This is a genomic window from Aetokthonos hydrillicola CCALA 1050, assembly GCF_017591665.1.
Classification (GTDB): domain Bacteria; phylum Cyanobacteriota; class Cyanobacteriia; order Cyanobacteriales; family Nostocaceae; genus Aetokthonos; species Aetokthonos hydrillicola.
Genome location: NZ_JAAKGC010000003.1, coordinates 66515 through 124185, shown reverse-complemented (window position 1 = coordinate 124185; position 57671 = coordinate 66515). Strand labels below are relative to the sequence as shown.

Below are 57671 nucleotides of genomic sequence, written 5' to 3'. Positions count from 1 at the left end.
GCGCGTCTGCCAATTCCGCCAGTTCCGCTTGTACTATGGGTTAGCAGGCATTTACTATTATTACTGAATGGTTGACCTTTGTCAAGGAATTAAATAAGGGGCATGGGGCATGCCCATTGCCCATTGCCCATTGCCCCTAAAACTTCCTCGACCAAATGAAATTTTTCCGGTAGAATCGAAACCAACTTTAATTTTTAAATTAGTTTTTTGTTTTGGAGGTAGGCTTATTAAACCTTCTTGCAGCTTACCAGATGCGAAATCTTCACCTGCTGTAGACTCCTCAGTCCTGCAAATTCAGGGTGGGCATCCTTTGCAAGGTCATGTAAAAATTAGTGGGGCCAAAAACTCAGCACTAGTCATTATGGCTGGAGCCTTACTATGTTCAGGCGATTGTCGCATTCGTAACGTACCGTCATTGGCGGATGTGAAGCGAATGGGTCAAGTTTTATCGGCTTTGGGTGTACAGTTGCAGCAGCATGGTGACATCTTAGACATCAACGCTAGCGAAATTAGAACATCTAAAGCTCCGTATGAACTAGTAACCCAGTTAAGGGCAAGTTTTTTTGCGATCGGCGCAATTCTTGCAAGGCTAGGAGTAGCACACATGCCTTTACCAGGCGGTTGTGCTATTGGAGCAAGACCAGTTGACTTGCATGTTAGAGGATTGCAAGCAATGGGAGCTGAGGTACAAATTGAACATGGCATTTGTCATGCATATGTTCCTGGCAAAAGCGGTAGGTTAAAAGGCGCGAAGATTTACCTAGATATAGCAAGCGTGGGAGCTACAGAAAACTTAATGATGGCTGCAACCCTAGCTGAGGGTGAAACTATCATTGAAAATGCTGCACGCGAGCCGGAAGTTGTAGACCTCGCTAACTTCTGTATTGCTATGGGAGCGAAGATTAAGGGTGCTGGAACCAGTACCTTGATAATTGATGGGGTTCCTAAGTTGCATTCTACCGACTATACAATTATTCCAGATCGTATTGAAGCTGGAACATTTTTGGTTGCCGGAGCAATTACGCGCTCAGAATTTTCCCTCTCACCAGTTGTCCCAGACCATCTAGTACCTATAATTGCTAAACTACGGGATATTGGAGTTTCTATTATTGAAGATTCTCCTAACTGCTTACGTATTCAAAGAGCGGAAATTTTAAAGGCAGCTGATATAGAAACTTTGCCCTATCCCGGCTTTCCTACAGATATGCAAGCACCATTTATGTCTTTGCTGAGTATAGCAGAAGGCGACAGCTTGATTAACGAATCTGTATTTGAGAATCGCTTGCGTCATGCATCGGAGCTAAATCGCTTAGGAGCCGATATTCGAGTAAAAGGCAACACTGCCTTTGTTAAAGGTGTTCCTCTGTTATCTGGCGCACCCGTACTAGCTACAGACTTAAGAGCAGCCGCAGCATTAGTTTTAGCAGGACTAGCAGCACAAGGAAAAACTACAATCCAGGGATTGCGTCACCTTGATCGCGGTTACGATCAACTAGATAAGAAGTTGCAACAGTTGGGAGCTAAAATTCTCCGTGTAGAACCCCAAACTCCTGTAGATAAGGACTTTGTTCCAAATTCTACCGATGCTGAACAATCAATTTCCACATAGTTCTGGTTGATTGTCGTTATACTAAGGTTGTGAGGCTGGGGATAGTTCAATCACCAGCCCACACAATAAACTTTTTCCAGTTTGCTTCGCCATGTCCTACATCAAAACTCCGCTCATCGGTCTTAAAGCAGACTATTTCCGCCATCCTCTAGACCTAGAGGCTACCAAGGCTCTTAAACAAATACCTGGTATAGACATGATTGTGCGGAATGTGTTAGGACCAGTGGCAGAGCAGGTTTTCTATGTGGAAAATATCGCATCTAGCGTTCTGGTAGGTGAAACACAATTGCCGCACCTGCATAAGTTGCTCTTAGAAGCTTCTCAAGTCTTAGATTTAGAAACACCACAGCTTTATGTAAGACAGCATCCGGCTCCTAACGCCTACACATTTGCTATGCGAGGTAAGCAGCCTTTTATTGTGTTGCATACTTCTTTGATTGATATGCTCACACTAGAGGAAATTCAGGCCGTGATTGCTCATGAATTAGGACACCTCAAGTGTGACCATAGTGTTTATCTGACTCCAGTTAATTTATTGATCTTGGCGGCGGCTAATGTTCCTTCGGTTGGAGCGGTTCTTGCCCAAGCAATACAGACACAGCTTTTAGAATGGGTTCGCTGTGCTGAGTTTACGTGCGATCGCGCAGCGTTATTGGCAACCCAAAACCCTAAAGTTGTTATGTCAGTTTTGATGAAGCTCGCTGGTGGCTCACCCACTTTAGCAGGTCAACTTAACTTAGATGCATTTATTGCTCAAGCTCGCGCTTACGATGATATTAGTAAGACAGAACTTGGTGAAATGGTTAAGGTTGCTAGAACAGCCCAACTGTCGCACCCAGTGCCAGTTTTACGCGCCAGAGAAATTGATCGCTGGGCAAGCAGTAAAGAATATCAAAAGTTGTTGCAAAATTCAGGAATTGAGTATAATATTAAAACTGCACCCAAGGGCGGGTGGCGAAACTGGTAGACGCACCACACTCAAAATGTGGCGACCTTGCGGTCATAGGAGTTCGATTCTCCTCCTGCCCATAACTCATAGAAATACTAAAGCACTCCTGAAAAAACTTATTGTAAGAGCGCTTTCCTTCGCGGCTCAAATAGGATTTCTATAGACATCAAGACTATTTGATTAGATAAACTTATAAAGTATTTATTTAGATTCATCGTAATAATTCCGGAAAACTGTAAGGACATCATGAAGATCTAATAAGATACGTAAATTTATTATTGACCTGTCGTACGTATCCTGTTCATTTTATGACGTGTTTAGGTCATGCTGTCTATTTACTAAGGAGTTCACTCGTTGGCTTAACCTAACTTTTCTCATAAACCGGAAAATACATATAGCAGCCTTAAATCATTCATCAAAACATCTATGATGATTTGTCTAGAGAAGATTTATGAGTTAAAATGTACTTAACAAGTGGTTCAGCCGAAGGAAATAATTAGTAACCCAAAAATCTATTTATATTTTGCTTTTACGGTAGTGTTTGAAAAATTAAGGAATATTGGTTGCTATGCGATTGAAAAGATGGGAGTCTCCGCGCCGAGAAGGCAGGAATGACAAAGGCAAAGGCGGATCTGCAAGAAAGCGCCAGCTAAAAAAACAACAGCAAATGCTGCGAAAAAAACTTAAGGAAGAGAATAAAGCAGATAACAACAAAAATCAAAAACAGGGGGAAAACAGAGTAAATCTTCCCCCTGTTTTTTTATTCAGATATCTGATAAATAATCCAGACAAAAACTCTGCCCAGAGCTAAGTCTGAAGAAATTAAAAGATAGTATGAATTAAGTATTAAGTTTATTAAATACGCTATGAGAAAAGAGCAATTTGGTGTAAATTACTATACAGAATAGCGATTATCTAATTATCAGGAAAACTGAACAATTCCCAAAAAGCAAGTGCATCTCCATGTGTTAAATCCCGATAACTCTGTGAGTATGTCAGTCAGGAATAATCTAAAAACCTGACGGTTTTAGTATTAAGCAGGGTGAGTCGGTATTTTGATGTTCACTAGAACACAAGGAGTTACTGTATGGTAGGAAGGATTTTTCTACCTAATAAAAGAGTGATTGATTTTCCTATTACTGCCTTACGCTTTGATGACCAAATACAAACAATTCTTAGATGGGCGAGCGCTCGCGAAAGCAAGTCTGTATGTGTAGCAAACGTACACATGCTTATGGAAGCTTATTGGAGCCCTGATTTCGCCATGGTATTACAAAACGCAGACCTTGTAACACCTGATGGAATGCCTTTAGTCTGGATGATGAGACTTTTAGGGGCGCGTCACCAAGACCGTGTAGCAGGTATGGATCTGTTACAAGGATTGTGCAAAGTCGCCGAAACACAAGAGATCAGTATCTTTTGTGTGGGTTCTCAAAGTGAGATTCTTTCTCGCATGAAAAAACGGTTAGAGCAAGAATATCCTCGGTTGAAGATTGCAGCGATGGAACCCTTACCGTTTCGTCCTTTAACGCGAGAAGAAGATGATGCTCTAATCCAAAGGATTAACTCAAGTGGTGCTGGTTTAGTACTGGTATCGCTAGGTTGTCCCAAGCAAGAACATTGGATGGCTCAACACCTAGATAGAATTCAGGCAGTTATGATTGGTTTGGGGGGAGTTTTTCCTGTTTACGCAGGACTACATAAAAGAGCACCCCGTATGATACGAGACTTAGGTCTTGAATGGTTTTATCGTTTCATCCAAGAACCGCGCAGGTTGTGGCGTCGCTATGCTCAAACTATTCCACCCTTTGTTTGGCTAGCATTTAAGCAACTAGTCACATCAAGTTCTTTTAGCACACCACTTCATATTCGTGAACGTTACTTAGGGTGGCGAGATTAATGAGTAGATTTAAAAGACCGCTAAACTCACAAGCAACAAGTGAAAAAATACCAAGAGTATTGCTGACACCAGAGAGTAGCATGAGACATCCGGTTCAACTGTTAAAACAGATGATTCGAGATTTATTTGCTAGTCGCGACTTGGCTTGGCGGCTTTTAGTTCGAGATATCAGCGCTAAGTATCGTCAGTCCTTTCTAGGAATTCTCTGGGCTTTTTTACCATCAATAGTCACGGCAGCTGGTTTTACTTTTGCCAAGCAGAGTGGGGTTGTCAATCTGGATGCTAAAGAATTGCCTTACCCCGCTTATGTCATGTTTAGTATGACTCTTTGGCAAACCTTTGTAGAAGCACTTAATGGTCCTATTCAGGCAGTAACGGCTGCTAAGATGATGCTATCTAGAGTGAATTTTCCCCGTGAGGCACTCATTATTGCTAAATTGGGCGAAGTCTTTTTTAACTTTGGAATTAAGCTGATTCTGATTGTCGGTTTGTTTATTTGGTTCAAAGTACCAGTTGGCTTGAGCGTGATTTTAGCTCCAGTGGCTCTTATTCACCTGATATTTCTAGGAACGTTTTTTGGGACGTTGTTAGCTCCTATTGCTGTCCTCTATCAGGACTTTTCAATGGGTTTAACATTAATAACAGGATTTTGGCTGTTTTTAACACCAGTTGTTTATTCAACTCCCACTCAAGGAATATTTGCCAGTATTGTCAAACTTAATCCAGTCACACCTTTGTTAGTTACAACTAGGGAGTTAGCAACAACAGGTGTTGTCTCTGATCCTCAAGGATTTTGGATAGCGAGTTTGATAGCAATTGTCGGCATGATACTTGCTTGGCTAGTTTATCGTTTAGCTCTTCCCTATGTAGTCGAAAGAATGAGTTCTTGATAATATTCTTTGATTAAATTTCACGAAAAACCTTTGCATCAAATAACGGGACGTCCACATGAAAGCGATTTAAATTTCCTCGTTCATATCTATAAACAGAGAAACATTTTATAATCATATATCTATGGACTCGCTCGTTACCCCAATTCCAGTTCATCAAACAGTTGAACTCCTTAAGCTAGAAGCTAATGCCATTCATCAAGCTGCTGAACGGTTAAAAGTTGATCAGATAGAAATGGCTTTAACACTGCTGGCAAGTTGTCGAGGAAAAGTTATCATCACAGGTATTGGTAAATCTGGAATTGTTGCCCAAAAAATTGTTGCGACTCTTAACAGCATTGGAATTGTAGCTGTATATCTACATCCTTGTGATGCTTTGCACGGTGATTTGGGAATTGTTAGTGCTTTTGATGTTGTAATGTTGTTGAGCAATAGCGGTGAGACAGAGGAATTAATTGAGATGATTCCTCACTTAAAGCATCGACAAGTGCCAATGATTGCAATTGTGGGTAATCTCAACTCTACTGTAGCCGCTCAGGCAAATGTCGTCCTCGATGCGACTGTTGTAAAAGAAGCTTGTCCGTTGAATTTAGCCCCGACAACTAGCACTATAGTAGCTCTTGCTATTGGGGATGCACTAGCAATGACATTGATGCAAATGCGAGGGATAACCCCAGAGGACTTTGCGTTTAATCATCCAGCTGGAAGATTGGGTAAACGTCTGACACTGAAGGTTAGCGATCTCATGCACTGTTGTCCAGATAGTCATACCTTACTTCCCCAAGCTTCTTGGCTAGAAGTGGTGAGTGCTATTACCCAAGGTGGTGCGGGAGCAGTCAATATTGTTAATGAACAAGAGCAATTGGTGGGTTTAATAACTGATGGTGATTTGCGCCGGTGTGTACAGAATACTCCATCAGATCAGCTAGAAAATCTCACAGCTGGCAAGATTATGACGAGCCATCCCATAGCAGTGACTCCAGAGATTTTAGCCTATGATGCTCTCAAATTAATGGAAGATCGTCCCTCGCAAATTTCTGTTTTACCAGTGGTGGATAGTGAACAGCGCTGCTTAGGTTTGATCCGGTTGCACGATATTTTGCGTAGTGGTTTATAAAACAGAGGATATGAAAATATGGTTAAGATGTTGGCAGTCATTCCTGCTAGATATAATTCACGGCGCTTTCCTGGTAAGCCTTTAGTTAAGATTGGCGATCGCCCAATGGTGCAAAGAGTTTATGAAGCAGCTAAAAGCTGTACACATTTCGATAAAGTAGTAGTTGCTACAGATAGTGAATTGATTGCTGATTGTGTAAAGCAGTTTGGAGGAGAGGTGGAAATGACTCGCAGTGATCATATGACAGGTACAGATCGGGTAGCGGAAGTTGCTGAACGTTATCCAGAAATGACGGCGGTTGCGAATGTTCAGGGAGATCAGCCTTTTGTGACGGCGAATATGCTCACACAACTGATTAATCCATATCTCAATGGTGAGTCACCAGCAATGACAACTCTCGCTTGTCCATTGGATTTTGACCAAGCTTACCGAGATCCTAATTCGGTGAAAGTGATTTGCGATCGCAATAGCAATGCTATCTACTTTTCTCGTGCGCCGATTCCTTATTTTTTTAATTCTGGAGAGGCTCCTGTATTTCATCATTTAGGACTTTATGCTTTTGATCGCAATTTTTTGAGTAAATACGCCCTTTTGACACCAACTCCCCTCGAACATTGTGAAGGTTTGGAGCAGCTGCGAGTTCTAGAACATGGATTTTCCATCCGCGTATGTCTGACTGAAAAAATTGTTTTGGAGATTAATACTCCAGAAGATTTAGCTAAATCTCAAGTGGTGATGTCTTGTAGTTAACAATACTAAGTGATCGCAACACGATGTATATCGATAATAATGATTATCACTCTAACAAAAACTTCCAGAACAAGAAATGACAGATGACGTTATTCTTTCGGTAAACGGTGTCTCCAAAAAATTTTGCCGAGATTTAAAGCGATCGCTATTCTATGGAATTCAAGATATTACCTCTGAAGTATTGGGATTGCGAGAAAAAAGTGATAAACTAAGGCCCAAAGAATTTTGGGCATTGAAGGATGTTACTTTTCAATTACGACGGAAAGAAGCACTAGGCTTAGTTGGAAAAAACGGTAGTGGAAAATCAACCCTACTACGGATAATCTCTGGGTTAATTAAACCAGATACTGGGTACATAGAAGTTTATGGTCGATTAGCACCGCTGATTGCCCTGGGAGCTGGATTTAACCCGATTTTGACAGGGCGAGAAAATATTTACGCCAATATGTCTATTTTAGGTTTATCCAATAAGCAAATTAAAGAAAGATTTGATGAAGTTGTAGCTTTTGCAGAAATTGAGGAAGCGATCGACGCTCCAGTACAAAGCTATAGTTCAGGTATGGCAGCGCGGTTAGGGTTTGCTTGTGCAATTCACACTGAACCAGATATTTTGCTAATTGATGAAGTATTAGCGGTTGGCGATATCAAATTTAGAGCCAAATGTTACCGCAAACTCGCTGAACTAAGAGAGAAAGGAATAGCTTTCATATTAGTTTCTCACAGTTCCAATTCAATACTTTCTAAATGTGAGTCAGCAGTTTACCTTGCCAAAGGTGAATTAGTTATTGCTGGTGATGCGAATTTAGTGACACGTAAGTATGAAAACGATCTTTTTCTAGAGGGGGTTTCAAAAGCTGTAGGTGAAATTTATCTCCCAGAAAAACCTCAAAACCAAAGTTCTGGCTTAGATATTTCTTCTGTCTTCTTTAAAGATAGCCAGGGGAACAAAGTGAGTTGTCCTACTAGCGGTTTGTTAGTCCAACTCTGTATAAGTTGCAAACTTCACAGAAGCATGGATGATGTTAATATTACATTCAGTATTAAAGAACAGGTTGGAGAAGGCGACAAGATTTTAGTTTTAAGCACTCTCCATGATAAAAAGTCTATTAGCCTCTCAATAGGACAAAATGAGATTCAGGTTGAAATGCCTTACTGTGGCTTAAAACCGGGTTCATATCTAATGGATATCCATATATATGAAGGTAATTATGTAGTGCTTGACTCTGTTATGTCCTTTGAATTCACAGTAGAGGGACTTGGCAGTATGAGTCAGTGTTTGTTCTATCAACCAAGAGTATGGAAAGTTGCTAGCTTGCAGACAAAAACATAAGAAGTAGTAGAATTATGGCAAAATGCGTTTCAGAACTTTATGACTTGTATCCTAACAGTGATATTTATATCATTGGTACAGGAGCTAGTCTTAGAGCATTTCCTATCTCTTTTTTAGAGAATAAGATTACCATTGGCTTAAATATGGCTTGGAAAACTGTGCCCGTACGGTACAGTATAACAATTCATCCCGAATTAAGCATCCCTGAATTTTTGCCAGAAGAAAAGCCAAGACCAGAAATAACCTGGGTTACAAAGTATCATAAAACAAAAGCTTTAGTCTCTCCTGAGCAATTTAAATATGCTGAAGATAATTTCTATTTTTTCGAGACAGAAGGGCGTGTTAATACACAAGCACCGAATCAACCATCTGATGCAGGACGTATACTAGACTGGGTTCGTAAACCAACAGAAAATAAACTATATTTATGGACTTCTATTGCTCAATCAGGAGTCAACTTAGCAGCTAATATGGGAGCTAAAAATATAGTTTTAGTCGGTTGCGATAATTGTGCGCTCTTAAATAATCATCATGCTCATAAACAGCATACAAGATGGAGAGATGCTGCTCCTAATCAGCGTTACAAAGAGTATTATGAAGGCTTAGCAGAAATGCGACCAGTATTAAGAGAACGTGGTGTTAATCTTATGAGCTTAACACCGTTTCTAAGTCTTGAATCTCCTGAATTTGACTTCGAGCGTCTTTGCAAAGAACTTAATCAACCCAAATATCTTGCTAGTGGTGCTGATATATCTCCTAAGTTGAATTATACGCAATATTACATCAAAGAGTTAAAAAAAATTATCAAAAGGATGCTCATTCCTTCCTGAAAACAACACAATTTAACTGAAATTTAAGCGTATTTATTGTGCAAACACAAAGATCATACGATGATTTATCTATGAATATCTTTCATTAAGGACTATTTATGCTCTTTAACTCCTATGCCTTTATTTTTTGTTTTTTGCCGCTCACACTTCTAATATTTTTCAATTTATCTAAATTTCATTTAACAAAACTTTCTATAGTCTGGTTAGTCATTACTTCATTAATTTTTTATTCACAATGGAGTATCTCGTACTTACCTCTGTTACTAATTTCTATTTTATTTAATTATCAAATTAGTCATTTTATTGCATCTGCTCAATCCAAAAGTCAAAGAGCTAAGATTTTACTTACTATCGGTATATTATTTAATCTAGGTTTACTAGGATATTATAAGTACGCTGGTTTCTTAATAGATACTATTCAAAGAATTACACATAATAGCTGGAGCGTCCCTACAATTGTTTTACCTATTGGGATTTCTTTTTACACATTCACACAATCTGCTTATTTAGTAGACACTTATCGTGGTGAAACTAAAGGGTACAACTTTCTAACTTACTGTTTATTTGTAACATTCTTTCCACATTTGATAGCTGGGCCGATATTACATCATAAAGATGTAATTCCACAATTTTATCGATTAAGGAACTTAATTTTCTCCTACAAAAATATGTTTGTAGGCTTATCATTCTTTATTCTGGGATTAGGGAAAAAGCTATTAATAGCAGATCCTTTAAGTCTATGGGTAGATACTCTGTTTAAGAACGCTAATAACCTCGGTTGCCTTGAAGCTTGGGTAGCTGCATTGAGTTACACATTTCAACTATATTTCGACTTTTCTGGATACTCGGATATGGCGGTTGGTTTAGGTTGGATGCTAAACATCGAGTTACCAATAAACTTTGATTCGCCTTATAAATCTATTTCTATCATTGAATTTTGGCGACGTTGGCATATTACACTTTCTAACTTTTTACGTGATTACTTATATATTCCATTAGGAGGAAACCGACGGGGAAAAATTCGACAATATATTAATTTATTCACGACTATGCTCCTAGGTGGTTTGTGGCATGGAGCAGGTTGGACATTTATTGCTTGGGGTGCTTTACACGGAATATATTTAGTGATCAATCACTGGTGGCGTAAACTACAAATTCCATTGCCAAAGTTTCTATCATGGATAATTACTTTTGTTGCAGTGGTCATTGGTTGGGTTATATTTCGATCACCACATATCTCTGATGCCAAGAACATGATCATGTCGATGATTGGAACAAGAGGAATTGTTTTGAACAACAGCTATCAACTTTTTGAAGAGTGGATGAATAAATTTGGTGTGAATCTTAATGGAGAATTACCTCATTTATTAATAAACTCAACATGGATTCTATTCGTTTTAGTTGGGTTGTTACTATGGGTTACTTTGCTACCAAATACGCAACAAATTGTACAAAGAATTAGATTTTCATGGTACTGGGCTACATTTCTTGGTTGTATAGCAGCCTTCTGTTTATTGAGCTTGAATCAGGTGTCGGTATTCCTTTATTTTCAGTTTTAATTACTGAGACAGAATTCATTATACAATCTGTTTCTTTGCTGTTGCCTGTTGCCCTTCTCAGTAGTAAAAACTCGACTCTGGTGATTGCGGCTCTGGGCATGAGTACCGAGCTATACAAAGGTATTACCGCAAGTTACCGCCGACGGTAATGGCTGACTCAAGAGCCATAGTGAGGGAAATTCTCCTCTATAACTTGTTATCTCCGTGCATCAATAAATGTCATTTTGTTCCACTACTGAATATATACCAAAAAATTAATTTATTAACTTAATTGTATTGTATGAAATCTCTAAAATTAGCTAGAAGACAAAAAATAAATTTTCTTTTTATTGTTATTTTATGTTGTTGTTTATCTATCTCTTTACTAAATTTTATGACTGATCCTTATGGAATTATGGGGAATCCAGTCATCCCAGGGTTTAATAAATTCAAACCAGAAAAAGCAGATACTTATAGATTATTTAAAGCTGTAGATATTATCCGTCTCAAACCAAGAACTGTGTTTTTAGGTACTTCAACAATGGATTTTGGCTTAGATCCAAATCATCCGGCTTTAGCTGCTTATGGACCTGTGTATAACTTAGGAATGCCAGGTACAAATATATACGAAATAATGCGTTATTTTGAGCATGCCCTTTATAATCAACCAGATATCAAGCGAGTAATCATTAGTAGTGATACATTCATGTTTGACAAATATAGAAATAACCCCAAAGACTACAGTGATAACCGTTTACAAACCAATACACTTGCTTATAAAGATATTTTCAATGCGACTTTTTCTATAAATGCTTTTGTATCTAGTATCAAGACTATTGTAGTAAATCTTAATAATTTTAAATCTGAGCCTTATAGTACTAATGGTGACCGTAATGAAAACTGGCTGGTGGAAAATAAACCTGTTGTTTATAGATTTATAAGAGCTATTAACAGAGATCTACAAGATATCAATACATTATCACCACAACGATTTGATTACTTTAAACGAATTGTTGAGCTATGCCGAGAGCGAAATATTGATGTCAAAGTATTTATACCACCTATACATGCAACTGTAACCGAGGGTCGGTTCTCCAAAAATAAAAATTTAGTAACGGATGAAGAAAAACGATTACTTGTCTCTATAATCCCTGTGTGGGATTTTTCTGGTTTTAATACGATCACAACTGAAAAAGTTAGTAATGAGATGAAATACTACATTGATGCTTATCATTACCGAAAAAATGTGGGTAACTTAGTGCTTAATCGTATGCTTCATTTTCATGAAGAAACTGTTCCAAGAGATTTTGGTGTCTTGATGACACCAGAAAATATTGAAGCTCATCTTATTCAAATTCAGCATCAAAGAGCAGAATGGCAGAAGAAACATCCCGAATTAGTAAAATTAGTCGAAGACTTAGAGCAAGTAAAAGGTATATAGCCGACAACCAATCTCCACAATTTTAGATAAAAAAACAAATTTATGTAGGATTGATGGATATGGGTCGATAAATGGCCACTTCATCATATATGAATCTCATGGAATTCATTTTTAAGAACTATAGGAAAACTTACATACAATCATGGTTAAGGTTTTTTTACAAAAAACCTTTTATCCCCAAGTTAAAAGAAGAGTATGATTTAGTTTTTGTGATTTACAAAGAAACTCGTGGTTGGATACTTGAAGCTATTTGTAAAGAGATTGCTAATTATTTTCCCGGTAAGTACTGTTACCATGATTCAACTTCTTACTTACCTCCATCAAAAGCTTACTTTTTCTCTCATTATGGATTATTTCCGGTTTGTCTTCAACAAAATCCACATATTTGGGGTGCTAAATCAATTGTTTGGTATACTCACCCAAAAGATATTGGTGTTAGGAACTGTGAACTTATTTATGCCCTGAATAAGGCGGCGACAAAAGTTGTATGTACCTGTTCAGAGTTTACTCGCCTTCTTGACTCTCAAGGATTAAGTAGTAAAAAAACGACCTTTATTCTTGGCGGTGCAGATCCAGAAATGTTTAAACCGCATCAGCGTTTAAGTAGCACAGTTGGGTTCTGTAGTGCTTATTATCCCCGCAAATCTCCAGAAAAAATTTTAAGCATTATTAAAATGATGCCTCATAAAAAATTTATTCTTTTAGGGAGAAACTGGAATCAATATGAAAGATTTGCGGAATTGATTGAACTGCCAAATCTCTCTTATGTTGAAGCTTCTTATGCTGATTACCCAAGTTACTATGCACAAATGGATGTTTTTGTCTCAATGGCAAAGCTAGAAGGGGGACCTATTCCTCTTATTGAAGCGATGATGTGTAACGTTTTTCCTGTTGCTAGTAAAACGGGGTTTGCGCCTGATATCATTACTCATGGTCACAATGGATTTCTTTTTGATATAGATAGCCCTCTTGAAGTCGTGTGTGACTTAATTGAACAAGCCTTTCATCTTCAAACAGATGTTAGAGCAACAGTTGAACACTTAAGCTGGAAAAATTTCTCCTTAGAAATCCAGAATTTACTCACATGAAAGGGAGCAGGGAGTAGGGAACTCTTAGCAGGGAAAACTAGGTCAACCACTAGAGGCGATACTTTAAACATGCAACCTCTTTTTGTAAACAAAATAAATAAAAAAGGATGTGAATTTATGAAACAACAAGAACGTATTAAGGTATTTATTGGTTCGGGAGAAGCAAGCCGTCTTGAAAGGAAAGTTTTAATTCATTCTCTCTATAAGCATACCCGCAGGGACTTGGATATCTATGTGTTTAACGGAACTCATAACTCTATAGAACTTAATGATGAAAAGCCTGTTTTGGCTCCCTTATCTTTAAGAGTTAAGTACCGAAATATTACAGAATTCAGTTTTTATCGGTTTATCATACCCGAAGTTTGTAATTTTCAAGGAAAAGCAATTTATGTAGATTCTGACATGATTTGTCTGTCAGATATTGGTGAACTATTTGATACGCCTGTAGATGATTTTGATTTCCTAGCAAAAGAAGACTCTTACGGAAAGCCTGAAGATAAACTTTGGGGTTTAAGTGTTATGTTAATAAACTGTGAGAGGTGTAGATTTAATGTGGAAAAGATTGTAGATGATATCGAACAAGGATTGTATTCTTATTCAGATTTCTCGTTGATGAACCCTCTTTTTCTCTCCTATCATAACTATAATATCGGAGAGATTGATCCTCAGTGGAACGTTTTTGACTACTGGGACAGCCATACTAAGCTTATTCACTACACCAATCTATACACTCAACCTTGGAAAGCTGCTAATCATCCTTATGGAGATTTATGGTTTGAATACTTCAATGAGACTGTTGCTTCTAAAAGGATTACACAAGAGGATATCGATTTAAGCTTTTTTAGATCCTACGTCAGGCGTGATTTACTGGAAGGCAATTCTCCTAAAAACAAACGAAATAATTTGGTGAAAAAATTAGTTTATTCTCTGAAAGAACCTTTGAAGCAAGCATTTGACCGTAACTAGCAAATTGGGTTGGTAGTCTAAATTAGACCAACAGAGAACATCTTACTCCATTTATAAAGCAGGGTACGTTAAGGACGCACCATTAATAGCCGTACTTCCCCGCCCAAAAACTCGTGAATTCAATGTAGTAAATGGGCATGAGGAGCGCGCACCCTACCTTAATTTATTTGAATGTAATTGTAAAGAACTTATTGGAGAACAAAAATGCAATCTCTACTTGAGAATGTTAATAAAAACCATTTTTTTTCTGAGCCATTTCCCCATATAGTTGTCACTGATGCTCTCGATGATACACTATGCTCAAGATTAATTGATGAATTCCCTCCTATAAATATAGTTACTGAAAGTAACCAATACCCAAGTAACGAACGGTTTAGTTACTCTGCTCACAAAGTTTTAGGAAATCCACAGATTAGTGAATTATGGAGGGAATTTATTAGAGTTCAAACCTCAGATATTTTTCTAAAACAATTTCTTGACTTATTTGAGCAGGATATTCGCCGGATCTATCCTTCTTTCGAGCAGGAAATTGCATCTGTTAAGACTCTCAAATCTGGTGTGAGAAATATTGATGAGTTTCCCAATGTTGATATATTACTAGATGCCCAGATCTGTGTCAATACTCCTGTAGTTGCAACACCATCGGTAGTCAAACAAGCTCATTTAGATCGTCGGCAAGTTTTGTTTGCAGGTCTTTACTATTTACGTCGTCCAGATGATGACTCAACAGGTGGTGATTTAGAGATCTATCGCTTTAAAAATGGAAAGCCCTACGGTTTTAATCAGCAGTTTATTGATGATAAATATGTTGAGTTAGTTAAGACTGTAAAGTATGAGCGCAATGTATTGGTTTTATTCCTCAACTCAATAAACTCTTTGCATGGTGTAACTGTTCGTTCTGTAACTCAATCGCCTAGATGCTTTGTGAATCTTATAGGAGAAGTTAAACAGCATATGTTTGATTGGATGTTATACCAAGAAACAAAAAGCTGGACAGATAAGTTTACTCAAAGGATCGCTAAAGTTTTTTCACACTCTTAAAAAAGGAGTCTTAAAACAGTGAACAGTTAACAGTTATCAGTGACCAAGATGTATGTTGTGGCCTTAACTGATAACTGTTGCTCACTTCCGCAAGTCTTCCTTGGGAAATTTTTTTAAACGAACAAATTGGAGAAAATTTAATGTCCATACCAATTATGATGATTCATCGGGGTTACGCTTCTTATCTGATACAAACGTTAAATCAGGCAAAATATACAAATCAAGAATCTGACATTATCCTACTTGGAGATGCTAGTAACAATTTTTTAAATTTCATCCATCATGAAAAATTTGATAAATATTATGTTGAAGCGAAAAAGTTTGAACAAGTTTATGTAGATAAACATATGAGTCCTAACAGTTACTCTTATGAGCTACTGTGTTTTCAACGATGGTTTATTATTAAGGAGTTCATGCAAAAAAATAAAATTGAACAGGCTGTTCATCTAGACTCAGATATAATGACTTACACTAATTTTTATAATGAATACAAAAAATTTGAAAAATTTGAATATGTCTTTCCAACCTATAGTTGTTTGATTAAATATGATGGAATTGAGCGTATTTGTAATCACCTAATGGATTTCTACACCAAGCCATCACTATTTGAAATTCTCAAATCAATTCAAGAACAAAAATCACTTCAACTTCAACAGAAAAATTCTTGTAAGCAGAAAATTGCTGGAATTTCTGATATGACTTTACTGACATTATTCCGTGAAAGAAATTCTGACAATGTTTGCACATTACCTCTTGATAAAATAGGTTTAACACTTACTAAGTCTAGTTCAGAATTTGATATTCCTGATTCTATTTATGATACTAATATTAATGTTTCTAATGGGTTTGAAATGCATAATGGAATCAAAAAAATTTACTGGCAGGATCAGCAACCATTTTGTAGGCATCTTGAACTTGACAGAAAAATCAAGTTTAATTCTTTACATTTTCAGGGGGTTTCTAAAAAATATATTAATAAATATTCTACTGGTTCTAAATCTCAAGTCTTGTTCTTTAATTTAAAGCGTATGTTTAACCAGGGTAAAAATAAATTAGCTAATTTTTAGCTGTGGGTTGTAAATTAAGCGATAACTGATAAAATTAATTCTACTTGACTTACGTTAGGGTCTTATCAATAAGTTTTGGTTAAGGGTAATTGCGGTGTCCAAAACCTAGAATCTAGGGACTGGTGTTTATCCAAACTGTCTCGAATTCAACATAAATTTTAGTCGCAATTAGAACATTTAAGGTACGAGGATTGGTGAAATATCAAAAAAACATGACATAAATTATTTTGGATATGCAATTGTATAAGTGTATTACCTTTTTTCCTCTAAAAACTAATGTCGCAAGTTTCATTCCTACTGTCTATAGCAAAGTTTGCCAATACTGGCTGGATATCTTGCTTGTAGTAATCTTTGCTTCTTCAGCAGGTTGGGCATCTTTTAAAGGTGGACTTCTGATTAACCCCTACATACTTTCTTACAATTCAGAAGATATATGGTTTGGGGCAGATGTTGCAAGAGTCTTATGGAACATGGCTCTTCGGACGAGCAATCATTTTCGCACAGAAGTACACCCACTATTTTCGCTGATTGCTTATCCACCAGTCCAACTGCTTAACAAGTTAGGAATTGAACAAATTACCGCCGCCAGGATAATTATTGCTTCTGTCGCAAGTCTTTGGTTGAGTTCAGTTTTCGTTCTCTTGAGACTTATGGGTTGTCGGCGATTTGATGCAACCCTATTCAGTGTACTTGCAGCAACCAGTGCAGCAGCAGTATTTTGGTTCGTCATACCAGAAACTTTCTCCTTCGGCTCAGTTTCTCTACTTTTGGCATTATGCTTCACTGTCGTAGCGCAATCTCGAAAATTTTCGTCGCTATGTTACATCGGCGTTAGTGCAATGACATTAAGCGTGACGACGACGAATTGGATGGCTGGACTTGTAATAACAATTGTCAATCATCCCTGGAAACGAGCTTTGCAGATTACAGTCAATGCTCTTTGCCTTGTTATTCTGCTGTGGAGTCTGGAGCATGCTATTTTTCCGACTGCGAAATTTTTTCTTGGTGACACTGAGGAACAAAATTATATATTACAAAATACCTCCGGTGGTCCATTGCATATCATCCAAGCTTTTGTAGCCCACACAATGATTATGCCATCTATCACCGCAGATCATCACACTAATCACTCTTGGCCGGGTATGGTAGTGCAATTGTCTCCCCCAGGCTCAGGAAGTGTGTGGGGTTCTGTTGGAGTTGTTTTATGGACTGCTTTACTAGCTCTGGGGTTATGGAGTTTTTTCTCACTCAAGCAGCATCTCAAATTTCGCATTGTTCTAGGATTAACACTCCTTGGACAACTTGCACTACATTTGGTGTATGGCGAAGAGACTTTTCTTTACGCAATACATCTCATTGTATTTTTTATACCTTTGGTTGCCTTGAGTACTCTGACAAGATGGCGTCCCTTAGCATTAATCTTGGCAGGTATGTTGGCGTTGAGTGCAGGGGTAAATAATGGTTTGCAGTTTGATAAAGCAATAAAGTTCGTTGATAGCATTGCTCCAAACCGTGATAAAGTTCTAGGTCAGATGCAACTGCGACCAAATGACCCTTGGTCACGAGGTACAGGTCACGTTGTTCTTGCTTACCCAGGAAGTCTCGAACCGAACAAAGCTTACCATGAACCAGGTGGCAGCTTCAGTCCATCTGTAGGCAGTTTTGGTGTTTCATTTTGGGTTAATGATGCTCAAGGAAATATCAAAACAACTAGTGATAGTATTCGTGAGAGTGAAATCAATCAACAGTTCCAGTGGAACGATGGACAACAAATACCAGGAATTTTAACTAAAACCCCATACTATCAAACGCTTTGGTCATCAACTAAACCAGGATTTTGGTTACTCAATCTTAAAAGTGAATCGGCAACAAATACCACGCTGAACATGGTCATCCGCAGTGTAGGACCAGCAGGAGGACCAATTCGTTCCCTTGATTGGAATGGTCAACGACTGTTAATTAACAATCGCTGGTCACTTACTCTGAACTCACCACCCACCCACGTATATTTAGGTGAAGAAAGACAAAGTGGCTGGAAGAGCGATCGCCCCACCATCACCAATTGGCAAGATGAAAATGGTTGGGGTTATGCTCGTTTAGAATTAGCTAATGGCAATGATTGGAATTTAGTCATCCAAGATACCTCTTTGCAGCCAACTACAAACGTAAAATTTCCCGTCTCTGCAAAAGCGTCTTTAAAACTAAACCTTCCCGATCAGCAATTTGCAGCTAGCTTGAATGCACAAGTTGCCCATATTATGATGGGACTCGTGGAGCAGCAAACACGTCCAGGCGAACCCACAAACTATCCTTTAACATGGCAACGTCATGCTGCTTACCAAATTGTAGCTCTAGCTCGCGCAGGACAGTTGGATGTTGCAAAACAGTTATCAACCTACTTAGCTGAAAACGATTTCTTCGGTGGTTTTGGTCCTGAAGCTGATGCACCAGGGTTAGGGATCTGGGCGCTTTCAGAAGTGGCTACCCGTCTAAATCAGCCAGACTACGACAAATGGTCGTGGGATCATATTCGCCGCAAAACAGAATTCATCTTAAAGATGATGTCAACAGATACACCTATTCACCAACAGTTAAATGGAAAAGTTTTGGAGGAACAAGAGAAAGATCCTGATATTGCGCTCGTTGCAGAACCACCCCGAAATGGTCTGATAATTGGTCGGGTGGATAACCAACGCCCGCTACTTTATGTTAACGCTATCAGCTATAGAGGTTTACTCGATGCAGCATCACTAGCAGATCGACTGCAACAACCAGCTGATGCAAAACGTTGGCGAGATGCAGCTGCAATTTTGCAGCAGGCGTGGGGAAAGACATTCAAATTCCAAACTAAACCGAGAAAGTGTGGAAAACGTTGTTACTATACACCAGAGTCGGAAAATGACCGGACTTTTATCAATAGCCTTTGGCCTACTCAGATAGCAGCTTCTAATCAGGATATTCTACTTCAACGTATGGAAACACGATGGATGAAGCTACGTGACGCTCAAGGTGGATTCCGTGAAAATCCGACACAGACCTATTTTGACATTGCAGAAGCACACCAATGGCTATTTCTTAACCAAAGCGATAGCGAAGCGCAACGGCGAAACGCCGAACGCCTGTGGAAAACACTGCAATGGTTTTGGAATCATCAAGCATCGACAGGGTTATACACATGGTGGGAGGGTGATGGCGAGGTCAATACTTCTCATCGTTGGGAAGATATACGAGGTTGGGTGAAGCCAATTCATGTCACACCCCACTATTGGTCTGCTGCTGAGATGTTGCTGATGCAGCTAGATATGTTAGCTTATACTGACATTCAGGCAAGTCAACCAACAGTCGTTATTGGAGCAGGAATTCCCACAAAATGGCTACATCAACCCATGAGTGTTGAAGGATTGCCAATACCAAACGGTCAACTAGACTGGATTTGGGATGGGAATCAAATGAATGTGAAGATCACAGGTGGGCAAGTTAATGTCAAACTTGGATCTGTTTTTCCCCCTACTACACCATTGAAAGTGGACTACGTCAAATAAAGAGAAAACTCCACAAGCATCCTCTGCGTATATATGATAATGTGATTTTGTGTTTGCATAATCTATAAAGAGTTTTCTAGGTGTGTTCCCTTAAAAACTCTAATATCTTTACATAACTGGGTTGTCAATCTACCTGTATTAAGTATTACAATAGAACAGTAAGGAAACATGAATTAAGTCTCTTGTTTCAAAAGTCTGGTTTTGAAACTGTGCATTCTACCTAAAATCTAGAAACCAGCATCAATCATTTTCTACTCAGCTACCATTCCAGAGTGCTTGAAATCGCAGGCTTATAGACTGTAAAACTATTAGCCAAAAATTTAATTATCAGGTAAGTGTGCGAGATATCAGAACATTTTTCTTGGTTATCTCGTCAAATCTCGATGCCGAACGACTATTCCCCTTAAGTCTAAACACTATTTATAAAAATTATGACCGCAATTCGCATAGAAGCAGAAAATTATAAGTCAGGACAGGGTAACTATTACGACAAGTCAGCTGGTAACAATGGAGGTAAATACCGAACCGAGGATGTTGATATCTATGCATCAAAAAGTGCGAGTAATGGCTATCTAGTTGGCTACACTGAGGCTGGGGAATGGCTAACTTACGATGTCGATATTACTCAACCTGGAACTTACAAACTCGTTGCCCACGTTGCGTCAGCACAAAATTCTAGCATGAGTTTAAGTGGGTCTATAGGTGGGCAGCAAAAGCAAACTCAGTTTACCGGTACTGGCGGCTGGACAAATTGGACAGATGTCAATATTGGGACTTTCAACCTAAACACTGGAAAACAAACCTTACGTGTAGATGAACTGATAGGTGGCTTCAATATTGATTACTTCGAGTTGGTTCCGGTAAACAGTTCCAATGTTGGAAATCCAGGAAACAGTTACAATCTAGGCAATATTGTAAATAGTCGTATAGGTAGCAATACATACACGGGTGGAGATGGAATTGATACTATTTCTTATGCCCACTCACCAAGTGCTATTGTGGCTAACCTGAGTACAGGAATTGTCACTCACAACCTACCTAACTCTGCTGAACATCCACTCAAAATAATGCCAGTAGGGGATTCTATCACTTATGGTTTAGCTAAAACAGGGGATACAGGATCCTATCGCGATGATTTATGGAAATCATTAACAAATAACGGTTATAGTATAGACTTTGTTGGACCACAATCTAGTGGACCTGATGGTTTTGACAAGGATCATGCTGGGTTTCCTGGGTGGACTATTACTAATGTTTCCGATTCAATCAATGGTTGGATAAGCACCTACAAACCAGATAAAGTGCTGTTGATGATCGGGACAAATGACATTCTTAAAAGTGATAACCCAACTCAAGCACCTAATCGACTGAGCAATCTGATTGACCAAATTCTCAATCAGTCACCGGATACTCAAGTGCTAGTTGCCGCAGTTCCACCAGTTGATAAAAACTATCCTAAGCCGGGAGCAACCTTCTGGCAGCAAATAATGGATTACAATTCCCAAATCCCTGGGATTGTGAACTCTAAAGTGAGTCAAGGCAAAAATGTCACTTATGTAAATATTAACGGTTCATTACAAGAAAGTGATCTAACTGATGGTGTTCACCCTGGCACAAATGGTAACAGCAAAGTTGCCAAGACATGGTATGATTCACTACTGCAAAGTAATACTGGTACAGATAAGATTTCCAACTTTGAAAACATCGTTGGATCGAAATATAATGACGTTATTACAGGCAATAGTGGTAACAACATTATAGATGGAGGCGGTGGTAATGACATACTTACAGGTGGAGGTGGCAACGACACATTTGTTCTCAGACCTGATCAAGGAACAGTAAGAATTACTGACTTTACTATTGGGAAGGATATCTTGGGATTATCTAATGGTATAAAGTTTGACCAATTAGTGTTTGAGCAAGGAACAGGTGGTAATTTAAATGACGGTGTAATTGGATACAACGGGAAAACGATAGCTATGTTAAACGGAGTACAAGCAGGTGCACTCACTCCTAATTCATTTATTACTGTATAAACTCTAGAGAAACTAGCTCATGACTCGCGTTCAAGTAACTGATAGCCATTGGATTGGCGATCGCTGTCCACTCACTCTGATTGCAGGTCCTTGTGTGATTGAATCAGAAGAGTTCACACTTTATATGGCACAAGAAATACGCAAAGTGTGCGATCGCCTAAATATCTCGTTAATATTCAAATCTTCTTTCGACAAAGCCAATCGTACTTCAGTCGACTCATTTCGAGGACACACTTTAGAAAGCGGACTAGCAATCCTGCAAAAAGTCAAACAGGAAGTAGATATCCCAGTGCTGACTGATATTCACGAAAGTTACCAAGCCGCGCCTGTCGCTGAAGTTGTTGATGTCCTCCAAATCCCTGCCTTTCTCTGTCGCCAAACTGATTTACTACTTGCCGCCGCAGCAACAGGTAGAGCAATAAATGTCAAAAAAGGACAATTTCTCGCTCCTTGGGATATGAAAAACGTTGTTCGTAAGCTTGAAGCAGGAGGAGCCAAGAACATTCTACTAACAGAAAGAGGAACCTCGTTTGGTTACAACACCCTTGTTGTAGATTTCCGCTCACTTCCCCAAATGAGGCAACTAGGCTATCCTGTAGTCTTTGACGCTACCCATAGCGTTCAAATGCCAGGAGGACAAGGAAATAAATCTGGTGGACAAAGAGAATTCGTCCCTTACCTAGCCAAAGCAGCAGCAGCGGTTGGTATTGACGCTCTGTTTATGGAAGTTCATGAGAATCCAGATACTGCTCTCAGTGACGGTCCAAATATGGTGAAGTTAGCAAATTTGGAATCAATCCTTAAACAAGTTGTTAGCATTCGTGATGCCCTAGAGGGCTCTTAAACAGTGATCAGTGATCAAGGCGTATGGTGAGGGCTTAAACCCAAAGATAAACACATTATTCTTGACTGATAACTGATAACTGTTCACTGTTCACTGTTCACTGTTTTTATCATGAACCTAAAGCCTGATTTTCAAGCTCGTTTATCGCAGGTGAAACTGCTAGCGTTGGATGTTGATGGTGTACTTACTGATGGAGGACTTTACTATACCGAAAGTGGAGAAGAGTTAAAAAAATTCAACGTTAAGGATGGGCTGGGAATCAAGTTAGTCATGCAAGCTGGAATTGAAGTTGCTGTCATTACCACCAGCACATCTGTCGCAGTAGTGCATCGCGCCAAAAAGCTAGGTATTAAACACACGTTCATTGGGATTGAAGATAAATTAACCGTCCTGAAAAAACTCTGTGAGGATTTGAATTTATCTTTGGCTCAAGTTGCTTATGTGGGAGACGATATTGTTGATTTACCAGTTATGCAGGCTGTCGGTTGTCCTATAACAGTAGGTGATGCCATGCCACAAAATCAAGCCTGTGCTTTATATGTCACCAAATTGACAGGTGGACATGGTTGTGTTAGAGAGATTTGCGATATTTTAGTAGCAGAGATAACATCGCACAGTAAAAATGTTTAGCTCTACCCATTTATTGCCTTTTTTGAGAGGGAGTACAGAAGCAGCGAATGACCAATAGTCAGCGTGTTAGACGAATTGTTACCTGTCAAGGCAGTATTCAATTAGTAACTGCCTTATCTGTACTTCGCTATCGAGAACAACAACACAACCAAAATTGTATCTACGAAAACAATCTCGTTATTTATGATCTTTATGCACCTGAAAGCCAAATTGACGAATTTGCCGCTTTTATCAAAAAAATGGCCCAAAAGCTGACTGACTGGCAGTCAATAACTTATATTAAGTCTGAGCAGATCAATGATATTGTTAACAAACTAAACTCTAGTAGTCCCGCTAATATATTCCAGATGGTACGCTCTCTGGTAGGTATTGAATCAGCTGATGAAATTTACTTATCTAGAAACTGGCAGTTTAGCAATCAACTTTTCATCAATGTTTATCAATCAGCCGAAAAAATTTGCTATGGAGATAGTATTGGTCTGTATTTCTCATCTACCTCAAAAGCTTTTTTTGGAACGGGAAATCAACCTAAAGAAAATTCCTTAACTTTGCCAAAAGTGATTTTTAAAAGGTTATCTTGGTGCAAAGATAAAACTAGCTCAATAAAAGAATTTGTAAGAGAGAAACTAGAACTCAAAACGGTACTGGGGACTATAGACTTTGATGCTGGATACTTTGTCTTACCTGATATTCTAGACGAAGTTCCCCCAATGCCAACTATCAAGCTAGACAAAAGTTTCATACTAGATACATTTGAGAAACTTGGAATTTTAGCAGATTCAAACTATATAACTCACTTTCAAGAAAAAATTACTGGTCTTCCAGTCGTTGTTTTGCTGACTTCTAATTTATCAGAAGCAACTCGAATCTCCTTCAATAATGAGATTTTTGCCTATCGAGAATTCTTACTCTCTCAAAAAATCGAACAAAATACAGTCCTAGTGATCAAGCCTCATCCTAGAGATAACATAAATAAAATTGAAAAATTAAAGCATAATCTATCTGATATTTTTTCTAAAATCGTAGTGCTATCAGAACCGGAAATGTTTTATATACCGTTTGAAATTTTCTTTTTAAAGGCTTTTTTTTCGAGAGATTTAAAACTTAAGGATAATATTAGAATTTTTGCTGTTAGTTCTGCTTGTATCTCCCTCAAGTTACTATTTTCTGTTCCTAGTGTAGTTGGCTTTGGTGACGAAATTACAACTCGATTGTTTAATGAAAATTTCGTAGATGGTAGACTAGCTCACGAACATGCTCTTAGAGCAGCAGTTGAAAATCTTGAAACTAAGAATGGTTCTACTACCACAACAGGACAAAATTAAAAAGGAATCTGATTGGTGTTGTAAAAACTCTTCCCTGTTCCCTGTTCCCTATTCCCTGTTCCCTGTTCCCTGTTCCCTTTTATATATGAAATATCTTAATCTCGGTTGTGGCTACCGCTTTCATCCTAAATGGACTAACGTTGATTTTACCTCAACAGGAGAAGGTGTCATTGCCCATAACCTCACTCAAGGTATCCCGTTTCCCGATAATTTCTTTCACGTCGTCTATCATTCCCACGTTCTGGAACATTTTTCTAAGGGATCAGCTAAAGCATTTATTGAGGAGTGCTATCGTGTTTTGCATCCTCAAGGGATTTTAAGAGTTGTGGTTCCAGATTTAGAGCAGTTAGCTCACGTTTATTTACATGCTCTTAATGAAGCTATTGCAGGTTCTGATCAATGGGCACATAATTATGAGTGGATTTTACTAGAAATGTATGACCAAACTGTGAGAAACTATTCTGGAGGAGAAATGGCAGCATATCTCTTCCAAGAACACATTCCCAATCAGGAATTTGTTCTGACTCGCTCTGGAACAGAAGCGAAAAACTTAAGAGAAATCGGGCGTCTACACCGACAAGCAAATCAAATAGCACCAAAAGCGAAACCTGAAGGGCTTTTAAAAAAGCTCCACCGCTTTGTTGTTTCTCCTAGTTATCGACGTGAGTTACTACTCAAGTTTTTACTGGGTGAAGAATATAACGCTTTACAAATAGGGCGTTTTCGCCAAAGTGGAGAGGTTCACCAATGGATGTATGACCGCTATTCTCTAACAACTTTACTAGAGAAATGCGGCTTTGAAAAAACTGTCGTCCAGGATGCAACTACAAGCTACATAACAGGTTGGGTTGATTTTCATCTGGATACAGAACCAGGTGGGATGATCTATAAACCTGACTCCATTTTTGTAGAAGCTATTAAACCAGCAATCTCACAATCCTGAAAAACTAAAATGTCTAATTCTGTGAATTATCCTTCAATATCAGTAGTCATTCCTTCATTCAATCAAGGTCAGTATATAGAAGAGACTCTACTGTCTGTAATTGGTCAGCAGTATCCTAATTTAGAGATATTGGTAATTGATGGTGGTAGTACAGATAATACAGTTGAAATTTTAGAACAGTATTCCAGCCATATCTCATACTGGCATTCCAAACCAGACAAAGGACAGGCTGATGCAATTAATCAAGGAATGAGTCTTAGTTCTGGTGATGTAGTTTGTTGGCTAAATTCTGACGATATGTATTTACCCGGAACACTATTAGATGTAGGTAAAAGGTTTATTGGACGTACTAATAAAAGTCATCTGATTTACGGTGCTGCCGTGACTATTGACGAGAGTGGAAAAACATTGGATAGCACTGCTCAAACTGGTGCGCCGTTTGAACAATTTAGATTGACTTATCTGGATTTTATTGTACAGCCCAGTTCTTTCTGGACTCGAACTTTATGGGAGCAGACTGGAAACTTAAATATTAAATATAACTATATTCTGGATTGGGATTGGTTCATTAGAGCATCAAAATTGATAGAGTTTGAGTATATTCAGAAGTTTTATTCTATATATCGATTCCATCCACTTCACAAAACGTCTAATGGAGGTGCGAAAAGACGAGAAGAAATTTTAGAAGTAGTAAATAAGTATTCATCAAAATACTGGCAAATTTTGTATTCAGAAGTGAATAGAAAATATCAAATTATAAAGAAACAAAATGATTTAATGCAGCGCTTTAGAATACCCAGAAGGCATTCTATATTACCAATATTGTTTCCAAAAACAATGTCGCTTACTAAGCAAAAACAAGATTTTCAAACTGTTTTGTTAATGTATGGAATTTGAAGTTATAGAAGAGAAGAATTTACTAGATTCACTTAGTATCCTTCATATTAATACCTGGGGTGGAATAGGTGGAGCTTTTATTGCTTCACAACGTCTACACCAGGGGTTACTAAACTCAGGGTTGGGTTCTATTTTAGCTTACGGCAGAGTATTAAATAACAGTGATAGAGAACTCACAAATTCTGAATTTTACAGAAAACTTTATGAAAAAAATAATAAAATAGAAAAAATTTCTATTAATTTTTTTCAAAAAATAGGCTTAAATGATATTGGCAAAATATCAACATTTTCTTTGAAAAATAAGGACTATTTTAATAAGGCAGATATAATAAATTTTCATAATATTCACAGCGACTATTTTTCATACCTTGCCTTACCGGGAATAACAAAAAATAAGCCTGCCATCTGGACTTTACATGATATGTGGGGCTTTACAGGACACTGTGCTTATAGTTATAACTGTTTAAAGTGGCAAAATGGCTGCGGGAAATGTCCTTATCCTGATTCTCAACCATCAATTCAGCGAGACGCAACCCGTATAGAGTGGAAATTAAAAAACTGGGTTTATACCCGCTCGAATATAACTATAGTGACTCCCAGTATTTGGCTTACTCGGGCAGCACAAGAAAGTATGCTCAACCGCTTTCCAATTTATCATATTCCTTATGGTATTGACACAAAGCTTTATCAACCACTAGACCCTTTACATTGTCGGTCAATTCTTGGTATTCCAACAGGGAAAAAAGTTTTGATGTTTGGAGCGCAAATTTTGACGGATTCTCGTAAAGGTGGCAATCTACTATTACAAGCGCTTGCAAAATTACCTGCATCTGTGAAAGCTGAAACTGTGCTTTTAACTCTCGGCGATGGCGGTGAAGCAATTTCTAATGCTGTGGGAATTGCTTGTATTAATCTAGGTTACGTCAGTGGCGATCGCCTGAAATCCGTCGCTTATTCTGCGGCGGATTTCTTCGTTTTTCCTACCCGTGCTGATAATCTCCCACTTGTATTGCAAGAAAGCATGGCTTGTGGTACCCCAATGGTTTCATTCAAAGTTGGTGGTGTTCCTGATCTTGTTCGTCCCGGTGTCACTGGTTATCTAGCTACACCAGAGAATGTAGATGATTTATGTAATGGAATTATAGAACTGTGGGAAAATGATACTCTTCGGCAGCTTATGGGTCAGAATTGTCGACAGATCGCACTTGCTGAGTCCTCTTTAGAAATCCAAGCACAACGATACACCGAGTTGTACCGTCAGACTTTGAAGGGGAGGGGGCATGGGGCATAGGGCATGCCCCATGCCCCATGCCCCATTCCCTTCTTTACAAAAGAGGCTAAAAATTTGAAAACTATTGCTTTATTTGACTACCTTAGTAATGGTCATCACCTTGCTTACATCAGGCTATTTAGCAAAACTTTTCTAGAGATGGGTTATCAAGTGATAGCTTTCTTTCCAGAACCAGATGAAATTAGTAAATGGGTTGCTTTACATTCTTCAGAACATATCCAAAATTTTCGTGCTTTTAAAGTCCAAGAACCTAACAGACCAGTATTACCCATTATTGGTCAATTACCTCAACCGGTATTTACCTTCTTTAGGTGGATAGATACAGCCGCAGCTATACGAAAAGCTTCATCAAAGATAGGATACACACCAGATTTGGTTTTTTTATGTTGGCTTGACAGCTACCTCAGCAACTATTTAAATCATCATATCATCGAGAAAATTTTTCCTTACGCTTGGTCTGGGTTGTATTTTCATCCAAACAACTTACAATTTAAGCAGCATGTTTTACCAATTCTTAAAACTCCTCTAACTCATTATGCTGTTGCTCAGTCTTCTCGATGCTCTGGTATAGCGCTTCTCAATGAAATTGAAGCTAGAAAATTACAGAATAAAGTTAATAATCCTGTATTTATATTCCCAGATATTGCAGATGAATCATCACCTGATCCAGATTATGTCGTTGCGCAAAAAATTCGCTCCCAAGCTGGGACTAGAAAAATAGTAGGTTTGTTTGGTCTATTAAGCAAACGTAAGGGATTATTAACCCTTTTGGAAGTTGCAGAAAAGTCAGTTAATGAGAACTGGTTCTTTGTTTTTGCTGGACCATTGAATGAAGTGGATTTATCTCCTGAAGATTTTGCAAAAATTAAGAATATAGTGGAATCAAAACCAAGCAACTGCTTTTTTCATTTTGAGTCAATTCCTGAAGGAGCAAAATTTAATGCGCTAATAAATGTTTGTGATGTTTTATTTGCCGCTTATGAAAATTTTAATTCTAGCAGTAACATTTTAACTAAAGCAGCAATTTTTGAAAAGCTTGTTATTGTTAGTGAGGGTTTTTGCATAGGTGAAAGAGTGAAAAACTTTCAATTAGGTTTAACTATTCCCCAAGGAAATGTGAGGAAGTGTATTGAAGCGTTAAACAACCTTTTTAATCTTACTCAGATAAAACCAGACTTTGAAGGCTATAGACGTTTTCACTCTGTTGAGCAGCTACGTAAAGAATTCAATGCTATTTGCCATAAAATAGGTTAGTTTAATGAAAGTTTTACACCTCAGTACTTATGATCTTGTAGGCGGTGCATCTCGGAGCTCTTATCGATTGCATCAAGGTCTAAAAAAAATTGGTGTGACTTCACAAATGCTGGTACAGAGCAAGCATAGTGATGATAAAACTGTTATTGCAACAGAACCAAAGTCAGGGGTGAAAAGAGCGATCGCCAAATCTAAAGCACTTGTGAATGATTTGCCGCTTAAACTGTACCCCCAGCGCAACTCACCGATGTTTTCGGCTCAGCTATTTCCTGATGCGATCGCTCGCAAAATTAGTAAAATTGCTCCAGATATCATCAATTTGCATTGGGTGTGCAATGGATATTTACAAATTGAAACTCTTAGCAAATTCGAGCAGCCTATTGTATGGACTCTTCAGGACATGTGGGCTTTTACTGGTGGATGTCACTACACTCAGGAGTGCGATCGCTATACAACTTCCTGCGGCGCTTGCCCTCAACTTGAGAGTAGCAAAAACAGAGACTTATCGTATAAAGTATGGCAACGTAAACTCAAAGCTTGGAATAACCTTAATATTACGGTTGTGACTCCCACTCAATGGCTGGCTGAATGTGCTCGTGCCAGTTCGATTTTTCGCGATCATCGAGTGGAGGTTATTCCCTTTTGTCTTGATACCAACACCTATAAACCAGTTGATCGCCAGTTAGCACGAGAGTTGCTTAAATTACCTCAAGATAAGCAGCTTGTACTGTTCGGAGCAATTAGTGCAACTAGCGATCGTCGAAAAGGCTTTCACTTGCTACAAGCAGCTTTGCAAAAACTGAGCCAAACTAGCTCGAAAGAAAAGTTAAACGTTGTCGTTTTTGGTGCATCTCAACCTGAAAACCCAGTAAATCTAGGATTTGAGTCTCACTACTTGGGTCACTTATACGACGATATTTCTTTAGCACTAACTTACTCAGCCGCTGATGTCATGATTGTACCTTCAATTCAAGAAGCATTTGGACAAACGGCTTCCGAATCTCTTGCTTGTGGAACTCCAGTAATCGCATTCAATGCAACCGGTTTAAAAGATATTGTTGATCATCAAGAAAACGGTTATCTAGTTAAACCCTACGAAACAGACGACTTTGCTCAAGGGATCGCTTGGGTACTAGAAGATACTGAAAGACACCAAAAACTGTGTGAATCGGCTCGTCAAAAAGCAATAAGAAAATTTGCTCTCAAGTTACAAGCTCGCCACTATCAGTCTTTGTATGCTGACATCCTTAACGGTATCACTTATGAAGAAAAATATAGAAATCTCTAGAGTCAGAGGCTATATTTTTCTTCAGCACATATTTTTTTATGACTTCAAACAGGTTTGCTATCTCAATTGAAAATTGACTATGTGTTTGAAATAGCAATTCATAGTTTTGCTTTAAAGAAGCAAGATAAGATGGGCTAAAAGGTTTAGTAGAATAAGGTGTAACCAGCAAATAATCTCCTGTAGATATTTGCTCAACATTATCAGTCTGAAAAACAGTGTAAGGCGAAGGAGGATTTGCTCTTTCTTGAGAAAAGAGCAAATGGTTATCTATAGGTAAATCAGATTTTAAGTTAAATTGTTGGGTTGTTAACCCTCTATATTCGAGGAACTCAGCAAGACTGTGGTACAACTCAATACCAGTACCTCTACTAACACCATCCAAAAAGATGCTAGCTCGCTGATTTGGATATCTAGTAGTGATATCATGAACTATAAAACTCAACATTTGATTAAAATTTATTGTCTCATTCTTATGAGAAATCAAATTATTAAATCCTTGAGGTAATGTAGTTGTCAGTAGAAACCCAGCAAGAGCAATAACACTCCATCGCCGCCAAGCAGTTAAATTTTTTTCTACTTTGGTGAAGAAAAAAACTAAAGCTGGAATAGCAAAAATATATGCAGGCAGCAAATAATACTGGGAATAAATATGAAATCTAAAAAATACAGATACATAAATTGTTGCAGCCAACAGCATACTATCGTATATTGGTTCAACTGGACGTTTCTTGACTAAAACTTGATAAATACGGCATGCAGTAAAAGGTAATAAACCAAATAACAATATAGGGTCAGATTTCTTATAAAAAGAAAAGAAATTAAGATTATGGGCAACTACTTTATGGGATTCGCTGTAACTTGAAGACGTGTTTAAATACACATATACAATATATATTATAACAAATACAGAGCAACTTATTAAAAGAAGAATATCTAGAATTTTTATCTTCAATTTTGAAGTCTTCCACGAAAATATCAAATGAAAGAAAGAAAAAGTACCGATTGCTAAAAACGTCGGTTCTTTATAGTAAAGTGCAAGATTAGCAAAAATAAGACTGATAAAACCTGGTATTAACGATTGTTTAAAGTTTTTCTCCTCTAAATAGCTAAAATACGAGTATATAAAAACTGCTGAACAAAAGATTGCCCCTCGTTCTCCAACTATAAATCTCGACCATGCAAGGGTAAAGCCTGGTAAAAGTAATAGAAAGAATAAAGTGATAATAGTGAAATTTGTATTATTAGTAATACGTTTTATGATTTTGTAAACTATTAGAGTGAATAAAATTAATTGGAACGCGTTAAATGCCCAGTATAAAGTAGGTGTTGGTGGAAAGAATTTGCTTAATAGATAATATTCCTGAGTATTAAGTGGTTCAAAACGACCGTTTTCATTATTAACAAAAATAAAGCTTTTGCCAATTTGTATGGTATTCAAAAATACATGATCATCAATTATCCAAAATTGAGGATTAATAATCAAAAAACAAGCATACGCTACCAGAGAGATGCAAAACAGAAGTTTAACAGTGTTCATAATTTTCACAACAGAGATTTAAGAGAGAACTATCATCATCTTCTTTATGGCTTCGGTTTAGGCTATTAATGGTAGAAACCTGTTTCCCTGAATTTTGAATAGATTCTTATTCTACAAGACTGTACTTGGTATAGTTTGTAAAAATTTTTATACCTAATTAAGATTTTTTCGGTCAACGCCAGACTCAAGCAACACACGAGACGCGAAGAATCTTGGACACGAAGACGCGCTTAATTTTTTACGTGGAGATTCTTTTACAGAGGGCGTCGAAAATTAACTCCTCTTGGAGAAGGTTACGGAGCAATGGCACTCTTGTAAAGGTGAAACTGTTGGCAGGACTGGCTCTCCTACACCTAACACCCTGTTTATTGTCTATAAAAGTTACGCTAGAAAATCAGGAATATTCCTGATAGCAGGATTGTGTCAAGAAGTAGTTATCTGGGTAGGAGCTGTGTAGCGCTTTGACTGTTAGCTTTTTAGGCAGCAGTCAACTATCAACCTTTAACGTACCTCGAAGTTATCGTCTTTGAAGTCCAGTAGGAAAAAGCAACATGAAAGTACTAGTTACAGGCTCAAGTGGTTTAATTGGCTCCGAAGCTGTTACATACTACGACAGAGAGGGTCATCATGTTATTGGTGTAGATAACAACATGCGTGCTAACTTCTTTGGCGCTCCAGGAGACACAACTTGGAACCTTAACCGTCTCAAAGAAACTACGAAGCATTTTGAACATCACAATATTGACATTCGCGATCGCCAAAGCCTCTTTGAATTATTTGAACAAAATGCCTTTGACTTAGTGATACACTGTGCTGCTCAACCCTCTCACGATAAAGCTTGTCAAATTCCCCTGTTAGACTTTGAAGTTAACGCTCTAGGGACTGTGAATTTACTAGAAGCAACTCGACAGTTCTGTCCTGATGCAGTCTTTATTCACATGAGTACCAACAAAGTTTATGGTGATGCTCCTAACGAAGTTCCCTTGATCGAGATGGAAAAACGATACGACTACGCAAGACAAGAAGATTTCAACGGGATTTCTGAAGAGTGCCGTATTGATAGATGCTTGCACTCTCTGTTCGGTGCTTCTAAAACTTCTGCTGATGTTGTAGCTCAGGAATATGGTCGTTACTTTGGCATGAAGGTAGGAATCTTTCGAGGGGGTTGCTTAACTGGACCTTCTCATTCAGGAGTTGAGTTGCACGGATTTTTATCGTATCTAGTTAAAGTAGCAGTTAGTGGTGGTACGTACAAGGTGTTTGGCTATAAAGGTAAACAAGTACGAGATAATATCCACAGCTACGATGTCATTCAAGCTTTTGAAGCATTTCGACACAATCCCCGCGCAGGAGAAGTTTACAATTTAGGAGGCGGTCGTTCTAATAGCGTATCAATCTTAGAAGCATTTGATCTAATCGAGAGTCTCACAAGCCGTAAGGTAAATTGGGTTTATCTTGATGAGAACCGCATTGGCGATCATATCTGCTACATTTCTGATTTGAGCAAGATGAACTCTCATTTCCCAGAATGGGGGATTACTTTGAGCCTGGAAGAGATTCTTCAGGAAATAGTAGTAGCTCAAGGTCAACATTATGCAGGAGTTTAGTCAGAAAAAAAAACTTGACTTTGCGGGCACTCAAGTCAGTAGTAATTTAAATTCAGCCCAAACCCCGAAGGGCGATCGCAAGATCATGCTGTTTAACCTTTCAACTAGCGGTCATCATCCTAGTTATATCCTGCATCTCATAAGGTTTTGGGGTGAGCATGATTTACCAGGTTCTCTGAATATAGTCGTATCACCTAAGTTCATCCAACAACACACTGATATTGTTGACTTGGCTAGGAAATATGGTCAAGAAAAGGTGAACTTAGTACCAATCACTATTGATGAAACTGCCGCACTTTTACCTCACTCGAATTATTTAAACAGGAAGCTGTATTTTTTCCAAGAGTGGCGATTAGTCTACTCTTATGCTGAGTCGCTTAAAGCAGATCATTGCCTGCTAATGTACTTTGATACAATACAGATCCCAATGGCTGTTGCAAAAAAGTTTCCTTGTTCTGTCTCTAGTATCTACTTTAGACCAACTTTTCACTACAATCAGTTTGATCACTACAAACCAACTTGGAAAGATAGTTTACAGCAGTCGCAAGAAAAACTCATACTATCTTTAGCTCTGCGTCATCGTCAGTTAAAAACTTTGTTTTGCCTAGACCCGTTTGTAGTAAAGTACTTAGACAAATTTAACACTACTGTAAAAAATGTCTATTTACCAGATCCAGTACAGATCTACAATGACACTGCCATAACAACAAAGAAACTACGAGAGAGCCTAAATATTGATCCTTCGAGAAAAATATTTCTCTTATTTGGTAGCTTAGATGGGCGTAAAGGATTACACCAATTACTGGAAGCAGTTTCGTTACTTTCGCCCGATGTTTGTCAGCAAATATGCTTGTTATTGGTGGGACCAATTGATAACAGTGTTAAATCGCACGTCGACAACCGTGTGATTCAGATTTCTCAGTCTTTGCCAATACAGATTATCACCCATAACCAGTTTATTGCTGACCACGAAATTCAAGCATACTTCAAACTAGCAGACGTTATTTTAGCCCCATACCAACGTCATGTAGGTATGAGTGCAATTTTAGTTAGAGCTGCTACTGCTCAAAAGCCCGTTTTATCTTCAAACTATGGACTGATGGGAGAAATCACACGCCGATATCAGCTAGGTATAACAGTTGACTCGACTATACCACATCAAATTGCTCTAGGTTTAGCTCAATTTGTAAATACATCTCCAGAAAAATTTGGCGATTCTACAAAAATGAAGACATTTGCAGAGCAGAATACAGCTGAAAAGTTTGCTAGTGTAATTTTCCAACACGTATGACAACCAAAAAAACTGTTGCTTTTTTTGACCTTTCCATAACCTCAGATAGTCCTATAGGTAGTTGTATTCTCCAAATACTTAGAGGTCTGTGTGAGGAATATCAATTCATAGTGTTTGCAGATAGATTTGAAAATCCAGCACCAGACAAGATTGAATGGATACGTGTACCCATACCAGAAAAGCCAGTTTTTTTACGCTTCATGACATTTAAATGGCTAGCTCCTCAATATTATAAAAAATACCTTTCTTCTAAAGACAAGCCTCAACTAGTCATTGGTACTGATGGAGAATTTGCTAACTGTAATATCTGCTATGCACATTTTTGTCATAAAGCATACCTAAAAGAGCATAGGATTAAGGCTAGCTTGCTCAGAAAAATAGCCAGAGAAATCAATCATCGATTCAACGCAAGTGCTGAAGCTGAGACATTTGCTCATGCTCAAGTCATTGTTGTTCCATCTGCAGGGTTAGCAGAAGAACTCACCCACACTTATGGTACATCTGTTAAACAGAAAATTACTAAAATTCCCAATCCAGTTGAAGTTAGCAGTTTTAGCCGTCCTAGCTCATTTGATGCTGAACCATGGCGCGCAAAACTCGGATTTCGTCCAGATGATGTGGTGTTGATATTTGTAGCTTTAGGTGATTTTGAGCGTAAAGGTCTAAAGTTGTTACTTCAAGCTCTAGCAAATATTAGAGATGCTACCACGAAACTATTGGTTGTGGGTGGTTCTCAACATGAGGTTAGAGAATACGAACTGATTCGGGATCAATTAAATTTGTCAGATAGCGTTGTGTTTGTAGGTTTTCAGACGGATGTCCGTCCTTTTCTATGGCTATCTGATTTATTTGTTTTTCCCTCTAATTATGAAACTTTTTCGTTGGTCACTTTCCAAGCAGCCGTTGCTGGTTTACCAGTTATGGTTACTAACCTTTACGGTGTTGAAGAGTTTTTAGAGGATAAGGTAAATGGCTGGTTAGTTGAGCGGGATACGATGGTGATCGCACAAGCGTTGAAAACTGTACTCGAAAATAGAGACAAGCTACCTCAAATAGGTGCTGCTGCAAATGCTACAGCTTCTAAATACAATAAATCTATTTTTGTCGAGCGTTGGCGCTTACTTTTAGAGTCACTTATATAGAAAAGTATTTAGTAATTATGATTACTACACCTACCTTAGAAAAAAAATTAGAAAAAGTCACAGATCATCCTCGTATTGCGTGGCTTTTGCCTTCTATGGAAGGAGCAAGTTACTGGCATCCTTTATTCAGTGAATTTACAAAACTTTTTCCAAAAACAACTGTGTATACAGGTTTTTGGACTGGGTTTGCTCCAGGGTATGAAAACTCATTTGCTGTTAAAGTCGTAGGAAAAACAAAGTTTATAAGTACAACCCAATCAGGAGAATCGTATTCACGAGGATTTATAGTTGTTTCTCCAGCTATTGTTGTGGAAATCCTTAAATTTAAACCGCAATTAATATTTGCAAATGGGTTTTCAATATGGAGTTTATTTGCTTTAATTCTCAAACCAATAACCAAGTGGCGGGTTATCCTTGCTGTTGAAGGGAGCTCACCTAACGTAGACTATCGAAACTCACCACTTCGCTTATTTTTCCGCAGAAAGATGGTTCAGTTTGTTGATGCTCTGATTACGAACAGTGAAGCAGGTAAAAATTACCTAACTGAGATTCTTGGAGCTAAGCCAACCAGCGTTTTTACGAGACCCTACGAAGTACCAACCTCAAAAGCCATGTCAATGGTTTTAAGAGATGTTCAATTAAACCAGGAAGAGTTACAGCGACCTATATTTTTATTTGTCGGACAGTTAATTCCTAGGAAAGGCTTACATCTACTACTAAAAGCTTGTTCCATTCTTAAGCAACGAGGATACAGTAACTATACGTTAATGGTGATTGGTCAAGGAGAGGACAGAGAAAAACTGCAAGATATTAGTCGAGATTATCAGATAGAAGGATCTGTGAAGTGGGTAGGGTGGGTTGATTATAGCCACATGGGAGATTATTTTCAATTCGCAGATATTTTCATACTGCCTACCTTGGAAGATACTTGGGGAATGGTAGTGTTAGAAAGCATGACTTTTGGTAAGCCGATCTTATGCTCAAAATGGGCAGGAGCATCAGAATTGGTGATTTCAGGGCAGAATGGGTACCTTTTTGACCCGCACAATCCTCAAGAAATAGCTGACGCTATGTATCACTTTATTAGTACTCCTAGCTTGATTCAGTCAATGGGGGAACGCTCTCGACAAATGATAGCTGAACATACCCCTGAAGCAGCAGCAAGGTTTCTCGCTGAAGTTACTAATCACACTTTAAGGGGATATGTTTGATGAAAGTTCTTTTATCAGCTTACGCTTGTGAACCAGAAAAAGGTTCTGAACCAGCTATAGGGTGGAACGTAGCAAGGGAATTAGCTAAGTACTATGATATCTGGGTTTTGACTTCAAACTGTCATCGTTCAGGTATTGAAGCAGAACTAGCACACAATCCATTACCTAACTTACATTTTGTTTACTTTGATCCCTTTAGCTGGGTGTTGGATTGGTCTCAGGACAGGAAAACAGTACAGTGGGGGGTGCAGTTGCATTACTATCTTTGGCAAATATGGGCTTATTTTGTAGTCCGAAAACTGCATTCAGAGATTAACTTTGACCTTGCACATCATGTAACTTATGTACAATACGCAAGACCAAGCTTTATTTCACTGCTTCCAATTCCTTTTCTGTGGGGTTCTGTTGGCGGTGGAGAATCAGCTCCCAAAGCTTTTTGGCAGGACTTTAGTTTACGTGGAAAGATTTACGAATCTCTACGAAGTTTAGCCCGTTGGGTAGGTGAACATGATCCGTTTGTCCGTCTGACTGCTCGACAAAGTATATTAGCGTGGGCGACAACTGAAGACACAGCTACTCGATTACGCTATTTAGGAGCTAAAAACGTACAGGTATATCCGGCGATCGCGTTACCGAAAGATGAGTTAGAAATATGTGCTGAACCCACCACCCTCAATAGTTCGCCAGTGAGATTTATTAGTGTGGGTAGGTTTTTGCATTGGAAAGGCTTTGATTTGGGTGTACGTGCTTTTGCTCAGTCAAACCTCAGTAAAGAGGTGCAGTATTGGCTTGTAGGAGATGGAGTTGAACAGCAAACGCTAGAGGAGCTAACTATAGAGCTAGGTATTGCCCAGAGCGTTAAGTTTTGGGGTAAATTGTCTCGCGAAGAAACCTTGCAAAAGTTACGAGAGTGTCATGTCTTGGTTCATCCTAGCCTGCACGATTCGGGAGGAGGTGTATGTTTAGAGGCTATGGCTGCTGGACTTCCTGTTATTTGTTTAGATTTGGGTGGTCCGTCGCTTCAGGTTACACGAGAAACTGGTTTTAAAATTCAAGCCCATACACCCGAACAAGCAGTAAGTGAATTGGCTACGGCGATGAATTGTTTAGCCAAAGATTCAGAACTGCGATCGCGCATGGGACGCGCAGGTCAACACCGAATACGTGAAAGTTTTGTTTGGGAATCTAAAGGGCAATTCTTAGCCAGTGTGTATCAAGATATCTTGAACAAAACTTATCCACAAGCCCCACCGCTCATGTTGGACAAAACCTAGTTTAGTTAACTTTACGGCTAATGAATTTATACACAACTTTATTACATATAACGCTTTTTCTTAGTGGACTGACAGATTTCGTACGTAGATTTAACCTAGGTTCCATAAGTGCTTTAGGTGTACTGACTGTTCTTTTAGCCCTAGCTAGCTGGGTTTTAGTTTTTAGTCGCCCCAAGATGCCCAAAACTGTACTCAATGTGTCTGGGTTAATTGTATTTATCTTAGTACAAATCATCATCTGGATATGGTACATGCACACAAACACCCTACCAGTGGTCAGTGCAATTCAGAACTTGTCAGTATTTGTGGGATTTGTAGGATTTATTGTTCTTAGTTCAATACAGAGTTACCGCACCTTCGATCTACCTCAGTACATGAGTTTGACTTTTACAAGATCTGCTAAATTGTCAGTCATAATTTATGGATTTAGTATTCTCATATCTGGTCCTGGGTCAAGCATGTTGATGAGTGCTCGTTCATTTGCCTTGTTTGCCATTGTTGGGCTTTCTTGGTTCGTGGGAATGTGGCGCTATCGCTTACCGGGAGGGCTATTATGGGGAATTGGCACGGTCTTGACTATTGCTTTTAGTTTCTCCCGCACAGCATTGATCATAAGTATACTTTTATTCCCTATATGTCAGACATCGTTGGCAACAGTCAAAGGGTGGCTGCGGATGATTTTCACTATTTTACTAATAGTGACCGTTTCATACTTGGCATTTAACTATGTACAACCCATACGCGATCGCTTTACGTCTGTAGGAGATAACGCTACCGTTGGTGGAGTTCAAGTTAACACATCCGGACGAAACGATGCTTGGCAAGTCGCATATGCATCAGCTATAGAATCACCTTGGATTGGTAAGGGTCCAGGTTCTGTAACAAATGCACTAGTGGCTTCTGGTTCTAATATCAATCACCCACACAACGACTACTTGCGGATTTTTCATGATTACGGTTTGATTGGCTTAATACTTTGGTTATTGGGATACGGCGGATTGATAGTTAAAAGCTGGCAAAACTGGCAATGGGCAGATCGTAATGATAAAACTAATGCTCATATTCACCTTGCTGCTTTTCTCGCTTTGGTTGCAGTGGCTCTAGCAATGGTTACGGATAACATCGTAGTATATATCTTTGCAATGAACCCTCTTGGAATACTATTAGGAGCTTCTTTAGGAAGTGCAAGTCGCCGTAAAAAAGATATTAAATTGGCGCGAAATTTAGCTCATACATTTGGCAATTTAGGGAACTTAGCTACATGAAAGTGCTAATGCTACATAACCGCTACCAACTTGCAGGGGGTGAGGATGGGGTGGTACAGGCTGAGAAGCAATTGCTAGAAGCAAATGGTCATCAAGTCTGTCTACTGGAAGTGAATAATGACGAGATCAAAACAGCTTGGGATAAAGCTGTAGCTGCTTTCAGCGCAGTTTACTCATATTCAGCAAAACAACAGGTTAACAAACAAATAGTACATTTTCGTCCTGATGTTGCTCATGTACATAACTTTTTTCCATTACTCTCACCTTCTGTATATGATGCTTGTCGGGAAAATAAAGTACCTGTTGTACAAACTCTTCATAACTATCGCTTAGCTTGTCCCAAAGCAATGCCTTTTCGAGATGGGAAGGTCTGTGAAGATTGCATTAATGAACTGATACCTTGGCAAGGTGTTGTACATAATTGCTACCGTAATTCATTGCTAGAAAGCTCAGTTGTTGCAGGAATGCTCACCTGGCACAAGCTACGTCGTACTTGGCTTGAAAGGGTAAATGCTTATATTGTTTTTACCCAATTTCAAAAAGAAAAAATGCTCCAGGCTGGACTTCCAGCACAAAAGATTCATATCAAACCTAATTTTATTTTTCCGCCCTCTTTTTCTGACCAGATTCAGCAGCGTAGCAACTACATACTTTTTATCGGTAGATTATCTCAAGAAAAGGGCGCTGCAGTCTTAATCGATGCGTATATTCAGCATAATTTATGCGTACCGTTAAAGATTGTTGGCGATGGTCCATTACGTGAATCGTTACAACAAAAAGTGCTAAATACTAATGCAGAGAAGTATATTGATTTTTTAGGTTTTAAAGATAAAAAAACAGTCTTTTCTCTTATGCAAGGGGCACAGTTTTTAATCTTTCCTTCAATTTGGTATGAGGGTTTCCCCTTAACGCTTGCTGAAGCTTTTTCTTGCGGTCTACCTGTACTCGTATCTAGATTAGGTGGTATGACGGAAATTGTAGAAAATGGGGTAACAGGGTTTCATTTTGAAGCTGAAAACCCATCTGATTTATCCGCTAAAATTGAATGGGCAATAACCCATCCCGAAACTATAAGTACTATGGGGAAAAATGCGCAGTATACTTATAAGACTAAATATACTCCGGAAACTAACTATCAGCAATTAATGGAAATTTACCAACAAGTTAGGGGAGGTAATGATGAAGGATGTGGTAAAATAAATATCTGAGTATGAAAAATCATTACCTGTTTAGGACTACCGCAAAACGTATCAGCAGCAGTATCTAGGATTTAGTAGCATTACGGATAACTTATTGTGATGTATAACAAATCCTATTGAAGAAGAAGTTAGGAGTCAGGCTCCATCAGGTAGCGGTTGAATCTCTACCTGATTGAAGACCGCCAAAGCCGAAGATTTGGTGAAGTTTTCATCATCTACCAGTAGCACAGAATTCAATGAATTCTGGCTCGTGACTCTTGAATTCTTTCTTGTTGTAGTTCAAAGAGAAACTAATTGAATGGAAACTACCTCCAGCAAAAACTCAACTACTGCGCATTCCAAGTCCGCCTACAGAGTTGATATTGATGGTCTAAGAGCGTTGGCAGTTATTGCTGTCATTATGAACCACTTTAACAAGAACCTCTTGCCCAGCGGTTATTTGGGCGTAGATATATTTTTTGTTATATCTGGTTTTGTTATCACTTCTTCTCTGTCAAAACGACCAAGCAAGAACTTCGGTGACTTCTTGCTTGGATTTTACACAAGACGTATCAAACGTCTTGTTCCTGCACTGGTGTTCTGTGTCTTCATCACCAGCATTCTGGTATGCATGTTCAGCGCCATTCCAGAAACGTCCCTTTGGACTGGCATGGCATCACTCTTTGGTATTTCTAATCTTTATCTGCTAAAGGACTCAACTGATTATTTTGCAACCTCCACAGAACTCAATACCTTTGTCCAAACTTGGTCTCTGGGTGTAGAAGAGCAGTTCTACTTTTTCTTTCCATTCATGGTTTGGTTCACAGGTTTCAGTCGCCTTACCGCCAAAGGAGCAAGAAATCTTTTTTGGGTTACTGGAGTGCTTTGTGTTGCATCTTTGGTTGTGTTCATTTATTTGAGTGAAACCCACGAACATGCTGCTTATTTTTTGATGCCTACACGCTTATGGGAGCTGGGAGCTGGTTGCCTAGTGTTTTTGGGTCTCAAGAATGCTGCTCCTTTCTTTGGTGTAATCAAGAATTTTCCTCCTTTGGTGGTGATTGTTGCTGTTATTGCGGTTTTATTCATCCCTATCGAATTCAAAGTCCAGGCAACCATTACTATGGTGCTCCTCACGGGATTACTCATTGCTTCTCTTCGCCCTGACACCGCAGGCTATAAACTCCTAACCTGCCCTCCAGTAGTATATGTCGGTCTAATTTCTTACTCACTTTATCTATGGCACTGGAGTGTCCTCTCCATCAGTCGCTGGACGCTTGGCATTCATTGGTGGTTTGTGCCTATCCAAATCACTTTGATGTTGTTATTGGCAGTCGTCTCCTATCGTTATGTGGAAACCCCGCTTCGCCGTTCTGAGTGGTCTTCTGTTCGTTGGAAGACCATTGGTTATGGACTGGCTGCTTCCGCTAGTGCAGTTGGGTTTTTGATTGGTCTTTTGACACTTTTCAAGGGGCATCTTTACGCAGGAGCAATCAACCAACTAGAAGAGCGCTATGGAATGAAGTCTTCACCAAATATCGAGATTTGTAACGTATTTGAAGATACCGATGCTGCTACAAAAATCGCTCCCGAGTGTGGTTTTGATCGTTATTATGGACGCCCCACTATCTACCTTTTGGGAGATAGTCACATACACCAATTTAGGAATTCTATCTCTTCTTATGCCGTTAGTAAAAAAATTAACTTTCGTGGCGTCTGGGGCAACTATTGCCTTTTCCCAGCAGCTGTAGTACAGGTGGAGAAAGTTAAATGCTATAAATTGCAAAAGCAGGTTGAAAAGTCATTATTAGAGAGGGTAAAAAAAGGGGATATCATATTTATTGGCAATGCTTTGTATGCCCATTTTTCTGGTTACTGGGGCGATCAATTATATGCTGATCCAAACGGCAATTCTCTTACTTATGAGGATGCCAGCGAGCGTTACTTTCAACACCTAAGGGCGTTTGCTGATGCACTAGTTGCGAAAGGTGCGAAGGTTGTTGTCTATCTAGATAGTGCTCAGTTTGACAAATTATACACTGATGGCTCCAACTGCGACCCCCAGTGGTTCAGACCCTTTCCCAGTAAAGATTGTTTCATAGATAGTTCTGTTTATCTTCACAGAAGAAATAAGGTCTTTTCTTGGGTTTCTGGTTGGGCGGACGACGTCAATAAGTTTGCTTGGGATGCCATTGATTCAACAACTTGTAGTGACGGGGTTTGTCGGGCAAGCCATTATGTCGACGGCAACCATTTCAAGGACTACTATGCCAACTACATATTCTCTGTATTTATCCAAAAGCACTCTTCTGTTCTTAACTCCAGCAAAAATCACTAGACGTTGCTGATTTGAGCTATGAATCCAAGTGCAGAACGCCCCGCATTCTACCACAGTTTCAAAATTGTTAACGCTCTTGACCAGTACCAGTACTACTTCTTCTTACACGGGATGACGGACTACCTTCTTGAATTGCACCAAAGTTTATAGCTTGACTACCACTGTTGGGTCTGTAGTATGAAGAGGGTAAACTACCTGACAGCCTGAACTTAGGGTCAAAAGTCTTTGCTCGAGAACCAACAGGTTTGATGTTAAAGAAGACGTTATTGTCTACACCAACTGAAGCTCCTAATAAATTACCGATATTACCAACTGAACTATAGAAAATATTATTACGAATTTGCTGATTAGGCGTTTCCCCTTGCTCAAAGTTAAATAGACGGGTTGCTGAATTAATATATACTGTGTTGTTGACAAACTTAAAATTGTTCATCTTACCTCTGAAATTGCCAACCAAGATAGGCGTACCAGTTTTCTCAAAAATATTGTGATGAACGTTGAGGTTATTTTTCCCTTCTTTCCCAAACATAGCAAGGGGATAAGTTCCTCCACGAATATAGTTATTGTTAAACTCCGTATTGTCACTGTTTACTTCACACGCATAGAAAGGATTGTTTGGTCCATACCAGAGATTATGATGTACATGAATGCGAGTTGAATTATCAGTGGCTAGAGAAACTGTACTGTTAAAGCTAGAGTTCGCAATTTCACAGTTGTTACATGTATGATGCCATAATTCTAGAGCCATTTGTGGTGTCCAACCACTTCCCCACGCATTCCATTGATCAACCTTAATATCCAAGTTAGAAAATTTAACATTTGTTAAGATTCCAGGTGGACTCTCCCAAGGTTTATCTGGAGACCAAGCATCATTAGTTGATCCTATTCCCTGACCACCGCGTTTTCTAGTATCAATCTTTATATTATTAAATTCAAAATTTGTGAGGTTACCCATAGAAATAGCAGAGGTTTGTCTTCCACCTCCACCTTGAACACGCTTGTTGTAGGAACTATCTGTGATGATAATATTTTCTATTTTACTATCCGAAACTCGTTCAATATTTATTGCTTGATCAGCATAAGCATTAAATTCTAAATTGTGAAGCTCTAACCCATCGCTTTTTCTGACCAATATACCCATTTTATATTGATAATTTTTGCCGCTAAATTTAATGCCCCTAATGCTTAAATTTTTAGCTTTAATCAGGTTCAACTCTCCCAAGATAGTGGTCGTACCGACTCCAGAACCAACGAGGTTAACTCCTGAAGGTACTGACACCTTACCACCTAAATCAAATGTTCCTGCTCCTACACGAATTGTGTTTTGTTGGTCTGCTGGTACTGTAGATAATGCCTTATTCACGCTACGCCAAGGAGAAGACTGTGTACCTTTGCCCTGGTCTGACCCTTTGATGCTTACGTAATAGTTACCAGCAAAGGCTGGTGTTCCATACACAAGAAACATCAGAGGTAATATCGCCGAAATATTAGTGATTTTTCGGCGAAAATTCTTTCTAGCTTGACCAAGCATAGCGTAAATTTTTACGGATAATACCACATATACATTTTTCAGGAAATGCGCATCCATTCCGGATTTTTTCTCGAAAATTTACTGATACGCCTCTAAGCTATTCGTCACTAGGCACTAAGTTCAGTAAAGCTATCCACATATCTGATGGCTCAGAGTAGTAATCAATTTCCACAACTTGATATCGTTTACTTTGAGAACCACATTGCAAAATAACATAGTCACCGGGTTTGACACGCTTACCATGTGCAGTCATGTATCCTTTGTTGAGATTCTCTGCTGTTTCAAATACGTAATCACGACCAGAAACGCTTTGAGTATAATCGTGGGTTTTATGCCTTTGTCTTTTTAATTGACTCAGTAAAAAATTAACTAAAGATAAAAAAAATACACTAGGGTTGATGCTTGACCTGGATGAAGACATAGGAAAGCTAGAAATGTAAAGTACAGAACTAAGGCAAAAGCCGAGTGGTAGTCTCCTTATATTGAAGAACCCAAAAATTAACTTCAACACAATCTCTACTTTTGTAGCAGCTATAATTACCCACGAGCAACCGCACTTTCACTCTTGGCAATCTATATAACTGTAGGACTATCAAATACTGAGGTCACCTTAGATAAGTAATTATACACAATAATCACTATATGATTATGTATTTAAAAAACTGTAATAGGATGCTAGTAATACCCTATGAAAAAAATCTAAAAATAAAATCTCAAAGGGCTTGACACAAATATTGGTATTACTGCTATATTAATAAGTGTCAAATCGTTGGGGCGTAGCCAAGTGGTAAGGCAGCGGGTTTTGGTCCCGCCATCCCTAGGTTCGAATCCTAGCGCCCCAGTTAAATTATCTGAAAATTGATTGTGTGAGTGGCCTTTACTGGGTTGAGTTGTTAAGATAGCTCTATTCAGTCTCACAAATAATTCAGAACATTATCCATTTTCCTTACGTAATGTTACTGTAGTTATGGTGCATCGACCTAAAGTAGTAGATGCTTTGATACTCCAGCCAGGGTGACAGGTCGATTAGATAGGTCTTTAACAAGGCTCCACTCCCTTTTGAGGTTGTGTTGCTCGAGCAAATAGCTACTTGCTTACTTGATTGCGTATAACGCTTAGCCAAGCAGTCAGAAATATAGGCTTGTAACCACTAAAATTCAGTGGAATTAGGGGTCTGTGTACGTAAATTTAAATGAGAAATCACAAAAGCCATGCTGAAGTCAGAGAAATACCCTCACCCTTTACTATCACAAATCAACTCTGCCCAATTAAGTACGGATGATAAAGACGAATTGAATTTGGGCCAAGTTGCAGCTGTTCTCCGTCGCCGAGCGTTGCTAATAGTTGGTGTAACAGGTGTAGTAGCATCGGCGGCTGTGTTGAAAGCAAAAACAGATCCTCCAGAGTATAAAGGCCAATTCCAGATCTTAACCAAGCCTGTAACTGGCGAGAGTTTGGCAGTATCTAATGTGCCTCAAGTTATAGGTACAGGAAGCAAAGATGGAATATCTCCTCCTCAAACAGATGCAGTTGAAACCACCATTCAAGTCCTGCAAAGTCGTGGAATGCTCGAACCTATACTCAAGAGGCTTAGGGAGAAATATCAACACAAATATCCGAAACTTCAACTAGATTACGACTCTGTTCTTGATGACTTTACTATTGAGTCCAAAAAAACTAAAAATATTTTACAAGTCCAATATAAAAACTCCCACGAGGACGTTGTTCGGGATTTTTTATACTTAGTTTCCAATGCTTATCTAAAATATAGCCTAGCAGATCGTCAAGCAGATATCAATCAGGCAATTAATTTTGTAACAAGACAGATCAATCCACTGAAGCAGCGAGTTGAGTACTGGCAAGAAAGACAGCGGCAACTTCGACAAGTAAATAACTTGGTTGAACCAGTGCAGAAAGCTCAACAAGTTTCTGAGCAAATTTCTACTTTGACGAAACAGCGACTAGAGACTCGAGTCCAGCTAGAACAAATGCAAGCTAAGTACCAAGACTTACAGAAGGAGTTTGCACAACAGCAGAATCCAACAGCTAGTAGCCCAATCTTAACTGACAATGAGCGCTACCAAAAGATTCTGGATCAAATCTTCAGCATAGATGCTGAGATTGTTAAACGCTCGTCTATATTTACAGGCGAAGAAGAAGGGGTAAAACGTCTGTCTGAACAGAAAGCAGCGATGATATCAATGCTTACACAAGAAAGAATACGGGTTAATAAAGATTTTCAAAGCCGGATTCACGAACTTCAAGTACGTGATTCGTCACTGGGTACAAAAATAGAGAATCTGAATGCTTCCCTAAGACATATAGCGACTATTAGTCGTGACTACGAGAACATTGAGCGGGAACTAAAAATTGCTACTGATACACTGAATCAATTTTTAGCTAAACAACAAGCACTACAAATTGAGAAAGCGCAAAAGCAGCAGCCTTGGAAATTACTTGATCCTCAACTCACAAAAGTTATGGAACCAGAACCAGTGAGAGATCAAACCAAAACGTATTTAGCCTTAGGTTCAATAGTAGGTTTGTTGTTGGGTGTGGGAGCAGCTTTAGTTGTTGATAAGCTCAGCAATGTTTTCTATACTTCTGAAGAACTCAAAGAAGCAACGACTTTACCACTATTAGGGGTGGTTCCTTTCAAGAAAGAACTTGGAGCATTACAACAGCAAGAAAATGGGAATAACGCTGCAAGTCAAGCAGCTCGGGCGTCATTCTTTGAAGTTTTTCGCTCTCTTTACACTAATATTTTACTTCTTGGTTCTGATACACCTATCCGCTCGCTGGTTATTAGTTCAGCAGAACCTGGAGAAGGAAAAACAACTGTCGCTATCCACCTAGCGTTGTCTGCCGCAGCAATGGGACAACGAGTATTACTGGTAGATGCCAATCTCCGTGCGCCTACAATTCACAATCGTGTAGGACTTATGAATATTCAGGGGTTAACTGATATAATTTCCCAAGACTTGGACTGGAATAATTTGATTGAGCGATCGCCTTTAGAAGACAACCTGTTTGTCCTAACAGCAGGTCCAATTCCGCCAGATCCCGTTAGATTGCTTGCTTCTCAAAAAATGCAGGATCTCATGGAGAACTTACAATCTATCTACGATTTGGTTATTTACGATACCCCGCCTCTTGTGGGTTTTGCAGACGCTAATCTGCTATCTATTAACACTAATGGAACCATACTAGTTGCTGGGCTAGGGCAGCTTAAACGCACTGTCTTCAAGCAAGCACTAGATGAGATTCAAGTATCTGGTACTCCCATTTTAGGTATGGTTGCTAATAAGTCTAAGGACCCCATACCTGCTTCTTACAGTCACTATCAACAGTATTACAAACAAAACATCAACGTAATTGGTGATGATGATGAAGAAAATAGTAGCCATAATATGGCCTCGTTTTCCTCTTCTTTTAGAAGTAGAAGAAGCAATCGACGTAGTTAGCTCTTAACACTCCCACCTCTAAAAGAGGTGGCAAACTGAAGCTATGCCCGTTGATGCAGCCTGCCGCTACATTTTTCCTAGAAGTCTACATCCCAAACTAGGACAAAGGTTGTCCGTTTTTGTCCGGGTTCAACCCAACCCAGCGGGCTTAAGGCTTTGCGTTCAAATATAACGCTGAGTGAACACCGCTATCTGATTAATAAATAACAAATCTCGACTATTTCTCGGGAGTTTTTAAAGCTTGATCTAAAACTTGTCTAGCATGTTCTGCTTTATTACGCGCTTCTTGATACCGCAGATTAACTTGAGCAAAATTTTTGAGAACTTTAAACCCTTCTTTGAGACGAGCAATTTCTTCCTCACTCACAGGTTGATCTGAAAACAGTATATCAACAGCCTTACGCATATCTAATGCTTCTGAGCGTGACTCCTGAACCTTCAGCTTCAGCGATGCTAAGTTGCTCAAAACTTGAACCGCTTGTGTAATCCCATCCTCATCACTAGATGTATCAATTGATGTTTCTTTCACTTCTATCAGTTGCTGAGGACCAAACCCCTCTTCAAGTTCTGTTGGTAACTTGCCTTCTTCCATTAATTGAACAAGTTGATCCATTGCTTTCTCGCGAGCTTTGGCTGAATCTTTGCCAGGAACAGTGAGGAGAATTTCTGGGCTTTGAGCAAGAGTATATTGAACCATATTATCAAGAAAACGATTTAACCAGAAAAGTTGACACTTAACCAAGCCGTGGCTACTTATTTTAACGTGAAATTAAGATAAAAAACTATTCATTATATTAATAATCATAAATTAGCTTTTAGTTTGTTCAATCACTGGTATGAATTTCATAAAGACTCAATAAATTTTGGCATTATGACAAACTGCATGATTGAGATTTCTGTTTCAATTGTTCATAGATGTGAGCTGATATGACCATAGGTTGCAAGCTTTACAAAATGAGAAGTTAAGATTTTATCTATGTCAGCACCCCCTTCTCCCAAGGGGAGACGCTCCTAGGGGAATGGCACGCTCGAAAAACCTAAAAAGGGGCTGACACGGTGACACGGGGACGCGGTGACGCCGGGAAAATTGTATCACCGCGTCCCCGTGTCTCCCCTCTCCGCGTCAGTCTTAACCCTTAACGAGCGTGCCATTCCGCTCCTAGGGGAACGAGCCTCGCCTTTAAGGATAGCTGACCCGAAATTGAAGAAAGTGAACACGATAAACGATAGGATGCATAAACATCATCACTATTTCTTTTAAGAAAGGCAATGCTCTTAAATTTCCAGTACTTAGACAGAATCTTTTTGACTGAGTTTGAGTACTAAGAGTAACAATGTTTACTTAGCCTGTGATATTGTTAAAAATACTACAATTAGCACTTAACCTGATAAGACTCACATTTTACATGCTCAGACAAAGACACCTACCATTACTAGTAATAATTGTATTATATGCAACATGGACAGTAATTATATACCTCTACGGTGTAAACATCCCGATCTTGGATCAATGGGTAGAACCAGGTGAGCAAATAGAAATTTTGTTTCAAAATCGTCTAGATTTTGGAGAACTATTTAGACAATACAATGAAAGTAGAATGTTGTTTCCAAAAATAGCTTTTCTTGCCTTAGCCAACTTTTTAAAAGAATGGAATGTAAAGGCTGAAATGTTATTAGGATTGGGTTTCTCCTTTTTGATGCTGTTAATTGTTTATTTATTGTTGTCATTAACTAATAAGAGCTTTTTAAAAAATATATACATACTCACAGGTTATAATCTTTTATTACTATCTCCATGTTCTTTTAGTAGATGGCTCCGGGGAATAACTTTACATAGGCTTATACCTGATACTTGCATACTTATAAATGCGTTAATTTTTATATTAAATATAAATTTAAGATTAAAAATATTTCTATATTCCATATTCTGTACAATAGCTCAGTATTCTTTCTCGGGAGGAATAATAATATGGATAGTATCAATTGTATTTATTATTGGCGAAAAAAATAATCGTCGTGGTGAAAAGTTTCAAAATTTAGTTGTTTTTATTACGTCTTTTATAATATCAAGTTTATTTTATTTTCAAGAATACAAACAACCGTCATATCATCCACTACCCAGTGAAATATTAAACTTCTCATTTCAACGTATTGTCACTTATTTTTTCTCATTTATAGGCAATATTTTTGGAAATTCCTATGAATCGAGTGGAATTATTGGAATGTGTTTAATTATATCTTTCATTACGCTAGCTGTAATACACTTAACTTATATTAGAGAACAAGCAATCATCTCGTGGATTGGCATTGGGCTTTACACAATTACACTAGGGATATTAAACAGCATGACTAGATTGCAACTTTCATATACTAATGCAACAAGAATTGATTACATAGTGCATCTAGTTTATCTACCTTTATCAATAATAGTCATGTTTCTCTACTTAATTAAATCGGAAAAAGACAAAATTCAAAAATGGGTATCGGTCGGGTTTCTGGTTACAATATCCATTTTGTATATAAATAAAAATTTTCAGACAAATTTTTTAAATAATTTAGTAATATGGCATCATCAATACTCCTATGGTAAAAGCTGTATTCAATTAATAAATTTATATCAAAAAGATGATTGTATTAAATTACTATTTCCTATGTCAGAAAGACCATATCCATGGAAAGCAGAATTAGTAGCTCAAAGGTTTCGGGAACTTAGTAGTTTGAATATTTTAAAACCTGGAATTGTTAAGAAAATAGAGATATCGCCTCAGGGTGAATGGGGATATATCGATTTCTTACAAGAAGACAAAACTATTGGAAAATTTAAAATTCATGGATGGGCAAAGATACAAAATAAACCAGCAGACGCTGTTGTATTAGCTTATTGGAATGACATTATAGATATTTTACCTACCGGTGAACCCAGAAACGACATTTCGCAAATATATGGCTGGAGATATCTAAATTCAGGATGGTCAGGTAATTTTGTTTTGAAAAATCACTCTAGCCACTTCAATAAGTGTGACATAAAAGCTTATGGATTTGATGCAGATCAAAACATCTTATATCCCTTAAAAACCCTTTGTTCCTAGACTCTCATAGCTCTCCTTTACATACTTTCTCCCCCCCCTCACAGGTGTAGGTTTTTTACAGATACATCTAGGAGGGGTGAGACTAGGTAGACCTGGGGGAGAAGGAGGACAAGGAAGAAACAGCAAATTCAAGTATATGTACTGAATATGAGTAAAAAAAACATCCTTGTCTACTTTCCTTCCTTGTCCTCCTTGTCTTGCCAACACCCAGGTGTAAAAAACCTACCCTTGTGAGCTCCCCTGCTCCCCTTCTCCTTTGCTTCATTACTTTTGACTTTTGACTTTTGACTTTTGACTTGGAGCGTAGCGACTGACTCCCCTCCCCGACGGTGCTTAGCCGCTTCCGTTAACAGAGATTCCGCAAACGCGATCGCCTCCGTTGCCGATCTTCCCCCTGCTAACTGCGCCAGTTCTTCCCGGCGTTTGGTTAAATTATCCAACGCAGTGACTCGTACAACAGTACGCTCCTCACTATGTCCGTTGTTTTCTTTTTTACCTTTTACTTGATTAATAACTTGTTTATCTACCCGAAAATGACGATCAGCCATTGCTGCAACTAACGGTTGGTGAGTAACACATAATACTTGATGCCCTTGACTTAACTGATGTAATTTTTCTGCGATCGCTTGTGCAACTCGTCCAGAAACACCAACATCAATTTCATCAAATACCAGTGTCTCAACACCATCTACCTGAGAAAAACAAGCTTTCAGAGCCAGCAAAAATCTGCTCATTTCACCCCCGGAGGCGATCGCTGTCAAAGGTTGTAAAGGTTCTCCAGGGTTGGGACTAAACATAAAAGTAATCTTATCCGCGCCCGTAGCACTAGGATTTATTGGTAAAATTTCGACTTGAAACTGTACCTTTTCCATCGCCAAGGGCTTAAGTTGTCTTAAAAGCTCTCCCTCTAAGTGAGATGCTGTTTCACGACGCAACAACGTTAACTTCTGACAAGCAAGAGTAAGCTGATCCAAACACTCTTGTTCTTTGATCTCTAAACTTTCAAGAGATTGCTCACTGCTGTTAAGTGCGGCTAACTCTTGCTGAATATGCTCGTAGTAAGTAATCACTTCATGCAATGAAGAACCATATTTACGGCAAATTTGCTTTAATTCTCGGATTCGTTCTTCCACTTCCTCCAAACGCTGAGGATCTGCTTCCAAACCTTCTCCATAAGCATTAATTTGCCGTCCCACTTCCATCACAGCTGCTTGAGCATCCTTCACTAAATCCAAAACGGATTGCAACTGTGTATCATATTCCACCATATCATTCAGTGTTGCTTCGCTATCTCCCAGCAAATCTGCTACTGCTGGGGTTTCGCCATCATTTTGGTACAAAGCCTGATAAACTTTGTAACTCATCTGTTGCAATTCCACCACATGACTAAGGCGTTCTCGTTCCTGCAACAGTTGTTCTAATTCATTACCATCGCTGAGGTTTGCGGCTTTAAGTTCCTGTAGTTGATAAGTTAGTAAATCTAGCTGTTGTAGCCTTTCCCGTTCTGATGTTCGGCGTTTTTCTGTGGTTAAATGTGCTTGTTGGTAAGCTGCAAACCGAGAAGCGATGATCTGACGCTGCTTTATTAAAGATTCACCACCGTAGCCATCTAGCCATTCACGGACTTGAGCCGATTGTCCTACTTGTACAGTTTGACCTTGAGCGGTAATTTCTAGTAAGCGATCGCGTAACCCTCCCACCACCTGCTTATTAACTAACACTCCATTCACCCGCAAGCGACTGCGGACATTACTAGAACCCGTTGTAATTTCTCTGCTAACAACTACACAGTTATCATCTATTAAATCGATTTCCTGTTCGCTTAACCAAGCACCTAACATAGCGTTACTAGTAAAGGTAGCTTCTACCATCGCCCTATTAGTCCCAGTACGAACCATACGACTGGAGACTTTACCGCCTAATGTAGCATCAATGGCATCCAGAATAATCGACTTTCCTGCTCCTGTTTCACCTGTCAATACATTCAGTCCAGGAGCAAATTCTAATTCCAATTGGTCTATTAAGGCAAAATTTTCTATTCGCAGACAGAGCAACATCAAGCAAAATTCTCCGTAAGGACAGACGCCGACTAATTCTTATTTAAGTGATACTAGAAAAAGTGCTGTAGTAAATAGTTATACTTAATACCTTTAGATTAAGTCTACGCCCAAAAGAAGTGTACCAAACATAGCTTATTTTGACTTAAATTAATATTGCCCCCAAAGATAGACATTTTCGGCTGAACAGGAGTAGGCTTTGTTTAGCAGTGGTTGATAAATCAATTGTTTCCGCGCTTTACACTCCTTGCTCTAATATACACACTCGTCTGAAAAAATGTTACGATTTGTTAAAAGATTAAAAGAGGAGTCAGGAGTCAGAATTCAGAAGTCAGAATAAATCTCGTCCTTAGATTTTACTCAAACAAAATTAAAGACAACGTGTAGACATTTATAAGATGAAACCCTATACTCATCAACTATTTACACTTTTCTCATTACGAACGCTAGATTTTTATGCTGGTAAACCTGGCTACAGAACTGGCTCCTCCTGACTCCTGACTTCTGAATTCTTTTCATTAAAAGTATTTATTCTTAATATAGTGTTAAGTCCATGATTCCTAAGACAGTTCCCCATACATCGCAACGGATTAAGCCAGATTATCGTGTGGGTAAGCACCCTCAAAACGGACTTTCCATTGGGAATGGTTCTGTAGATGTTGTCCATCAAGACGAACTGTCTGTTGACCTAGCACCTGAAAATGGGGTAGTCAAGGAAGTTATCACCTTACCAGCCACAAAAGAAGTGCAACAGCAGGAAATCCTCGTAACAAAAAAAGCAGAATCAGAAACAATAAAATACGAGCCGTTGGAGATTGCTGAGCATTACCAAAAAAGACCCCTGCAAGTTCTGCGCCGTGTTTTCACGGTTTTAGTTCCAACTTTTGCCTTTGTTTTTGGAGTGTGGTGGGACAGGAAAAGGGGAATTGTTGTTAAAGACGATCACAGGCGTGCAGTTATGTTACGAGAACTGCTCACAACACTTGGACCAGCCTATATTAAAATCGGACAAGCTTTATCCACCCGACCAGATCTAGTTCCTCCTGTGTATTTAGAGGAACTCACGCAGCTACAGGATAAGTTACCAGCCTTTCCCAACGAAATCGCTTACCAATTTATTGAAGAAGAACTAGGAGCTTCTCCACAAGAGATTTATGCTGAACTCTCACCCCAGCCGATCGCCGCTGCTTCTTTAGGACAAGTTTACAAAGGTAAGCTGAAAACAGGAGAGGAAGTTGCTGTTAAAGTTCAACGCCCTGATTTACGAGAAAGCATCACAATAGACTTATACATTTTGCGCAAATTGGCAGGATGGGCGCAGAAAACTATTAAACGAGTGCGTAGCGATCTTAAAGGAATCCTTGATGAATTAGGTACTCGCATCTTTGAAGAAATGGACTATATCCATGAAGGGGAAAATGCTGAAAGATTTGCCCAGCTTTATGGTCATATGAAAGATGTCTATGTACCAAAAATTTATTGGGAATACACCAACCGTCGCGTCTTGACGATGGAGTGGATTAATGGGCTGAAATTAACCCAGACACAAGAAATTCGTGATTTAGGGATAAACGCTCGTTATTTAATAGAAGTGGGTGTCCAGTGTTCCTTACGCCAATTGCTAGAAAATGGGTTTTTCCACGCCGATCCTCATCCAGGTAACTTATTAGCGACACTAGACGGGAAATTGGCTTATCTCGACTTTGGAATGATGAGCGAGATTCAGCCACCCCAGCGCTACGGTTTGATTGAGGCGATCGTTCACGTTGTTAACCGGGATTTCGATGCTTTGGCAAAGGACTACGTTAAATTAGACTTTTTGTCACCAGACACTGATTTAACACCGATTGTACCAGCCTTTGCTAGAGTATTTGCCGACGCACAAGGCGCTAGTGTTGCTGAATTGAACATTAAAAGCATCACTGACGAACTATCAGCTTTAATGTATGAGTATCCCTTCCGCGTACCACCATACTACGCTTTGATTATTCGTTCGTTAGTCACACTTGAAGGTATTGCTATCTATATAGATCCCAACTTCAAAGTCCTTAGCGAAGCCTATCCGTATGTTTCTAAACGCCTATTAACCGATACCGCACCACAATTAAGAGCGTCTTTGCAAGATTTACTCTTTAAAGATGGGAGGTTCCGCTGGAATCGCTTAGAAAACTTATTACGCAATGCTCGGAATAATCAAGATTATGACTTCAATCTAGTTTTCACCCAAGCAATAGACTTTTTGTCCTCTGAAAGAGGCGCTTTTATTCGTGACAAACTCGTAGATGAAATTGTCAAAGGGCTAGATGGTGTAAGCAAAAATGTTTTCCATCAGCTTACATATCGTGTTGGTTTAACAACAGATAATAATACTGTTGTTACAACCCCCGAGCAACAACAAACATTGGAGCACATAAAAAATATATTAACAATTCTTCAACAAACCCGTGGTTTTGATCCAACACAACTTGTTCCCCAAATTGTTCAGTCCTTGTTTAATCCAGGAGTGCAACGGTTAGGTCAACAAATAGGTAGTCAATTACTGCAAAAGTTTTTGGTCAGATTGCTCCGAGAATTGTTGGTATCGGAAGAAGTGCATCCTAATAAACCTTTAGAAAAACCTTCTCAGTTGTCTTTACCACCTGCAAAGGTATAGTTCCCGAAGTGAAACACAAAAAAATCCTAAAAATGTTGGGTTGAGGGACGAAACCAGACCTTTAAACGCCTCTATCCCTCTCCCACAAAGCTTTTCAGATTCCCTTCTAGAGCGCCGGTCGAGTAGAAGGCGTTGACAAAAACAGAATTATGTGTATTAGGACAAAACGTTTATTTCTAGCTCAATTTTTAAGTCTAGTTAAAGGCGATGTCTACGACGGGCTACGCCTACGCATTAAAACTCAGTGTCTAAAAGTTCGGTTTACAGAACACGTATATGTTGCACTTTACGTCAAGTACAAGTACTTGACCGGCGCTCTAGGGGACATTTATTTTGTTAACGAGGTCATTTAATTTGTTACTCGACACTAACTCTTTTCTAAATTTTGTACTTTATCTGTCAACCTTGCTATCTGTATTTGCTGATTTTCTAGTTTCTTATTTAATACTGTAATTGTGGCTTGTTGGATTTTTATAGCTTGAGTTAATACGGCGATGATATCTAAATGTCTAACCATTTTTTTATCTGTTGACGCAATTAAATCTGGAACATCTTCAGCTATAAATCCCAAATGCTGTGCTTGTGTTGGGTCATTTTTATAACTATATTTTATAGGCTTGAGACTACTTAAAGTTTCTGCAACTTCTTGAGAAGAAATTTCACTGATATTATTTTTCAATTCTCTAGAAGAATTTTGATACAAATCACCATTTATACGAATATTTCCTTCGACGTGGAGTTTTGTTTTTAAATCATCCCCTGATGTCCCAATCCCCACGTTGCCTGTAGCTGTCACTATTAGTTGAGTTGTGCCATTGCTATCTACTAAATGGGTTATCGGTTGTTGGTAAATAAAGTTAGTTTGGTCTGATAAATCATTATCAAATGGTGCGTTGATAGTTAAAGTTTCATCATTAGTAATTGCAGTAATGGTTCTGGTTTGATTATTATTGATAGTGATGTTATCACCGATATTCAACTGTTGTAAAAAAGCTGTTTGATAACCATTAACTCTTGTATTATCACTTTTAATTTTGCCTTGTCCCTGGATATATTTCGCACCTTGGACGTGTAATCTAGCTGTGGGTTTATCTACATCTATACCGACATTTCCATTATTATTTAATACAATTATTCGGGTAGCATTTGCAGTTTTAAATGACAAGTTGTTCTCACTAGAAATTACACCGGTGTTCAAGGTAATGGCTTGATCAAAGTGATAGCTATCGAGATTAGTTTGGAAATATATTCTATTATTATTCTGGGGTGCTATATTCACAAAATCTGTGTTGTTGCTAATTCGTACTGTTCCGGCTACATGGAGTTTTTCCTGGGGTGTGTCTATACCAATACCGACGTTACCATTACTATGCAACAAAGTCATTTGGGTGACGCCATGAGTTTGCAGTGACAAGTTGGTATTCGCATCACTACCAATCAACCCTGTAGCAATGGTAATCCCTTTGTC

At 38.7% G+C, this 57671-nt stretch carries 41 protein-coding genes and 3 tRNA genes (1 of these 44 cut by a window edge); 37 read left to right on the top strand and 7 right to left on the bottom strand.

What is annotated here, in order from left to right:
- Positions 1-28 (bottom strand) — tRNA-Leu (locus tag G4P69_RS02635) (it extends 54 nt beyond the left edge of the window).
- An 81-nt stretch (positions 29-109) separates the two neighbouring features.
- Between G4P69_RS02635 and murA the strand changes: the two genes are divergently transcribed.
- The 25 genes from murA to G4P69_RS02510 all read left to right on the top strand — a co-directional run bounded on the left by murA (position 110) and on the right by G4P69_RS02510 (position 30566).
- Positions 110-1609, top strand: a complete 1500-nt coding sequence (murA, locus tag G4P69_RS02630) for a UDP-N-acetylglucosamine 1-carboxyvinyltransferase (RefSeq protein WP_208342616.1) — start codon at positions 110-112, stop codon at positions 1607-1609.
- 91 nt (positions 1610-1700) lie between these two features.
- Positions 1701-2576 carry a M48 family metallopeptidase gene (locus G4P69_RS02625; RefSeq protein WP_208342617.1) on the top strand — a complete coding sequence of 292 codons (876 nt, stop codon included), beginning with the start codon at positions 1701-1703 and terminating at the stop codon, positions 2574-2576.
- Positions 2555-2638: transfer RNA gene (locus G4P69_RS02620), tRNA-Leu, on the top strand. The genes G4P69_RS02625 and G4P69_RS02620 overlap by 22 nt, the downstream gene beginning before the upstream one ends.
- Before the next feature lie 1007 nt (positions 2639-3645).
- Positions 3646-4458: a WecB/TagA/CpsF family glycosyltransferase gene (locus G4P69_RS02615; protein WP_208342618.1), complete on the top strand. Its 813-nt coding sequence runs from the start codon at positions 3646-3648 to the stop codon at positions 4456-4458.
- Positions 4458-5348, top strand: a complete 891-nt coding sequence (locus G4P69_RS02610; RefSeq protein WP_208342619.1) for an ABC transporter permease — start codon at positions 4458-4460, stop codon at positions 5346-5348. The genes G4P69_RS02615 and G4P69_RS02610 overlap by 1 nt, the downstream gene beginning before the upstream one ends.
- A 124-nt stretch (positions 5349-5472) precedes the next feature.
- Positions 5473-6465 (top strand): KpsF/GutQ family sugar-phosphate isomerase, encoded by a 993-nt coding sequence (locus G4P69_RS02605; RefSeq protein ID WP_208342620.1) that lies wholly within the window; start codon positions 5473-5475, stop codon positions 6463-6465.
- 18 nt (positions 6466-6483) lie between these two features.
- Entirely contained in the window at positions 6484-7215 is a 732-nt protein-coding gene (gene kdsB / locus G4P69_RS02600; RefSeq protein WP_208342622.1) for a 3-deoxy-manno-octulosonate cytidylyltransferase, read from the top strand.
- Between the two features lie 76 nt (positions 7216-7291).
- A complete protein-coding gene (locus tag G4P69_RS02595) occupies positions 7292-8545 on the top strand; it encodes an ABC transporter ATP-binding protein (RefSeq protein WP_208342624.1) in 1254 nt (417 codons plus the stop codon).
- A 14-nt stretch (positions 8546-8559) separates the two neighbouring features.
- A complete protein-coding gene (locus tag G4P69_RS02590; RefSeq protein ID WP_208342626.1) occupies positions 8560-9375 on the top strand; it encodes a motility associated factor glycosyltransferase family protein in 816 nt (271 codons plus the stop codon).
- Positions 9376-9473: 98 nt separating this feature from the next.
- Positions 9474-10934 (top strand): MBOAT family O-acyltransferase, encoded by a 1461-nt coding sequence (locus tag G4P69_RS02585; RefSeq protein WP_208342628.1) that lies wholly within the window; start codon positions 9474-9476, stop codon positions 10932-10934.
- Between the two features lie 280 nt (positions 10935-11214).
- Positions 11215-12354 carry a hypothetical protein gene (locus tag G4P69_RS02580; protein WP_208342631.1) on the top strand — a complete coding sequence of 380 codons (1140 nt, stop codon included), beginning with the start codon at positions 11215-11217 and terminating at the stop codon, positions 12352-12354.
- 209 nt (positions 12355-12563) lie between these two features.
- Positions 12564-13442 (top strand): glycosyltransferase family 4 protein, encoded by an 879-nt coding sequence (locus G4P69_RS40185; protein WP_310833726.1) that lies wholly within the window; start codon positions 12564-12566, stop codon positions 13440-13442.
- A gap of 117 nt (positions 13443-13559) precedes the next feature.
- Complete coding sequence (locus G4P69_RS02570; RefSeq protein WP_208339769.1) at positions 13560-14408, top strand: glycosyltransferase family 8 protein; 849 nt, start codon at positions 13560-13562, stop codon at positions 14406-14408.
- A 204-nt stretch (positions 14409-14612) separates the two neighbouring features.
- Entirely contained in the window at positions 14613-15449 is an 837-nt protein-coding gene (locus G4P69_RS02565; RefSeq protein WP_208339768.1) for a 2OG-Fe(II) oxygenase family protein, read from the top strand.
- A gap of 77 nt (positions 15450-15526) precedes the next feature.
- Positions 15527-16516 (top strand): hypothetical protein, encoded by a 990-nt coding sequence (locus G4P69_RS02560; RefSeq protein WP_243902187.1) that lies wholly within the window; start codon positions 15527-15529, stop codon positions 16514-16516.
- Positions 16517-16749: 233 nt separating this feature from the next.
- On the top strand, positions 16750-20058 hold the full coding sequence (locus G4P69_RS02555; RefSeq protein ID WP_208339767.1) for a hypothetical protein: 3309 nt from the start codon (positions 16750-16752) through the stop codon (positions 20056-20058).
- A 431-nt stretch (positions 20059-20489) separates the two neighbouring features.
- The gene (locus G4P69_RS02550) at positions 20490-22094 is read left to right on the top strand and encodes a GDSL-type esterase/lipase family protein (RefSeq protein ID WP_208339766.1); all 1605 of its coding nucleotides are present in this window, start codon (positions 20490-20492) and stop codon (positions 22092-22094) included.
- Between the two features lie 19 nt (positions 22095-22113).
- The gene (gene kdsA / locus G4P69_RS02545; protein ID WP_208339765.1) at positions 22114-22938 is read left to right on the top strand and encodes a 3-deoxy-8-phosphooctulonate synthase; all 825 of its coding nucleotides are present in this window, start codon (positions 22114-22116) and stop codon (positions 22936-22938) included.
- 111 nt (positions 22939-23049) lie between these two features.
- A complete protein-coding gene (locus G4P69_RS02540) occupies positions 23050-23568 on the top strand; it encodes a KdsC family phosphatase (RefSeq protein ID WP_208339764.1) in 519 nt (172 codons plus the stop codon).
- 47 nt (positions 23569-23615) lie between these two features.
- Positions 23616-24893, top strand: coding sequence for a polysialyltransferase family glycosyltransferase (locus G4P69_RS02535; RefSeq protein WP_208339763.1), 1278 nt, complete (start codon positions 23616-23618; stop codon positions 24891-24893).
- Between the two features lie 85 nt (positions 24894-24978).
- Positions 24979-25836, top strand: a complete 858-nt coding sequence (locus tag G4P69_RS02530) for a class I SAM-dependent methyltransferase (protein WP_208339762.1) — start codon at positions 24979-24981, stop codon at positions 25834-25836.
- A gap of 9 nt (positions 25837-25845) precedes the next feature.
- The gene (locus tag G4P69_RS02525) at positions 25846-26733 is read left to right on the top strand and encodes a glycosyltransferase family 2 protein (protein WP_208339761.1); all 888 of its coding nucleotides are present in this window, start codon (positions 25846-25848) and stop codon (positions 26731-26733) included.
- Positions 26723-28024, top strand: a complete 1302-nt coding sequence (locus G4P69_RS02520; protein WP_208348212.1) for a glycosyltransferase family 4 protein — start codon at positions 26723-26725, stop codon at positions 28022-28024. Before G4P69_RS02525 ends, G4P69_RS02520 begins: the two co-directional genes overlap by 11 nt.
- Positions 28025-28027: 3 nt before the next feature.
- On the top strand, positions 28028-29278 hold the full coding sequence (locus tag G4P69_RS02515; RefSeq protein ID WP_243902186.1) for a glycosyltransferase: 1251 nt from the start codon (positions 28028-28030) through the stop codon (positions 29276-29278).
- A 4-nt stretch (positions 29279-29282) separates the two neighbouring features.
- Positions 29283-30566, top strand: a complete 1284-nt coding sequence (locus G4P69_RS02510; protein WP_208339759.1) for a glycosyltransferase family 4 protein — start codon at positions 29283-29285, stop codon at positions 30564-30566.
- Here the strand turns inward: G4P69_RS02510 and G4P69_RS02505 are convergent.
- Positions 30535-32103: a hypothetical protein gene (locus G4P69_RS02505; protein WP_208339758.1), complete on the bottom strand. Its 1569-nt coding sequence runs from the start codon at positions 32101-32103 to the stop codon at positions 30535-30537. The genes G4P69_RS02510 and G4P69_RS02505 overlap by 32 nt on opposite strands.
- A 551-nt stretch (positions 32104-32654) precedes the next feature.
- Between G4P69_RS02505 and G4P69_RS02500 the strand changes: the two genes are divergently transcribed.
- The 8 genes from G4P69_RS02500 (at position 32655) to G4P69_RS02465 (ending at position 43409) form a co-directional block, all read left to right on the top strand.
- Complete coding sequence (locus G4P69_RS02500) at positions 32655-33710, top strand: NAD-dependent epimerase/dehydratase family protein (protein WP_208339757.1); 1056 nt, start codon at positions 32655-32657, stop codon at positions 33708-33710.
- Positions 33697-35001 carry a glycosyltransferase gene (locus tag G4P69_RS02495; RefSeq protein ID WP_208339756.1) on the top strand — a complete coding sequence of 435 codons (1305 nt, stop codon included), beginning with the start codon at positions 33697-33699 and terminating at the stop codon, positions 34999-35001. Before G4P69_RS02500 ends, G4P69_RS02495 begins: the two co-directional genes overlap by 14 nt.
- The gene (locus G4P69_RS02490; RefSeq protein WP_208339755.1) at positions 34998-36143 is read left to right on the top strand and encodes a glycosyltransferase family 4 protein; all 1146 of its coding nucleotides are present in this window, start codon (positions 34998-35000) and stop codon (positions 36141-36143) included. The genes G4P69_RS02495 and G4P69_RS02490 overlap by 4 nt, the downstream gene beginning before the upstream one ends.
- A 17-nt stretch (positions 36144-36160) precedes the next feature.
- Entirely contained in the window at positions 36161-37354 is a 1194-nt protein-coding gene (locus tag G4P69_RS02485) for a glycosyltransferase family 4 protein (protein WP_208339754.1), read from the top strand.
- Positions 37354-38628, top strand: coding sequence for a glycosyltransferase family 4 protein (locus G4P69_RS02480; RefSeq protein ID WP_208339753.1), 1275 nt, complete (start codon positions 37354-37356; stop codon positions 38626-38628). Before G4P69_RS02485 ends, G4P69_RS02480 begins: the two co-directional genes overlap by 1 nt.
- A gap of 20 nt (positions 38629-38648) precedes the next feature.
- Complete coding sequence (locus tag G4P69_RS02475; RefSeq protein ID WP_208339752.1) at positions 38649-39893, top strand: O-antigen ligase family protein; 1245 nt, start codon at positions 38649-38651, stop codon at positions 39891-39893.
- Complete coding sequence (locus tag G4P69_RS02470) at positions 39890-41101, top strand: glycosyltransferase family 4 protein (protein ID WP_208339751.1); 1212 nt, start codon at positions 39890-39892, stop codon at positions 41099-41101. The genes G4P69_RS02475 and G4P69_RS02470 overlap by 4 nt, the downstream gene beginning before the upstream one ends.
- Before the next feature lie 289 nt (positions 41102-41390).
- The gene (locus G4P69_RS02465) at positions 41391-43409 is read left to right on the top strand and encodes an acyltransferase family protein (protein ID WP_208339750.1); all 2019 of its coding nucleotides are present in this window, start codon (positions 41391-41393) and stop codon (positions 43407-43409) included.
- 67 nt (positions 43410-43476) lie between these two features.
- On the opposite strand, the gene G4P69_RS02460 is transcribed toward G4P69_RS02465, so the two are convergent.
- Together G4P69_RS02460 and G4P69_RS02455 are read right to left on the bottom strand one after the other, a co-directional pair.
- On the bottom strand, positions 43477-44997 hold the full coding sequence (locus G4P69_RS02460) for a DUF1565 domain-containing protein (RefSeq protein WP_208339749.1): 1521 nt from the start codon (positions 44995-44997) through the stop codon (positions 43477-43479).
- A 40-nt stretch (positions 44998-45037) separates the two neighbouring features.
- Positions 45038-45361 carry a hypothetical protein gene (locus tag G4P69_RS02455; protein ID WP_208339748.1) on the bottom strand — a complete coding sequence of 108 codons (324 nt, stop codon included), beginning with the start codon at positions 45359-45361 and terminating at the stop codon, positions 45038-45040.
- A 349-nt stretch (positions 45362-45710) separates the two neighbouring features.
- Between G4P69_RS02455 and G4P69_RS02450 the strand changes: the two genes are divergently transcribed.
- Positions 45711-45782 (top strand) — tRNA-Gln (locus tag G4P69_RS02450).
- Positions 45783-46151: 369 nt separating this feature from the next.
- Positions 46152-48404, top strand: coding sequence for a GumC family protein (locus tag G4P69_RS02445; protein WP_208339747.1), 2253 nt, complete (start codon positions 46152-46154; stop codon positions 48402-48404).
- A gap of 217 nt (positions 48405-48621) precedes the next feature.
- Here G4P69_RS02445 and G4P69_RS02440 read toward each other — a convergent pair whose 3' ends face one another.
- Entirely contained in the window at positions 48622-49101 is a 480-nt protein-coding gene (locus tag G4P69_RS02440) for a hypothetical protein (RefSeq protein ID WP_208339746.1), read from the bottom strand.
- A gap of 805 nt (positions 49102-49906) precedes the next feature.
- Between G4P69_RS02440 and G4P69_RS02435 the strand changes: the two genes are divergently transcribed.
- Positions 49907-51493 (top strand): hypothetical protein, encoded by a 1587-nt coding sequence (locus G4P69_RS02435; RefSeq protein WP_208339745.1) that lies wholly within the window; start codon positions 49907-49909, stop codon positions 51491-51493.
- 170 nt (positions 51494-51663) lie between these two features.
- Here G4P69_RS02435 and recN read toward each other — a convergent pair whose 3' ends face one another.
- Positions 51664-53550: a DNA repair protein RecN gene (gene recN, locus G4P69_RS02430; RefSeq protein ID WP_208339744.1), complete on the bottom strand. Its 1887-nt coding sequence runs from the start codon at positions 53548-53550 to the stop codon at positions 51664-51666.
- 553 nt (positions 53551-54103) lie between these two features.
- Here recN and G4P69_RS02425 point away from each other — a divergent pair.
- Positions 54104-56203 carry an ABC1 kinase family protein gene (locus G4P69_RS02425; RefSeq protein ID WP_243902185.1) on the top strand — a complete coding sequence of 700 codons (2100 nt, stop codon included), beginning with the start codon at positions 54104-54106 and terminating at the stop codon, positions 56201-56203.
- Between the two features lie 367 nt (positions 56204-56570).
- Here G4P69_RS02425 and G4P69_RS40385 read toward each other — a convergent pair whose 3' ends face one another.
- Positions 56571-57587 (bottom strand): tail fiber domain-containing protein, encoded by a 1017-nt coding sequence (locus tag G4P69_RS40385; protein WP_390691840.1) that lies wholly within the window; start codon positions 57585-57587, stop codon positions 56571-56573.
- Positions 57588-57671 lie beyond the last annotated feature (84 nt).

Bases quoted from the DNA above. Each gene is read 5' to 3' on its own strand.
- murA (WP_208342616.1), top strand. From the start codon at position 110: ATGCCCATTGCCCATTGCCCATTGCCCCTAAAACTTCCTCGACCAAAT.
- G4P69_RS02625 (WP_208342617.1), top strand. From the start codon at position 1,701: ATGTCCTACATCAAAACTCCGCTCATCGGTCTTAAAGCAGACTATTTC.
- G4P69_RS02615 (WP_208342618.1), top strand. From the start codon at position 3,646: ATGGTAGGAAGGATTTTTCTACCTAATAAAAGAGTGATTGATTTTCCT.
- G4P69_RS02610 (WP_208342619.1), top strand. From the start codon at position 4,458: ATGAGTAGATTTAAAAGACCGCTAAACTCACAAGCAACAAGTGAAAAA.
- G4P69_RS02605 (WP_208342620.1), top strand. From the start codon at position 5,473: ATGGACTCGCTCGTTACCCCAATTCCAGTTCATCAAACAGTTGAACTC.
- kdsB (WP_208342622.1), top strand. From the start codon at position 6,484: ATGGTTAAGATGTTGGCAGTCATTCCTGCTAGATATAATTCACGGCGC.
- G4P69_RS02595 (WP_208342624.1), top strand. From the start codon at position 7,292: ATGACAGATGACGTTATTCTTTCGGTAAACGGTGTCTCCAAAAAATTT.
- G4P69_RS02590 (WP_208342626.1), top strand. From the start codon at position 8,560: ATGGCAAAATGCGTTTCAGAACTTTATGACTTGTATCCTAACAGTGAT.
- G4P69_RS02585 (WP_208342628.1), top strand. From the start codon at position 9,474: ATGCTCTTTAACTCCTATGCCTTTATTTTTTGTTTTTTGCCGCTCACA.
- G4P69_RS02580 (WP_208342631.1), top strand. From the start codon at position 11,215: ATGAAATCTCTAAAATTAGCTAGAAGACAAAAAATAAATTTTCTTTTT.
- G4P69_RS02570 (WP_208339769.1), top strand. From the start codon at position 13,560: ATGAAACAACAAGAACGTATTAAGGTATTTATTGGTTCGGGAGAAGCA.
- G4P69_RS02565 (WP_208339768.1), top strand. From the start codon at position 14,613: ATGCAATCTCTACTTGAGAATGTTAATAAAAACCATTTTTTTTCTGAG.
- G4P69_RS02555 (WP_208339767.1), top strand. From the start codon at position 16,750: ATGCAATTGTATAAGTGTATTACCTTTTTTCCTCTAAAAACTAATGTC.
- G4P69_RS02550 (WP_208339766.1), top strand. From the start codon at position 20,490: ATGACCGCAATTCGCATAGAAGCAGAAAATTATAAGTCAGGACAGGGT.
- kdsA (WP_208339765.1), top strand. From the start codon at position 22,114: ATGACTCGCGTTCAAGTAACTGATAGCCATTGGATTGGCGATCGCTGT.
- G4P69_RS02540 (WP_208339764.1), top strand. From the start codon at position 23,050: ATGAACCTAAAGCCTGATTTTCAAGCTCGTTTATCGCAGGTGAAACTG.
- G4P69_RS02535 (WP_208339763.1), top strand. From the start codon at position 23,616: ATGACCAATAGTCAGCGTGTTAGACGAATTGTTACCTGTCAAGGCAGT.
- G4P69_RS02530 (WP_208339762.1), top strand. From the start codon at position 24,979: ATGAAATATCTTAATCTCGGTTGTGGCTACCGCTTTCATCCTAAATGG.
- G4P69_RS02525 (WP_208339761.1), top strand. From the start codon at position 25,846: ATGTCTAATTCTGTGAATTATCCTTCAATATCAGTAGTCATTCCTTCA.
- G4P69_RS02520 (WP_208348212.1), top strand. From the start codon at position 26,723: ATGGAATTTGAAGTTATAGAAGAGAAGAATTTACTAGATTCACTTAGT.
- G4P69_RS02515 (WP_243902186.1), top strand. From the start codon at position 28,028: ATGCCCCATGCCCCATGCCCCATTCCCTTCTTTACAAAAGAGGCTAAA.
- G4P69_RS02510 (WP_208339759.1), top strand. From the start codon at position 29,283: ATGAAAGTTTTACACCTCAGTACTTATGATCTTGTAGGCGGTGCATCT.
- G4P69_RS02505 (WP_208339758.1), bottom strand. From the start codon at position 32,103: ATGAACACTGTTAAACTTCTGTTTTGCATCTCTCTGGTAGCGTATGCT.
- G4P69_RS02500 (WP_208339757.1), top strand. From the start codon at position 32,655: ATGAAAGTACTAGTTACAGGCTCAAGTGGTTTAATTGGCTCCGAAGCT.
- G4P69_RS02495 (WP_208339756.1), top strand. From the start codon at position 33,697: ATGCAGGAGTTTAGTCAGAAAAAAAAACTTGACTTTGCGGGCACTCAA.
- G4P69_RS02490 (WP_208339755.1), top strand. From the start codon at position 34,998: ATGACAACCAAAAAAACTGTTGCTTTTTTTGACCTTTCCATAACCTCA.
- G4P69_RS02485 (WP_208339754.1), top strand. From the start codon at position 36,161: ATGATTACTACACCTACCTTAGAAAAAAAATTAGAAAAAGTCACAGAT.
- G4P69_RS02480 (WP_208339753.1), top strand. From the start codon at position 37,354: ATGAAAGTTCTTTTATCAGCTTACGCTTGTGAACCAGAAAAAGGTTCT.
- G4P69_RS02475 (WP_208339752.1), top strand. From the start codon at position 38,649: ATGAATTTATACACAACTTTATTACATATAACGCTTTTTCTTAGTGGA.
- G4P69_RS02470 (WP_208339751.1), top strand. From the start codon at position 39,890: ATGAAAGTGCTAATGCTACATAACCGCTACCAACTTGCAGGGGGTGAG.
- G4P69_RS02465 (WP_208339750.1), top strand. From the start codon at position 41,391: ATGGAAACTACCTCCAGCAAAAACTCAACTACTGCGCATTCCAAGTCC.
- G4P69_RS02460 (WP_208339749.1), bottom strand. From the start codon at position 44,997: ATGGATGCGCATTTCCTGAAAAATGTATATGTGGTATTATCCGTAAAA.
- G4P69_RS02455 (WP_208339748.1), bottom strand. From the start codon at position 45,361: ATGTCTTCATCCAGGTCAAGCATCAACCCTAGTGTATTTTTTTTATCT.
- G4P69_RS02445 (WP_208339747.1), top strand. From the start codon at position 46,152: ATGCTGAAGTCAGAGAAATACCCTCACCCTTTACTATCACAAATCAAC.
- G4P69_RS02440 (WP_208339746.1), bottom strand. From the start codon at position 49,101: ATGGTTCAATATACTCTTGCTCAAAGCCCAGAAATTCTCCTCACTGTT.
- recN (WP_208339744.1), bottom strand. From the start codon at position 53,550: ATGTTGCTCTGTCTGCGAATAGAAAATTTTGCCTTAATAGACCAATTG.
- G4P69_RS02425 (WP_243902185.1), top strand. From the start codon at position 54,104: ATGATTCCTAAGACAGTTCCCCATACATCGCAACGGATTAAGCCAGAT.
- G4P69_RS40385 (WP_390691840.1), bottom strand. From the start codon at position 57,587: ATGACTTTGTTGCATAGTAATGGTAACGTCGGTATTGGTATAGACACA.